39 protein-coding genes and 1 pseudogene (1 of these 40 running past the window's edge) are annotated in these 57,671 nt (G+C 65.7%); 28 read left to right on the top strand and 12 right to left on the bottom strand.

All coding sequences use genetic code 11. From position 1 onward, the window contains the following. From ABIB49_RS16135 to ABIB49_RS16155, 5 genes are all read left to right on the top strand, one after another. A partial coding sequence (locus ABIB49_RS16135; protein ID WP_354157354.1) for an integrase core domain-containing protein occupies window positions 1–297 on the top strand: 297 nt, incomplete at its 5' end. A gap of 82 nt (window positions 298–379) precedes the next feature. Further along, entirely contained in the window at window positions 380–1,201 is an 822-nt protein-coding gene (locus tag ABIB49_RS16140) for an MBL fold metallo-hydrolase (protein ID WP_354157355.1), read from the top strand. A 376-nt stretch (window positions 1,202–1,577) separates the two neighbouring features. Then, the gene (locus ABIB49_RS16145) at window positions 1,578–2,330 is read left to right on the top strand and encodes a MerR family transcriptional regulator (protein WP_226776257.1); all 753 of its coding nucleotides are present in this window, start codon (window positions 1,578–1,580) and stop codon (window positions 2,328–2,330) included. Window positions 2,331–2,686: 356 nt separating this feature from the next. Continuing rightward, window positions 2,687–10,834, top strand: coding sequence for a SpvB/TcaC N-terminal domain-containing protein (locus ABIB49_RS16150; protein WP_354157356.1), 8,148 nt, complete (start codon window positions 2,687–2,689; stop codon window positions 10,832–10,834). Between the two features lie 25 nt (window positions 10,835–10,859). After that, the gene (locus ABIB49_RS16155) at window positions 10,860–19,937 is read left to right on the top strand and encodes a Tc toxin subunit A-related protein (protein ID WP_354157357.1); all 9,078 of its coding nucleotides are present in this window, start codon (window positions 10,860–10,862) and stop codon (window positions 19,935–19,937) included. Window positions 19,938–20,047: 110 nt separating this feature from the next. Here the strand turns inward: ABIB49_RS16155 and ABIB49_RS16160 are convergent, their stop codons facing one another. After that, entirely contained in the window at window positions 20,048–21,001 is a 954-nt protein-coding gene (locus ABIB49_RS16160; protein WP_283480928.1) for a DUF4862 family protein, read from the bottom strand. A 95-nt stretch (window positions 21,002–21,096) separates the two neighbouring features. On the opposite strand from ABIB49_RS16160, the gene ABIB49_RS16165 reads away from it, so the two are divergent. From ABIB49_RS16165 to ABIB49_RS16195, 7 genes are all read left to right on the top strand, one after another. After that, a complete protein-coding gene (locus ABIB49_RS16165) occupies window positions 21,097–22,755 on the top strand; it encodes an ABC transporter substrate-binding protein (RefSeq protein ID WP_396021313.1) in 1,659 nt (552 codons plus the stop codon). A gap of 114 nt (window positions 22,756–22,869) precedes the next feature. Continuing rightward, a complete protein-coding gene (locus ABIB49_RS16170; protein WP_263660626.1) occupies window positions 22,870–23,826 on the top strand; it encodes an ABC transporter permease in 957 nt (318 codons plus the stop codon). Window positions 23,827–23,829: 3 nt separating this feature from the next. After that, on the top strand, window positions 23,830–25,920 hold the full coding sequence (locus ABIB49_RS16175) for a dipeptide/oligopeptide/nickel ABC transporter permease/ATP-binding protein (protein WP_354157358.1): 2,091 nt from the start codon (window positions 23,830–23,832) through the stop codon (window positions 25,918–25,920). Beyond that, window positions 25,917–26,723: an ATP-binding cassette domain-containing protein gene (locus ABIB49_RS16180; protein ID WP_226776041.1), complete on the top strand. Its 807-nt coding sequence runs from the start codon at window positions 25,917–25,919 to the stop codon at window positions 26,721–26,723. Before ABIB49_RS16175 ends, ABIB49_RS16180 begins: the two co-directional genes overlap by 4 nt. Window positions 26,724–26,769: 46 nt before the next feature. Further along, the gene (locus ABIB49_RS16185; protein ID WP_283480934.1) at window positions 26,770–27,687 is read left to right on the top strand and encodes a dihydrodipicolinate synthase family protein; all 918 of its coding nucleotides are present in this window, start codon (window positions 26,770–26,772) and stop codon (window positions 27,685–27,687) included. 44 nt (window positions 27,688–27,731) lie between these two features. Beyond that, on the top strand, window positions 27,732–28,670 hold the full coding sequence (locus ABIB49_RS16190; protein ID WP_226776039.1) for an ROK family protein: 939 nt from the start codon (window positions 27,732–27,734) through the stop codon (window positions 28,668–28,670). Window positions 28,671–28,715: 45 nt separating this feature from the next. After that, window positions 28,716–29,402 (top strand): N-acetylmannosamine-6-phosphate 2-epimerase, encoded by a 687-nt coding sequence (locus ABIB49_RS16195; protein WP_226776038.1) that lies wholly within the window; start codon window positions 28,716–28,718, stop codon window positions 29,400–29,402. A gap of 151 nt (window positions 29,403–29,553) precedes the next feature. Here the strand turns inward: ABIB49_RS16195 and ABIB49_RS16200 are convergent, their stop codons facing one another. Then, window positions 29,554–30,285, bottom strand: a complete 732-nt coding sequence (locus ABIB49_RS16200; protein WP_226776037.1) for a FadR/GntR family transcriptional regulator — start codon at window positions 30,283–30,285, stop codon at window positions 29,554–29,556. Window positions 30,286–30,718: 433 nt separating this feature from the next. Between ABIB49_RS16200 and ABIB49_RS16205 the strand changes: the two genes are divergently transcribed. From ABIB49_RS16205 to ABIB49_RS16220, 4 genes are all read left to right on the top strand, one after another. Next, complete coding sequence (locus ABIB49_RS16205) at window positions 30,719–31,147, top strand: ester cyclase (RefSeq protein WP_226776036.1); 429 nt, start codon at window positions 30,719–30,721, stop codon at window positions 31,145–31,147. Window positions 31,148–31,522: 375 nt separating this feature from the next. Beyond that, window positions 31,523–31,780 (top strand): SHOCT domain-containing protein, encoded by a 258-nt coding sequence (locus tag ABIB49_RS16210; RefSeq protein WP_226776035.1) that lies wholly within the window; start codon window positions 31,523–31,525, stop codon window positions 31,778–31,780. After that, window positions 31,777–32,349, top strand: coding sequence for a sulfocyanin-like copper-binding protein (locus tag ABIB49_RS16215; RefSeq protein ID WP_226776034.1), 573 nt, complete (start codon window positions 31,777–31,779; stop codon window positions 32,347–32,349). Before ABIB49_RS16210 ends, ABIB49_RS16215 begins: the two co-directional genes overlap by 4 nt. A 264-nt stretch (window positions 32,350–32,613) precedes the next feature. Then, window positions 32,614–34,743, top strand: a complete 2,130-nt coding sequence (locus ABIB49_RS16220) for a copper-translocating P-type ATPase (protein ID WP_283480937.1) — start codon at window positions 32,614–32,616, stop codon at window positions 34,741–34,743. Window positions 34,744–34,990: 247 nt separating this feature from the next. Here ABIB49_RS16220 and ABIB49_RS16225 read toward each other — a convergent pair whose 3' ends face one another. After that, window positions 34,991–35,350, bottom strand: coding sequence for an ArsR/SmtB family transcription factor (locus ABIB49_RS16225; RefSeq protein WP_226774279.1), 360 nt, complete (start codon window positions 35,348–35,350; stop codon window positions 34,991–34,993). Window positions 35,351–35,354: 4 nt separating this feature from the next. Continuing rightward, a complete protein-coding gene (locus tag ABIB49_RS16230) occupies window positions 35,355–36,584 on the bottom strand; it encodes an MFS transporter (protein WP_226774280.1) in 1,230 nt (409 codons plus the stop codon). 118 nt (window positions 36,585–36,702) lie between these two features. Here ABIB49_RS16230 and ABIB49_RS16235 point away from each other — a divergent pair, with 118 nt between their 5' ends. Continuing rightward, window positions 36,703–37,029, top strand: coding sequence for an ArsR/SmtB family transcription factor (locus ABIB49_RS16235; protein ID WP_226774281.1), 327 nt, complete (start codon window positions 36,703–36,705; stop codon window positions 37,027–37,029). After that, a complete protein-coding gene (locus tag ABIB49_RS16240) occupies window positions 37,026–37,745 on the top strand; it encodes a cation diffusion facilitator family transporter (protein WP_226774282.1) in 720 nt (239 codons plus the stop codon). Before ABIB49_RS16235 ends, ABIB49_RS16240 begins: the two co-directional genes overlap by 4 nt. A gap of 80 nt (window positions 37,746–37,825) precedes the next feature. Here the strand turns inward: ABIB49_RS16240 and ABIB49_RS16245 are convergent, their stop codons facing one another. Together ABIB49_RS16245 and ABIB49_RS16250 are read right to left on the bottom strand one after the other, a co-directional pair. Continuing rightward, complete coding sequence (locus ABIB49_RS16245) at window positions 37,826–40,720, bottom strand: putative bifunctional diguanylate cyclase/phosphodiesterase (protein ID WP_283480940.1); 2,895 nt, start codon at window positions 40,718–40,720, stop codon at window positions 37,826–37,828. Between the two features lie 235 nt (window positions 40,721–40,955). Beyond that, the gene (locus ABIB49_RS16250) at window positions 40,956–41,129 is read right to left on the bottom strand and encodes a hypothetical protein (RefSeq protein ID WP_283480941.1); all 174 of its coding nucleotides are present in this window, start codon (window positions 41,127–41,129) and stop codon (window positions 40,956–40,958) included. Between the two features lie 73 nt (window positions 41,130–41,202). Here ABIB49_RS16250 and ABIB49_RS16255 point away from each other — a divergent pair, with 73 nt between their 5' ends. From ABIB49_RS16255 to ABIB49_RS16280, 6 genes are all read left to right on the top strand, one after another. Further along, window positions 41,203–42,816, top strand: coding sequence for a phospholipase D family protein (locus ABIB49_RS16255; protein ID WP_283480942.1), 1,614 nt, complete (start codon window positions 41,203–41,205; stop codon window positions 42,814–42,816). 177 nt (window positions 42,817–42,993) lie between these two features. Further along, a complete protein-coding gene (locus tag ABIB49_RS16260; RefSeq protein WP_283480943.1) occupies window positions 42,994–44,706 on the top strand; it encodes a putative bifunctional diguanylate cyclase/phosphodiesterase in 1,713 nt (570 codons plus the stop codon). A 184-nt stretch (window positions 44,707–44,890) separates the two neighbouring features. Further along, window positions 44,891–45,232: a YnfA family protein gene (locus ABIB49_RS16265; protein ID WP_253032947.1), complete on the top strand. Its 342-nt coding sequence runs from the start codon at window positions 44,891–44,893 to the stop codon at window positions 45,230–45,232. A gap of 219 nt (window positions 45,233–45,451) precedes the next feature. Next, window positions 45,452–46,258, top strand: coding sequence for an ABC transporter ATP-binding protein (locus tag ABIB49_RS16270; protein ID WP_283480944.1), 807 nt, complete (start codon window positions 45,452–45,454; stop codon window positions 46,256–46,258). 8 nt (window positions 46,259–46,266) lie between these two features. Beyond that, window positions 46,267–47,010, top strand: a complete 744-nt coding sequence (locus ABIB49_RS16275) for an ABC transporter permease (RefSeq protein WP_226776292.1) — start codon at window positions 46,267–46,269, stop codon at window positions 47,008–47,010. 106 nt (window positions 47,011–47,116) lie between these two features. Then, window positions 47,117–47,617, top strand: a complete 501-nt coding sequence (locus tag ABIB49_RS16280; RefSeq protein ID WP_226776283.1) for an SRPBCC family protein — start codon at window positions 47,117–47,119, stop codon at window positions 47,615–47,617. A 112-nt stretch (window positions 47,618–47,729) separates the two neighbouring features. Here ABIB49_RS16280 and ABIB49_RS16285 read toward each other — a convergent pair whose 3' ends face one another. Next, complete coding sequence (locus ABIB49_RS16285; protein WP_226776282.1) at window positions 47,730–48,794, bottom strand: sodium:calcium antiporter; 1,065 nt, start codon at window positions 48,792–48,794, stop codon at window positions 47,730–47,732. Between the two features lie 755 nt (window positions 48,795–49,549). Here ABIB49_RS16285 and ABIB49_RS16290 point away from each other — a divergent pair. The 4 genes from ABIB49_RS16290 to ABIB49_RS16305 all read left to right on the top strand — a co-directional run bounded on the left by ABIB49_RS16290 (window position 49,550) and on the right by ABIB49_RS16305 (window position 52,597). After that, window positions 49,550–50,104, top strand: coding sequence for a hypothetical protein (locus ABIB49_RS16290; RefSeq protein ID WP_226776280.1), 555 nt, complete (start codon window positions 49,550–49,552; stop codon window positions 50,102–50,104). A gap of 454 nt (window positions 50,105–50,558) precedes the next feature. After that, the gene (locus ABIB49_RS16295; protein WP_226776279.1) at window positions 50,559–51,251 is read left to right on the top strand and encodes an MSMEG_4193 family putative phosphomutase; all 693 of its coding nucleotides are present in this window, start codon (window positions 50,559–50,561) and stop codon (window positions 51,249–51,251) included. Window positions 51,252–51,275: 24 nt separating this feature from the next. Beyond that, window positions 51,276–51,830: a DUF3090 domain-containing protein gene (locus tag ABIB49_RS16300; RefSeq protein WP_226776278.1), complete on the top strand. Its 555-nt coding sequence runs from the start codon at window positions 51,276–51,278 to the stop codon at window positions 51,828–51,830. Next, on the top strand, window positions 51,830–52,597 hold the full coding sequence (locus ABIB49_RS16305; RefSeq protein WP_226776277.1) for an SCO1664 family protein: 768 nt from the start codon (window positions 51,830–51,832) through the stop codon (window positions 52,595–52,597). The genes ABIB49_RS16300 and ABIB49_RS16305 overlap by 1 nt, the downstream gene beginning before the upstream one ends. Window positions 52,598–53,504: 907 nt before the next feature. Here ABIB49_RS16305 and ABIB49_RS19310 read toward each other — a convergent pair. The 5 genes and pseudogenes from ABIB49_RS19310 to ABIB49_RS16330 form a co-directional block, all read right to left on the bottom strand. Beyond that, a pseudogene (locus tag ABIB49_RS19310) lies at window positions 53,505–53,920 on the bottom strand (IS3 family transposase); the annotation flags it as partial. Between the two features lie 123 nt (window positions 53,921–54,043). After that, window positions 54,044–55,090, bottom strand: coding sequence for a Gfo/Idh/MocA family protein (locus ABIB49_RS16315; protein WP_226776275.1), 1,047 nt, complete (start codon window positions 55,088–55,090; stop codon window positions 54,044–54,046). Window positions 55,091–55,098: 8 nt separating this feature from the next. Continuing rightward, window positions 55,099–55,989: a sugar phosphate isomerase/epimerase family protein gene (locus tag ABIB49_RS16320; RefSeq protein ID WP_226776274.1), complete on the bottom strand. Its 891-nt coding sequence runs from the start codon at window positions 55,987–55,989 to the stop codon at window positions 55,099–55,101. Between the two features lie 37 nt (window positions 55,990–56,026). Beyond that, complete coding sequence (locus ABIB49_RS16325; RefSeq protein WP_283480948.1) at window positions 56,027–56,941, bottom strand: ROK family protein; 915 nt, start codon at window positions 56,939–56,941, stop codon at window positions 56,027–56,029. Beyond that, a protein-coding gene (locus ABIB49_RS16330; RefSeq protein ID WP_354157359.1) for a Gfo/Idh/MocA family protein crosses the window boundary here: on the bottom strand, window positions 56,938–57,671 show its 3' portion. The gene runs 325 nt beyond the window's last position; only the last 734 of its 1,059 coding nucleotides appear in the window; its start codon lies off the right edge, out of view; the stop codon is at window positions 56,938–56,940. Before ABIB49_RS16330 ends, ABIB49_RS16325 begins: the two co-directional genes overlap by 4 nt.

The raw sequence follows: 57,671 nt of genomic DNA on the forward strand, positions 1-57,671 counted from the left end.
GAGGTCATGACGGACAACGCCCTGGCCTACATCCGGTCCGCGGCCTTCTCCAAAGTCATGGAGGACCTCGGCGCCAAGCACCGGCGCACAAAACCCCGCAGCCCGTGGCAGAACGGCAAAGCCGAACGGTTCAACTGGACCCTGCAGGAAGGCTGGGCCTACAAGAACGCCTACGACTCCAGTGACCACCGCGCACAAGCCCTCACCGGCTGGCTAGACTTCTACAACCACCGCCGAAACCACGCAGCCCTCGGAGGACGAGCACCCATCAGCAGATGTAACCAACCTGCTGGCTGAGTACAACTAGTGCTTGAAAACTCTTACCGCCAGGTAGTACCGTCGCGGCAAGCGGTCGCAAACCACAAGCGGAAGGCGTTTGATGCTGAAGCAAGTGGCTAAGGGCGTTTACGTCCATAAGAGCAAGTTCATCCAAAGTAACTCCGTTGCGGTGCAGGGCCTGACAGGTGTGTTGCTCATCGATCCCGGTATCACGAGCGAGGAAATGGCCGACCTAGCAAACGACCTTCGAGGGTTGGGCCAGCAAGTCGTGGCGGGGTTCTCGACGCATCCGCATTGGGACCACGTGCTCTGGCACGCGATGTTCGGCGACGTGCCCCGTTACGGTACGGGCCGCTGCGCGGCGTCCATCCAAGACCTGCTGTCGCACTCGGACTGGAAGGCCCGCGTGGCCGGGGCGCTACCGCCGGAGCTCGCCGGGGAGATCCCGATGGATCTGCTCGGTCTTATGACCGGTCTGCCCGCCGGAGCAGCGCAGATTCCCTGGGATGGACCGAAAGTCCGGATCATCGAGCACCAGGCCCATGCGCCAGGCCATGCGGCGCTGCTGATCGAGGAGCACGGCGTCCTCGACGCCGGCGACATGCTTTCCGACATCCTGATGCCGTTTCTCGATCTTGAGGCTGTGAATCCGGTCGAGGACTACCTCGCCGCGCTCCTGCTGTTTGAGGGTGTTGCCGACGAAGTTGCTGCCGTGATCCCCGGTCACGGCTCGGGTTGCGGGGCTGAGCAGCTTCGAGCTCGAATAAAAGAGGATCGCGTGTACGTAGAGGCTCTGCGGGACGGCGGGTTTTCCGAGGATCCCCGGGTCGGCCCGTCGGCCCCGTTGGATTGGCTGCCCGACGTGCACCGATGGCAACTAGGGCGGCTCGCCCACAGGGCAAAGAACGAGACGCCACAATAGCGGCCGCCCAGCGGCACAGTTCCTCCCGGCGAAAAAGCGGTGTACCCCGCGCAAGCTTTGCCCCCATCGAGGCGTTCGTGCACATGACCACTCACGGAATTGCGCTAAGCCGACACCTCCCAAGAATTTTGCTAAGCGCCCTGTGTCATGCAGCCACGGAAGCTGCCGGGCCTGTTCATCCCGGCAGCCCGGCCGCGCAATCTGGGGCAGACGACTTCTAAAACTGACAACTCGGCCGGCTCAGCCGGGCTCGTGAGGCGTGCCGTGAAAGCCGTCGATGCTCCAATAGCCGTCAAATTGGATTTGGCGGTTTGGTCAGGACCCCGCGCGCACGGGGCTTGATCCTGACGTGGCGTCAGGTCCTAGGGTGGGAAACATGTTGGAGACCGGTGGGCAGTCGTGGAGCATTGGCGAACTTGCCACATTGTGCGGGGTCACTGTGCGGACCTTGCACCACTACGACCAGATCGCCCTGTTTCCACCAACAGGGCGAACGGGCTCCGGGCACCGGCGATATTCGGAAGATGATGTCCGCCGCCTCTACCGGATCAGGGCTCTGCGGGCGCTGGGCCTGTCTCTGGAGCAGGTCCGCGAGGTCTTGGCGGCGTCGCCGGACGACGTCGGCGCCGTGCGGCGGCTGCTCACCAGCCAGTTGTCGGCACTGCATGACCAAGCGGAGCAGGCGCTGCGCCTCCAGCGGCAGATCCAGGCCTTGCTCGACAGCATGGGCGACGCCATGCCGGGCGTGGACCACTTCATAACAATTTTGGAAGGGATGACGATGTACGAGAAGTACTTCACGGAAGAACAGCGCACCGAACTGGCGCAACGGAGGGCCGAGGTCGGCCCGGCAGCCGTCGAAGATGCCAGGACCACGCTTGCCAGTCTTATCGAAGAGGGCCTGGGCCACGTGTCAGCGCGCACGCCTGTGGACGATCCCGCGGTCCGCGACTTTGCAAGGCGTTGGGACGGGCTCGGTTCCCAGTTCCACAGCAATGACGCGACTAAGGCTGCGGCGCGGAGCATGTGGCAGGAAAACAGCCCGGAGTTGAGCGCCCGGCTACCGTGGCCCGCGGACCGGCTCCAGGAACTAGTTATGTACCTCCAGCGGGTCCGGGACGCCGGCTAGTTCCTGGGGCGAAGATCCGTAAGACGGTCCGGCCGAAGGCGAGGGCGTGTACCCGGAGATCTGCCGCAGCGGCAGCGCCGTCATCGGCCCTTATGCCGGTTCCCGGGAGGGTCTCCGTCGCCGGGAATAGCGGCCAGGCTCATCTTCCTGCGGAACAGTCAGGCCATTTTTAGGGACATCCGGCTGATACCCGCCGCCTCAGGGCCCACCTGACCTGTCGCTAAGATTTTCCCCTCGACGAAACCACTTCCAAGTGCTAGACCAAGGGCATAGTACTCTCACCTCGAGAAATTGGGGGCACCCGTGCTGTATGGGGTTATGCTTTTACACCGTCTTGGCGGGGTGAATCACCGGCCGTGAACGGCCCCATTACCCCGGCCCTGGTTGAGGTGGCGGACCTGCTGCCGCCCTTCGATGTGGCCGTGGATGCGTCCACCGGCTCCGCGTCGTACTCCTACCCGCTGCCGTTGCCGTCCGGGCGCTTGGGCTTCGGCCCCGGGCTGGCATTCAACTACCAGGACGCGGCGGGGAATTCGCCGTTCGGGTTCGGCTGGGCGCTCGGCGGGATGGCCTCGGTGAGCGTCTTTGACCGCCGTGATGTGCCCCGCTACGACGCCACGGACCGCTACTCCCTCGCCGGGGACGAGCTGGTGCCCGCCCTCACATCAGGTCCTGGCGGGCAGACGGCCCTGGAATGGGACGCCCCCGCCCACCACGTCCGACGCTTCCGGAGCCGGCACGAGTCCACCTTCACCCGGGTGGAACAATGGACCGCGACAGCGGATGGCGACGTGCACTGGCGGGTGCGACGACCAGACGGCAGCGTGGCCATTTTCGGCCGCCGCAGTGATGGATCCGGCCGGATCCGGGACCCCGAACGTCCGTCCCGGATCTACGAGTGGCTACTCGAGGCCCAGTACGACCGCTTCGGCAACGCCATCCGCTATGACTACGCGGCCGAGGACGGCGCCGCCGTGGACTGGAGCTCCCCCGCCGAATTCCCGCGCCTCAACCCCGCCGGTCACGCCCAACGCCTCCTCAAGCGCGTCCGGTACCTCAACCAGGATCCGCTGGACGCGAACGACGACGGTGCTGCCGCCAACTGGCATCTGGAAGTGGTCCTCGACTACGGCGACCACGCCCCCGGCCAGGCTGCCACTCCGGCACCAGACCAAGACTGGCTGGTCCGGCAGGATCCCTATTCCAGCCGCCGCCCCGGCTTCGAGGTCCGCACCTACCGGCTGTGCCGCCGCATCCTCGTGTTCCACCGCTTCGCCGCATTGGGCCCCGCCCCCGTCCTCACCCGCGCCGTCAACCTCATCCACGACCAGGCACCCACCGGGACATTCCTGCACCGGATCGAAGTCCAAGGCTTCCGGCATGATGCCACCGTCACCGTCCAATCCCTCCCCGGCGTTACCTTCCGCTATAGCGACAGCGTGGTGGAACAGCGGCTCCGCACCCTGGACTCCGCCAGTCTCGAAAACCTACCCCAGGGCCTACACGGCTCCGACTACCGATTCGCGGACGTCCGCGGCGAGGGCCTGCCCGGTGTCCTCACCGTGGCGGACGGCGCCTGGTACTACAAACCAAACTTGGGCGGCGGTATCTTCGGCCCGCAAGAACGGCTCGCCGAAACCCCCTCGGACCGCACCGCCGGGTCGTTGCTGGCGGACTTCGACCGCGACGGCAACTTCAACGTGGCCGTCCTGGACGGCCGCCACGCCGGCTTCAGCGAATACAACAGGGACGAACGCAGCTGGCATGCCTTCCAGCCCTTTGGCCAGGTCCCTGTCTTCGCCGGGCCCGGCCGGCAGGACTGGGTCGACGTCGACGGCGATGGGCTGCCGGAGACGATCCTCGCCTTGGGCGAAAATTCCCTGTGCTTTCCCGCCCTGGGCAAGATCGGTTACGGCGCCCCCACCAATCTCCCCCAGCACGCAGCGACCTCCGTCCCGCTCCTTGCCGAGCGTCCGGAGGTGGGCGTTTTTATGGCGGACATGACCGGCGACGGCCTCCTGGACTTGGTCCAGGTCCAGGAAGGCCGGATCGAATACTGGCCCGGACTGCCCGGCGGCGATTTAGGCGACCCCATCAGTATGCTCAACCCGCCCAGCCTCCCGGACGGCACCACACTGGACATCCGTCGGATCCGGTTTGCGGACCTGGACTCCACCGGCACCGCGGACCTGGTCTACGTGGGCGCGGACTACCTGCTGTGGTGGCGGAACGCCGCCGGCAACGGCTTTGTCTCCGGCGGCCAGGTCCTCGGCCTGCCCGCTGCGGATGACCTCTGCAGCGCCCAGGTCCTGGACCTCCTGGGCGACGGCACCCTCAGCATTGTCTGGTCCTCCGTCCTCGCCGGAGACAGCTCCGCTCCCCTGCGCTACGTCCGGTTGATGGCGGACGGCCCACCCCGCCGCCTCGTGTCCGTCGCCAGCGACGCCGGTGCGGAGACCGTCGTCGAATATTCTTCCTCCGCCGTGCACTACCGCCGCGACGAAGCCGGGGACGAACCCTGGCTGACCCGGCTCCCCCAGCACGTGACCGTGGTGGACCGTGTTTTCCTCATTGACCACATAGCCAACACCCGCTCCGTGGCACGCTACGAATACCACTGCGGCTACTTCGACTCCGTCGAGCGCGTCTTCCGCGGCTTCCTGCACGTGGACATCCATGATTCCGGCTCCTTCCACCGGCCCGGCTGGGGCGCCCCCGGCGTGGCCGAAATCCGGCCCCTCCGCCCCGATGAGCTGCCCCCTGACGACCTCGGCGCTGCCTCCTGCCACCGGCTCTGGCACGCCTCTGGGGACCCCGACGTCGACGCCCGGCTCCGCACCCGCTGCTGGGCCGCAGACCCGGACGCGCCCACCCCGCCCAGCGGCCCTGACGCGCCCACCGAAGACCCCGACGCCCACCGCGCCCTGGCCGGTTGGCCGCTGCGGGACGAACTGTTCGCCGTAAACCGCACCGGCCAACGCAACCCGCAGCCCCTCAGTGTCTCCACCACGGGCTACGCCGTGCACCAACTCCAGCCCGCGCTGGGCGGGCGCCCTGCCGCCTATACCGTGCGCGAACGAGAGACCCTCGAAGCCAGCTACGAGGAGCAGCCCGCAGATCCCCGGGTGGAGCAGCGCGTGGTCCTGGCCCGGGACGAGGTGGGCTGCGAACTGCTCACCTTGGACCTGGGCTGCCCGCGCCGCCCCGGCCAGCCTGCGGCCGATCCCAGCCAGGGTGTGCCCATCTCCCAGGTGACCCGCCGCCGGGTCACGCACGTGGACACCGAGGACAGCTACCTGCTGGCGATCCCCGTCGAGGAGGAAGCATTCGAGGGCAGAGGATTAGGCGACGCCGGCCCGCTCAGCTTCACCGCAGCGCGCGCCGCAGCCACCGCCGCGCTGGCCGCCCCGCTTGAGAACGGCGCGGCCTTCACCGCCGGCATGGAGCTGCGCCGCGTGTCCTGGGACCGCACGCTGTACCGGGACGCCGCCCGAACCGGCACCCGGCCACTCGGCGATCCGGGGCCTGAGGGCTTGGTCCACCACGAGGAGCACGCCTGCTTCGCGGCCGCCGAGGTGGCCCGCATCTATGCTGCCCGGGTCAACGCCGCGGCTCTCACCGCCGCCCACTATGTAGCGGCGGATGGCTACTGGTGGGCCCGCGGACCCGTGGCCGCACTGCTCCCCGCCGCCCGTTTCAGCCTGCCGGAAGGCTCCCTGGAAGCCGACGGCGCACAAACCGCGTGGGTGTGGGACCCTGCCGCGCTGTCAAGGCTCAGCTTCACGGACGAGGTGGGCAACACCACCACCGCGGACCTCGACTACCAGGTCATGGCCCCGTGGCGGATCACCGACGCCAACCAGGCCACCTTCGAGGCGCGCTATGACGCCTTCGGGTTCACCGTTCTCACGTCCGGGCACGGCACGGCATTGGACGACGGCGGCACCTCCCAGGCACACGGGGCCCGGCCGTTGAGTGCCCACCCGGGCGGGCTCCCCGGCACCGTGACGGCGGCCCTCGCCAACCCGGCTGGCGCCGTGGTACAGGCCAGCACCTTTGCCTTCTGCGACCTCGCCGCTTTCCGGGACCGGGGTGAGCCGATCTGCAGCGTTGACGTGGCGCGCGAGTCGCTGGTGGACGACGGCGCGGGCGGCCCGGCCCAAAACGGCGAGTTGAAGGTGGCCGTGCAGTACTTCGACGGGTTCGGCCGGCCCATCCAAGGTAAGCAGCGCGTGGACGCGGGCCCCGCGGTGGTCCGCCGCCCGGACGGCAGTATCGACGTGGATGCCCAGGGGGTGCCGGTGGAGGCCCCCGCCGCCCAACGCTGGCGGGCATCCGGGCACGTGGTGTTCGATTCCAAGCAGCAGGCTGTCCTCGAGTTCGAGCCCTTCCACACCACCACGCCCCGCTACGAGCCGGACCCCGAATTGCAGTCGTTCGGAACCGCCGTGCGCCACCGCTACGATGCGCTGGGCCGGGAAATTGGAGTCAGCCTGCCCAACGGCACCCGCACGCAAGTCACCACCGACGCCTGGTCCACCACCTCCGCGGACCCCAATGACACCGTGACCGGCTCGGACTATGAACTGCAACGCCAAGCCCTGCCCGCCGGCGATCCCGAACGCCGCGCGCTCGAGCGCGCGAGAGCCCACGCCGGCACTCCCACCACCGTGCACGTGGACCCGATGGGCCGCACCGTCCTGGAGGTGCGCCGCGGTGCCGCGGCCGAGGAACGCCGCTGCCGCCGGACGTTGGACGACGACGGCAACGTCACCGCCGTCGTGGATGCCCGCGGGGTGATGATCACCCAGGTGGACCTGGACATGGCTGGCCGGCTGCTGCGCCAACGCAGCGTGGACGCTGGCGAGACGGTTTTCTTCCTCGACGCGCTGGACCGGGAGGTGCAGCGCTGGGATCCGCGGGCGTACCGGATCCAATCCAGTTACGACGCCGCGGGCCGGCCCACGGAAATCCGCGTGTCCGGCAACGGCCTGAACCACATGGTGGAACGGCTCACCTACGGCGAGGATCCTGCGGTGCCGCAGGCCGTGGCCCGCAACGCGCGCGGGCTGTTGGTGGTCCACGAGGACTCGGCCGGGCGGCATGAGGCCCTGCGCTTCACCCCGGACGGCAACCCGCTGGAGGTTTCGCATCGGCTGCGAACAGTGGTGGACCGCGAACCGGACTGGGCCGCTCCCGGCGGCGAGCCCCTGGATGCCACCACCTACACCGCCGTCTCCGCCTATGACGCCTTCAGCAGGCCGTTGCGGCGAACCTCCCCGGACGGCACCACCCGCATGTTCAAGTACCGCCGCGCCGGCGGGATGGACACCATCACCGTCTCCACTTCTGATGGTCAGCTCAGCAACCGGTCCATTTTGGCGGGCAGCAGCGCCAACGCCCGCGGCCAGCAGGAACGCGTCGAGCTGGGCAACGGCGTCACCACGATCAACGGCTACGACCGCGCCACCGGACAGCTCACCCGCTCCACAACTGCCTCCGCTGGCGCCGCCGCGCAGACACTGCGGGACGTGGAGGTGGTCCGGGACCCGGCAGGCAACATCACCTGGCTGCTGGATCACGCCCAGGAACCGGCGCACCCCACCCCGGTCCTGCAGGGGCTCACGGTGACGCCGGCCCGAGAGTACCGCTACGACCCCTACTACCAGGTGGTGGAGGCCACCGGCCGCGTGCACCAGGCGCTGCTGCCCACCGATGCCTGGTCCGGCGCGGCAGGAGTGGTACAGGGCACCCGGCACCTCAGCCTGGCCAACGGCGCCGCGGTGGAGCGCTTCACGCAGCGCTTCCACTACGACGTCGCCGGCAACCTGGACCAGATCAAGCACACCGGGACCACCCGGTCGTGGACACAGGACATCTGGGTTTCGGCCACCTCCAACCGGCGTCTCCCGGCTCTGGACACGAACGGCGTTCCCATCGCCGCGCCGGAAGGGCGGTTCGACGCCGCCGGAAATACGAACTCGCTGCCGCACCTGGCCGCGATCGTCTGGGACCACCGCAACCGCCTCCGCTCCGCCACCATCATTGACCGGAGCGCCCAAGGCCAACCGAACGACGTCGAACATTACGCCTACGACGCTGACGGCCGCCGCGTCCGGAAAGTCACCGAACGGCTCACGGCAGGTGGGCTGGAACGCACCGAGAAAATCTACCTCGAAGGCTGCGAACTGTTCCTCCATACCCGCGCCGGCATCACCGCAATCCAACGCACCGTGGCGCTGATTGAGGACGACGATCGCTGCCTGGCCACCGTCTACCGTTGGAGTGCCGATACCAGCGCCGCCGAAACGGACACCGTGGGCACCGCCGAAGTCCGCTTCCTCATCCCCGATGACCTGGGCTCCACGGCCATGGAACTGGACTCCAACGGCGTGGTCCTCAGCTACGAGGAACACTTCAGCTACGGCGGCTCCTGCTTCATCGCAGGGGCCGCGCTGCGCCGCACTAAACTGCGGGACCGGCGCTACACGGGCAAGGAGCGCGACGACGCTACCGGCCTCTACTACTTCGGCTACCGGTACTACGCGTCCTGGATTGGCGGCTGGCTCAGCCCGGACCCGCTGGGCAATGCCGCATCCTTGAACCTCTACGAGTTCGTCCAGAACAACCCGGTGAACCTGGTGGATCCGAACGGCTTGCAGGCCACCGGCACCATGAGCCGACTGGACAGCGTGCCCGCCAATTACACCGGCGCCCAAGCCATGCGCCATTTCAACAATGGCCGCGGCAGGGAGCTGGGCATCCGGGCCCTGGAAGTCAAGCGCAGCGGCAACAACTGGATGATTGTCCGGCAGGAGAACTACACGCCGCGGTTGCAGCAAATGATCGCCGAAAACGGCGGCAACGTGGAAAAGGCCGGGGCCCTCTACGACATCGAAAAGATGTTTGACGAGCTCAAACTGGACGAACCAGCCGTGCCAGCTTCTGACGCGCCAGCTTCTGACGCGCCGGCGGGAGATCCGCCCACGACGCCGGCCCCGCCCGCCACTGGTGCCGGCAACGGCGGTGGCGCCACGAGTGCCCAGACGGCGCCAACCGGGGATCGGGCCACCGGGAATGCGCACAGTGCCGACGGTTCGAACAGCAGCAAGGACGGCGGCTCGGGCACGGCCACCCAACCCGGCGCGCCCGGTAGCACCGGCAGCGGTTCCGGCACCAAGGGCACGGGTCCCGGCGGCGGCGGTATGGGCGAGGCGGCCACCGGCCCCAGCGCGGGTCCGGGCAATGGCAACGGCCCAGGCACCGGGCCGGGGACGGACACCGGACCGGGCAACGGCAAGACCCCCACCGAGCCGGGCGGCACCGGCGGTGGCACCACGCCGGGCACCGGCGGCGGCAAGGCAGGCGGATCGGGCACGGGCGGCAAGGGCACCAGCCCCGGCGGCGCGCAGGGTGGCGTGGACGGCGGCACCGAAGGCGGCGCTCCTGGCGGCCAGGTGGGCGGAAACGTCAATGGCAGCCCCACCGGCAGCGTTGACGGAAAACTCGATGGCAACACCACGGGCGATGGCACCACCCCGGCCGAAGGCGGCAGCCCCACCGGGTCGGCAGATGGAACGGCCGACGGCGGTGCCACCGGCCAGGGGGACGGCCCCTCGAAGGACCCCACCAAGCACGGCACGGAAAAGTCCGGTCCGGGCGGCGGGACGGGCACGGGCACCAAGACCGGGGACAGCGAGCCCGCGGATACGGGCACCGGGACGGGAACCTCGGGCAGCGGCCCTGCAGGCAGCAATCAAGAACCCACCACGCTGGACAAGATCACCAAGATCGCCGGTTACTGGCATCTCGAGTTCAGCGGCAGCGCCGATGGCGTCTCCGGCGGCATTCCCGGCGGCATGGGGTTCCTGTCCGGCTGGGGCGCGCAGGTAGCCTTCCTGGCCCTGACTGTGGTCGACATTGTGCTTACAGTCTTGACACTTGGCGAGTTCAAGGCCGCCATGGTGGGCCTCAAGAATGCGCTCAAGGCGGGGATGACCTCGCTAAAGGGTGTGGTGAGCCGCGGGCTCCGCGGTATGGGGACGGCGCTGCTGGGACTGTTCCGGCGCGCGGCTCCGGGACAACGCACCCCGCTGCTGCGCCGCCTGGGGCGGTTCTTCTGGGAGGACCGGCGCAGCTTCGGGATGTGGAAGGACTTCCGGAGGCGCTGGAGCATCGCGAAGGGCTCCGGCTGGTCCATGGAGCACATGATCATCAAACAGCGCTGGTACCGCACCGTCGGGAAGAAACCGCCCTTCTTCCGCTACGGCACACGAATGAACCGGATCATGCAAGGCCTCGGCGACGCTGGCTGGAACGTGGTGCCCATCAAAGGCTGGTTCAACACGTGGCTCTACAACAACAAAGCCGTCTCGGCGGTCTTCAACTACGGGACCTATGCCGGTGGCGGCTACGGCCTCTACAAGTTGTGGGACTACGCCCTGGAACCCCTACGAGATCCACCCGGAACCGCACCGGCCCCAGCCCCTGCAGCCGCGCCATGAGCATTTTCCACCCTTAGGAGGAGCTATGAACCGAGACGAATTGCTGCGCCTTGACCGGATTGCGGGTCTCGCCCCGGGCGAGGTGGTGGACGCCAAGGACCTCGAGGTGGTGGCTGCGGTCCAGGACGCCCAGCGGGCGGCGCTCGGTGCCGCCTTGGCGGACCAGATGCAGAATTCCGGGCCGCCGCGCTTGTGGGAAACGGCCAAGGATATCGATCTTTCCGGCGCGGAAGGCCCGGGTGCGGCGTTAATGAAGGGACTGCTGGCCCGGCAGGCCCCGCCTGAGTTGATCGCCCAGGCCAAAGCGCAGATCGACGCGGTGGAGTCCGCCGGTTTGGCGCTGGCAAACCTCCCGTTGGGTGCGGGGCCGCTGGTCCGCGACGATGTGGCCGCTGCCCGCATGCATCGCCTGGCCGAGATCGCCGTGTTTGACCCAGACCGTGCGACCAAACTGGTGGAGGGCGGGCTGCGGCTGAGCAACATCGACGATACCCAGCTCGATGACCTGGTGGGCCACCGGCTGCTCACCGTTGCCGAGGCGACGTCAATTGGTTTGGCCACCAGCATTTACCGGCTGGTGGACGAGGACACCGCCTTGGCCGGCACCATCCTCAAGACTGGTGCGGCCGGCGGCGCCGTGGCGGCAGTGCGCGATCTCGTCGATTTGAACACGGAGGGCTGGAAAGCGGCCATTGCGACGGCGGGCATCACCCCGCCGGGCGGCATGGACGCAGATCAATACGCGCTGTTGCTCGCGGCAAGGGTGGAGGCCACCTACCCCACCGGCGCGGTCCGGGCCCGGCTGGCGGCTCCGGTAACGAACGACGTCTCCGCCGCGATCACCACGGCGAAAGCAGTGCTCGACGTCGGCGCTGATGTTTTGGGTACCCCTGACCTTTCCGGGGTCTCCGCCCAATCGCTGCCCAACGTCCAAGCGGCGTTAGGCAGCCTGGCCGGCTTGGCGGGAGCGCACCGCGGGCTGGGACTCGAAGCCATCATGGCTGACGCGACCCTCTCCGCCGGCGAGCGTGCCAAGAAGGTGGGCCAGCGGGTCTCACAGTTCGACAGCTTCTTGGCGAAGAACGCCGACGTGGAACTTGTCGACCTCGACCTCACCCCCGAGAGCGCCGACGTCGCCGCGTTGGACTTTGGCGGGGTTGCGCAAGCGGAGCGGCCGTTGATGCTGCGGCACGCCAAGGTGATGCAGCGCGTCTTCGCCATCACCGGAGACGCTACTGACGCGGCCAAACTGATGAGCGCAGGCTTCGATTCGGCCACCGCGTTGGCGTCGGCGCAGCTCGCCGATGTGATCACCCGGACCGGGCTGAGCGAGGCCGTAGCCTCCCGCTACTACGACACCGTGACCATGACAGTGGGTACGGCCTCGGCTTTGGTGGGCTCGATCATCGATATGAAGCACGGCGGCTTCGGGCTCTTGACTGTGGCCAACGCCGATCCCAGCATCGAGGACTACTTCAAACAGATCGATGGCTATGAGGACCTGTTTGGCAGCCAAGCCTTTTGCGCCTGCCAAAACTGCAAGTCCATCACCGGACCCGCTGCCTACTTTGTGGACCTAATGCACTTCATCGAGGAACACCTGCTCAGCCGCGTCTTCACCGGAGCCTTGGCGGATCATGTCCTGAACCTGAAGACCCGCCGGCCAGAGCTGTGGACCCTGCCGCTGACCTGCGATAACACCACTAATGAGATACCGCAGCTGGTGATCGTCAACGAGATCCTGGAGACGTACCTGGCCAAGCGGACGGGCTTCGCCGGGGACACCGCGGACCGGATCGCGGTGGAGCGCGCCGTATACCGGGACAAACTGGCGTCCGCCAAGGTCTGCTTTGGGCTCCCCTTCTCTCGGCCGCTCTACCGCACGCAGACGTATCTGGAACACTTCGGCGTGCCACGCTCCACGTTTGTCCGGCTCAGCGGTGGCACCCCCGACCAAGTGGCCATAGCCGGGTTGGGGCTCAGCTTAGAAGAGGCCACCCTGATCACCACGGCCAACACTGCCCACGCCTTCCTGGACACCATGTACGGGCAGGGTTTCGACTACAAACCGGCAGGAGTCACACCGTTCGATGCACAGACCCTGCTCCGGCCAATGTCCATCGCGCAGACCGATCTGGCCCAACTTGTGTCCACCCGGTTCGTCTCGGCTAGCGGCGCCGAGCCGGTCACGATCGTGGGCGGCAAGCTCAGCGCTGCCAGCGTGCAGAACGATATTGAACGGGTCACCGGGCTGAAGCCTGAATCGCTGGACAGGATGCACCGGTTCACCCGGCTGTGGCGGGCCTGCCCGGGCTGGTCCATTCGCGAGCTCGACCTCGTGGTGGGAGCGCTCACGGATGCCGGCTTGGCTGCCGGGATCGACGCCGCGGCCGTGCGCGTGATTGCCGAACTCCAAGCCCTGCAACAGAGCCTCGGCGGGTCGGTGGAGGACCTGCTCCCGCTGTTCACCGAGGTACCCACCAGCCCCGTCAGCAGCTCGGCACCTGGCCTCTTTGACCGGCTGTTCAACCTTCCCGACCTGGTGGCCATGGACGGCCCGCTGCCGTTGCCGGGCACCCGGTTTGTCCATCCTGCACTGCGGGATGATCCCACAGTGGCCGCCTCGGATCACATGCTGCACCGGCTGCTCGCCGCCACCCGCACCGATGCCAGCGGACTGTTCGAGCTCATCGCGGGCCTAGCCGTTCCATTGGGCGCAAACCCCGCCGCCGCAGCAGAGGCGGCCCGTGGCTTTGCCCTGACCGCCAGCAACTTGGCGCTCTTGGTCCGGCACGCCCGGCTCGCAAAGCTCCTCAAGATGAGGCTGCCGGACCTGTTCCGGCTCTTGGCCCTGCTGCCCAGCGGACCGCTGACCCACGTGGGCGGCCTCAACGACCTTCGTGTGCTGCTGGCAACTGCCGCCTGGGCCAGGGGCGCCAAGCGCTCAGTTGACGATCTTGCCAGCATCACCGGCGCGGCGGTAACCAACGCCGCAGCCTATCCCGCCGCCGACGCGCTGGCCAAGGGTGCCCTGGACCGGCTCGCCGCCGACCGCAGCCTGACCTTCACCGACACAGTGTTTACGCTGGCCGGCGTATCCGAGGCCGGCTCGCGCGCACTGGTGGCGGCCAACCCCGCCGCCTTCGATGCCTCGGCTGGCCAGCTGGCGTTGAGCGCCGCGTTCACCCCGACCACTGTCCTCACGGTGCCAGCCGCCGTCACCGTTGCGGAGCCGGAGCTTCGAGCGGTCCTCCTCACCCACCACGCGGGCACGCTGCTGAAGCCGGCCTTGGCTGCCCTGCTCAAGGTGCCGGTGGCCAAGCTGGCCGCTATCGCCGCCCTTGCCGGTGCCGACCTGGACGCAGCGGCGATCGTTCCCGAAGCGCTGGGCAACGGCTCCATCGCCGCCCTGAGTGCCGCCGTCGGGCCCATCCTGCCGCTGGTGACGCTGTTCAACGCCAAAGCCCTCGGTGCGGAGGCGGTGGAGTTTGCTGCTGCCCATGCATCCATGTTTGCGCTGCAGGCACCCAACGCGCTGACCATCGAGGCGGCCCGCAAGGTGGACCAGTTCCGGCGGCATCTTGGCACGGATCCCGCGGGCACCGCGGCACTGACGGCAGTGGCCGGCGCGTTCACCAATGCCGCCCACTTCGGCGCTGCCGATCAGGACACCCTCGCGGCACTCCTCGCCGCCGAACGTGCTGTTTCCGTCTCCCTGCAAGCCAACCTGGCGTTGCCCGCCGACGCGCTGGACGCGCTGGACCTACTCGCCGAGGCCGCCGCTGTGGCCACCGCGGTAGGCATCGGCGGCGAAGCGTTCGCCCTGGTAGCCGAGGACGACTACGACCTCCTCAGCCAAGGCGCCGATGCCCTCTTCGCCGTTTTCCGCGCCAAGTATGCGGACGAAACCGCGTGGCAGAAGGCGTACGGACCGTTCCGGGCCCGGCTCCTGGAGCGCTGCCGGGACGCGCTGGCGAACTACCTGGTGCACGCGCTGCACCCCGAATTTGAACGGCTGGAAGACCTGTTCCGGTACTTCCTGATCGATCCCGAGGTGGAGGGCTGCTTCCTCACCTCGCGCGTGGTGTCCGCCATTTCAAGCGCGCAGATGTACGTCCACCGGGTGCTGATGAACCTCGAGCAGGACCGGGCCGGAAACGTGCACGTCCAGCCCACCCAGGTGCCGCGCGACGAGTGGGAATGGCGGATGCATTACCGGGTCTGGGAAGCCAATCGCAAGGTGTTCCTGTGGCCGGAAAACTACCTCTTCCCGGACCTGCGGGATGACAAGACCCCCTTGTTCGAGGACCTCGAGAAGGAACTGCTGCAAACCGACATCGACGAGCAGGCGGTACTGGATGCCTACGGCACGTACCTGGACGGTTTTCAGGAACTGGCCAGCTTGACCATCGCCGGGTCCTACCAAGAGGTGGATCCCCGCGCCGATTCCGATGTATTGCACCTCTTCGGGGTCACCCCCGGCGACCCGGCTACCTTCTACTACCGGCGCGTCGAAAATGCTGCGCCGCAGGGCCGGAAGTCCGGTGGCACCGTCTGGGGTCCGTGGCAAAAGGTGGACGTTGCCATCCCGGTCCGGGAAGTATCCCCGGTGGTTCACAACGGCCGGCTGCACTTGCTGTGGGCGGAGATCACAACTTCACCGGTCAATGAAGTGGCCGACGCCGGATCCCGCTTCGCCGGGTACAACCACAAGCTGATCATCAAGTTCACCACCCTCCGCCTGGATGGCAGGTGGACCGCGCCACAGCGGGTGCGTCTGTACGGCACCGATCCATTTGGCGAGAGCGACGGCGTCATCGAGGATCCGCTGGCCGAGCCCGAGGAGTGGCAGGACTTCCTGAGCGCCATTGGCGGGCTGTTGGGCTGGGGTCTGTTCGGTGGTTCCTCGTCGGTGGCCAGTTTGACGGCCGCCCAAAAACGCCTGATCACGCCCAGATATGACGACGACGTCCACGTCAAGGCCCGCGACGGGTACACCCTGCGCGGTCTGGAGTGGACCCAGCTGTACCCGGAGGTGCAGGGCAACTCGCTGTTTGTGGCCGGTGCCGGTTACCAGATGCGCGCCTACATCGACACGTTCGACAAGTCCACGTCCACGGCCGCCAGCCTGCACCTGAGCCGGCAGGCAGTGACGTGGAACCTGACCCCGCACTCGCCCATTCTCACCAAGAAGAACGGGACGCTGTACTACGGGACGCCGTCGGCCTCCTTGTTCGATAACTACGCCCTCGCCGGGCTTGCCGCCGACAAGATCCGGCTGGACCGCGTGTTGGTGGACTGGTCCACGCCGGTGAAGAACATCATCACCAAGAACCTGTACGTCGGTGCGCTGGCGAATATCGGCGCGGGCCGGCTGATGCCCATCAACGGTTCGCTGTCGGACGGGATCATCGACGCCGGCGGGGACCTGTACCTGCTGCAGGCCACCGCCTCGAACGCGGCCAGCTGGGCGCTGCGCAGGTTGGGCACCACGCTGGCGCGGCGGGTGGCCCGCGAACTGTTCACCGGCGGCGTGGAACACCTGCTGGACCTGGACACCCAGCGAGCGCTTGCCGAGGCGCCGCTGGCATTTGGTTTGTCCGGGAACCGGATCGTCAACCGGGTGGTGTCCGGGAGGCTGGACTTCACCGGGCCGTTTGGCACGTACTACCGGGAGATTTTCCATCACATCCCGTCGCTGATCGGCAACCACTGCAACAGCCAGGGCAAGTACGCGCAGGCCGAGCGCTGGTACCAGCACATCTTCGACCCCACCACCTCTGAGGTGGTCACGCCTGACCCGGTGCTCTCCGCATCGGCCAATGAAGCCCGGCGCCGGGACCGGAACTGGCGCTACCTGGAATTCCGCGGCCTGACGTTGCCAACCATGCGCGCCATCCTCACGGATTCCTCGGCGATCGCGGCCTACCACAAGGATCCGTTCAACCCGCATGCCATTGCCCGGCTGCGGCTGAGCGCTTACCAAAAGTCGATCGTGATGCGGTACATCGACAACAAGCTGGACCTCGCCGATTCCCTGTTCGAGCAGTTCCAGATGGAGACGGTCAACGAGGCGCTCATCCACTACGCCACCGTTGCGGACATCCTGGGCGACCGGCCGGCGCAGTTGGGCTCGTGCGGCCCAGACGCGGTGGACCCCCGCACCTACGAGAAGATCCAGCCGCTGATCAGTAAGGGCTCGGAGTTCCTGGTCGAGGCCGAGCACCTGGTGATCCAGGGAAAGCGCACCAAGGAGATGGGCAGCCGGCACAAGTATGTGCTGGATTCAGTGTCCTTTGAGCGGATCACCAAGCGGGCGCTCTCGTCGGAGCGGCTGAAGGCTGCTGGTGTGTTCAGTATCGAGGACGCGGGCCGGGTGGCACCCGACTCAACCAAGGCTGTCTTCGCCGCCAGCAATGCCGCGGCCATGCTGGTGGAGGACGCTGCCGCCGTCGCCGCTCCCGCCCCGGCGCCGCCGGGCCGGCAGCCGGCGGACCCGCGGCGGCTGTTCGAACGGCGCGCGGAACTGCCGGTGGCCGGGCTGGCGATCCGGGCCAGGCTGATGGCCAACCGAATTCCACGATTCGAGACCGCCGACATTGACTCGCCCGCGGGTCTGGCCGGGCTGGGCCGCACCGGGACGGACGATCTGTACCCCGAGGCGATCAAGGAGCGCGAGACCGAGCGGGCGGACATCGACAAGGTGTTTGTGAAGTCCGTGGGATCGGTCGATGCCGGGACCCGGGTACTTGCCGTGCCGCCTCGGAAGGGGCTGCGGGAATTCGAACCGGACACAGCCGCCGTCAGCGCCGGGCCGGATTGGAAGCGGCTGGGCGCCTACGAGGGCAAAAACCGGCTGCGGCCGGACGGGAAGGACCGGCCCACCCGGGTGCGGCCGGACAAGCGGCGGCCGGGAAGGTTTGGGGTGGCGTTCATTCGCCAGGTCAACCCGGTGTTTTGCATCCCGCCGAACAAGGACCTGCTGGCCTACTGGGACCGGCTCGAGGACAGGCTGTGGAAGCTGCGCAACTGCCGCGACATCAGCGGCGCGGTTCGCAAGCTCTCGCTGTTCGCCGCGGAGATCGATCCGATGGCATTGGTCCGGGCACGGGCGGAGGGCATGTCCTTGCAGGACGCGCTGACCAGCCTCAATGGTGACGTGCCGCAGTATCGGTTCTCGTTCCTGTTGGAGAAGGCCAAGAGCCAAGCCACCGCGGTGCAGGGTTTCGGCAACGCACTGCAGGCGGCGGTGGAAAGGCGCGACGGCGAACAGCTGAACCTGCTGCGGGCCCAGCATCAGCAGCAGATCCTGGACCTCACCACCCGCACGCGCGAACAGGAACGGGACGCGGCGGCAAACGCGGTGGCCAGCCTGGAGCGGCACCGAACCACTGTGGCCAACCGGAAGGCCTATTTCGATGGGCTGGTGGACGGCAGCCTCACGGCGTCCGAGCGGACGGAGCGGATCAGCAAGCACATTGCCAGTGGCGCACGGATGACCGAAGCCACGCTGGGCTTCCTCTCCGGCGCGCTGCACCTGATCCCCCAACTGGGCTCCCCGTTCGCCATGAAGTACGGCGGCGTGGAGGCCGGCTGGAGCGCCCACAACTTCGCGGTCGGAACCCGGGCCACGGGCGACTTCGCCGATGCGCTGGCCACGAGCGCCGCCGTCGAGGCCGGCTTCGACCGGCGGGAGCAGGGCTGGAAGCAACAGGTGGATGCGGCAGCGGATGACTTGGCCGAGATCGATCTGCAGCTGACGGGGATGAAGCTGCGCCGGGACATTGCGGAGCGGAACATCACCATCCATACCAGGGCCGCCGAGCAGGCTGAAGAGGTCCTGGACCTGTACGAAAATCACTTCACCGGCGTGGGACTCTATGCCTTCCTGGCCACCACCTTGCAGCGGCTCCACCGCGAGGCGTTTAATACGGCGCTCTCCATGGCGCGGATGGCGGAGCAGGCGTTCCGGTTTGAGCGGGGCGAGGATTCCTATCGGCTGGGCGGCTCGTATTGGGATAGCGAGTATTTGGGCCTGTCTGCCGGGGCACAGCTGGTGGTGGACCTGCAGCAGCTGGAGCGGCGCTACGTGGAGACCAATATCCGGGATCTTGAGATCGATCAATCATTCTCGCTGAGCCAACTGGATCCCACCGCATTGGTGCAGCTCAAAACCACCGGCGAGTGTGCCTTCGACATTCCCGAGGTGCTCTTCGATGTGGTCTACCCCGGGCACTACTTCCGCCGGATCAAGTCCGCCCGGATCACCATTCCCTGTGTCACGGGACCGTTCGCGAACGTCAGCGCCACGTTGCAACTGAATGAGAGCTGGATCCGGAAGGAGGCCAAGTTGGGGGCCGCGAATGTGACGCAAATGCCCGACGCGCGGGCCGCCCTGATCGCCACCAGTACCGCGCAAAGCGACCCGGGGGTGTTCGAACTGAACTTCCGGGACGAGCGGTACATGCCGTTCGAGGGGGCGGGCGCCATCAGCAGCTGGCAGTTGACGTTACCGAAGAGCTTCCGGCAGTTCGACTACGGCACCATCAACGATGTTGTGCTCCGGCTGGCGTACACCTCGAAGTACGACGGTGTGCTGCGGGACAAGACCGAGGCGCTGCAGGCCGCCACCGAGGGCACCATCCTGAACGTTCTGGCTAACAATCCGCTGCAGCACGTGGTGTCGCTGCGGAACCAGTTCTCCAACACGTTCAACGCGTTGCTGCACTCCCCTGCCGCTACCGATGCCGGATTCACGCTGATGAGCACACACCTGCCGTACTTCCTCAACGGCCGAGGCGTCACGGTGAGCTCGGCGAAGCTGGCGCTGCGGACCAAGCCGGGCGGGCCAGCGTTGGCGGGTCTGAAGTTCTCGGTGGACGGGACACCCACCGGTGCGTTTGCCGCGGATCCGACGCTGGGCGGGTTGCCGTCCGTGGACGTCACCGGAACCTTCGCCAACGGTTTCGCGGACGCACACGTCGTTCGGGTTGTTGCTGCTGGCGGGCTGGCGCCTGCTGCCCCGGTGGCCGGTGATCAATCGGCACTGGATGGGACCGAGCTGTTGGATGTGATGTTCGTGCTGGAACTGGCGGTCGCCTAATGGCTGTGGTCCGGGCCGGGCGATTGCAGCCTTCGTCGAAGAGGCCGCATACGTCAGTGCCGACGTGGATCTTGGGCGAGTGTTCCATTTTGATGTTCAGGAACCTCCATCTACCCGACGTTGGCCATCACGAGGTCGCACATTTGACGCACCCGTGCGGCCCGCTCAAGGGGTGACGCCGCGGCCCCTGGCAGGCCGATCTTGAGACCAATGATCGGCGGCCTGCCGGCTTCGCGAAGGCATCCGGCGATTTCGCGGGTGGTAAGCAGGGAACTGGCCGGAGCTCCTTCGACCTCGACGGCAGGCAGATGGGCATCGATCCACGGGTAACCGAACTCGGTGGCTTCGGGGGAACACCCGGAAAACATCAGGCCGTTGAGAACTCCCGCTTCGCGCGCCTCGGCCACATGGACTGCTGCCGTGCGCCGCTGACCTGTCTCGATGACGGACCGGGCCCAGTTCACGAGCATTCCGATGTCCTGGCCCTGCTCCCGAAACGCCCGGACGAGGTTGGTTTCGTCGCTGAATGAAAGAAATCCCTTTTCAGGAACCCGTCCGGGACGCGGTGCATCGCAGTGTTCAACCACTAGGGAGGTGCCCTGCCAGTCCCACCCTAGGATCTCCCAGAGCGACTCCGCGAAGGCCGCTGGAGTGCCATGCCCGGACGGAGCAGAATGCAACGCGACGGCCTCCACCCGGTGCCCCTGGTCCCGAAGGCCTGCGACATAGCCCAAGATCCCTGCCGTGAAGTCAACGGCGGCCCGACGCCCTTCCCGGTCCGTGGAGGCGAGTCCGAACCGCGCGTCTGCGCCGGCTCTCTGCATGGTTCCGGGAATTGCGGTGACCACCGCTGACCAGTCGGCGTTCGCCCCGGCAGGCCACGGGTCGCCGCCCCAGGCGCGGTAGGGAAGCTCGAGGCCGCGGATAGCGGCGAGTGCTGCGAGTTCCTCGAAGAACTGACTCTGCAGCAGCCCCTCGGGCTGGGCCGGATAGGCGCCGACGATCAGTGACACATTCTCTCCTTCGATCTGGATGCTGCGTACGTCGCCCGGGGGGTTCGCCAACTTGCGGTTCTACACCCGCTTGACGGGCCCGTGTGATGCCCCTTACAGTTTTCACTACAAGCATCGGACGTCCTACATCCGATAAATATACTCGAATGGTGAGGCAAATTATGAGCAGGACATCAATGAACTTGCCGCTGGTCAATGACGCCAGCCGCCGGAGCTTCCTCAAGTTGTCGGGCGCCCTGGGCATGGCCGCGGCTTTCACCACTTCTCTCGCCGCCTGCGGCGGAGCCGCCACCACAACGGCAGGACCGGGGGCAAACACTGCACCGATCAACAAGGACCTCATCATCGAAGCGGGCATCTCCTACGCCCTGTCTACCGGGTTCGACCCGCTGTCCGCTTCCGGGGCAACGCCGCTGGCCGCCAACCTCCATGTCTACGAGGGCCTGGTGGAACTTCATCCCGCCACCCGCGAGCCGTACAACGCCCTCGCCGCGGCCGATCCGAAGCAAGTCAACGACACCACGTACCAGGTGACCCTCCGCGATGGCGCGACGTTCCACAACGGCACCCCGGTCACCTCCGAAGACGTGGTCTTCTCCTTTACCCGTGTGATGGACCCGGCGAACAAGTCGCTCTTCTCCCAATTCATCCCGTTTATCCAGGACGTCAAGGCCATCGACGCGAAGACCGTCGAGTTCACGCTGAAATATGCGTTCCCGGGCTTCGGCCCGCGCATCTCCGTCGTCAAGGTCGTTCCCAAGGCCCTGGCCAACTTCCCGCTCGGATCGGATCAGCTCAAAGCATTCGACGCCAAGCCCGTCGGTACCGGCCCCTACAAACTGGTGTCCGCGGTCAAGGACGACAAGATTGTCTTCGAGGCAAACCCGGACTACAACGGGCCCATGCCGGCACTGGCCAAGGGCATGAACTGGCTCCTGCTCTCCGACGCCGCCGCCCGCGTCACGGCGATGCAGTCCGGTCGTGTGCAGGCGATCGAGGATGTCCCGTACCTTGACATTGACGGACTGAAATCGAAGGCGACGGTGGAATCCGTCCAGTCTTTTGGGCTGCTCTTCATGATGTTCAATTGCGCCCGGGCCCCGTTCGACAACAAGCTGGTCCGCCAAGCCTTGCACTACGGCTTGGACAAGGACTCCATCATTAAGAAGGCACTGTTCGGGAACGCCAAGGCCGCCAGCTCCTACTTCCAGGAAGGGCACCCGGACTACGTCAAGGCCAAGAATGTCTACGGCTATGACCCCGGGAAAGCCGAGGATCTGCTGAAGCAGGCCGGCGTCACAAACCTCGAATTTGAACTGCTCACCACGGACACAGCCTGGGTCAAGGATGTGGCCCCGCTGATGCTGGAATCCTGGAACAAGATCCCGGGCGTCAAGGTCACCCTAAAGAACCTGCAATCCGGTGCGTTGTACACGGACCGGGTGGGCAAGGGAGATTTCTCCGTCGTCGCCGCCCCGGGCGACCCGTCCGTCTTCGGCAACGACGCCGACCTGCTGCTGAGCTGGTTCTACGCCGGCGACACCTGGATGAAGGGCCGCGCGTATTGGGCCGCCACCCCGGAACGCGCGACACTTGTGGACCTCATGGCGAAAGCCGGGCGGTCCACCAAGGCTGAAGCGAAAAAGGTGACCGGCGACATCGTGGATCTGGTGTCCGAAGAGCTCCCGCTGTATCCGATCTTCCACCGCCAGCTTCCGAGCGCCTGGGATGCCAAGAAGCTCAGCGGCTTCAAGCCGCTGCCCACCACCGGTGTCGGCTTCATCGGCGTCGGGCGCACGGCCTGATTCCGGCCGAATAAGTCCAGGTCCGGGCGGGCCCCCTCCCGCCCGGACCTGGATGACCTGCCCCCCGGTGCCGGCTGAGGCCGGGACAAACTTCCACGAATTCCGGAGACAATTTTGGTCACGATATTGCGCCTGCTGGGCCGCAGGCTTGCGGCGCTGCCCCTGATGATTCTTGGCATTACCCTGCTGGTGTTCCTGGTCCTTCAGGCCGCCCCAGGCGATCAGGCGAGCAGCGCCCTGGGCGACGGTGCCAGTGAGGAAGCCAAGGAACAGTACCGCCAGAACAACGGGCTCAACGATTCCCTGGTTCTGCAGTACTTCCGGTTCCTCGGGAAGCTGCTCCAGTTTGATCTCGGGGTCACCACGCCGCCGGCAAAGTCGGTGGCCGACATGATCGCTGCCGCGTTTCCGCTGACCCTGCAACTGACCTTCCTGGGGGTGCTGATCGCCGTTCTGCTCTCGCTTCCCTTCGGCATCATCGGTGCACTCTACCGGGACAAATGGCAGGACCAACTGGTCCGGGTGTTCTCCATCGCCGCCGTGGCAACACCGTCATTTTGGCTGGGCATCCTGCTGATCCAGTGGTTCGCCCTTGGCGCCAGCCCGTCCTTCCCCTCGGGCGGCCTCGCAACACCCGAATCCGGCTTCGGCGGGTGGCTGAACTCGATGACGCTCCCGGCCCTTGCCCTCGCCATCCCGGTCTCCGCCTCCCTGATCCGTGTGGTCCGCACCTCGATGGTCGAGGAACTTGACCGCGACTACGTCCGGACAGCAATCGGCAACGGTGTCCCCTACCGGGAAGTCGTATCAAAAAACGTCCTCCGGAACGCGCTTGTCACACCGGTGACGGTCCTGGGACTGCGGATCGGCTATCTACTCGGAGGCGCCGTTGTGATCGAAATGATCTTTGCCCTGCCCGGCATGGGCCAGTTGATCCTCAACGGAATCACCAACCTCGACGTCAACCTCGTCCAAGGGGTGGTCCTGACCATCTCAGTGACCTTCGTACTCGTGAACATCGCCGTCGACCTTCTCTACCTGCTCATCAACCCCCGAATCAGGACGGTCTGACCCATGCGCAGCAAACTCGCTGAACGCCTCAGCGCCCCCGGAATCCGGTTCAAGGCCCTTCCATGGACCTCCCGGCTCGCGCTCCTCTTCCTGATGGCCATCACCGTTTCCGCCATCTTGGCGCCCCTCATCGCCCCGCACGACCCCCTGGAATCCTTCACCCCGGCGACGGCGCCCGGCGGGGAGCACCTCTTCGGCACCGACCGGCTGGGACGTGACATCTTCTCGCGCCTGCTCTATGGCGCGCAGTCCTCCCTGATGATCGGCCTGGGCGCCGTGTCGCTGGCCATGGCTGCCGGCGCGCTGCTCGGCTCCCTGGCCGCGACCTCCAGCAAACCGGTCAACGAACTGATCATGCGGCTTATGGACATTCTTATGGCGTTCCCCGGCATCGCCCTGGCCGCTGTGCTGCTGGCGGCATTCGGCAATACAGTGCCCACCATCATCGTGGCCATTGCGGTGATCTACACGCCCCAGCTCGCCCGGGTGGTCCGCGCCAACGTCCTCTCCCAATACGGCGAAGACTATGTCCGCGCCGCGCGGGTAATTGGCGCCGGCCGCTTCTACCTCCTGCTGAAGCACGTCGTGCGCAACACCGCGGCCCCGGTCCTGGTGTTCGCCACAGTGATGGTCGCGGACGCGATCATCCTGGAGGCTTCGCTCTCTTTCCTCGGCGCCGGCGTCCAGGACCCCGCGCCGTCCTGGGGCAATGTGATCTCCTACGGCCGCAACCTCGTCCTGTCCGGCGGCTGGTGGGCCACCACGTTCGCCGGCCTCACCATCCTGCTCACAGTGCTCGCCCTGAACATCCTGGCCGAGGGCCTCACGGATGCCATGGTCAATCCGAAGCTCCGCCGGGCACCCGTTGTCAAGGACGACGACGGGTCATCCCCCGCCGCTGTGGCCGTCGACGCCGAGATCGGCACCTCGGTAGCCCAAGGCTCCGTGCTGGAGCAGCATGAGCTCGACGTCGTCCGCGCCGCTGTGGCCGATGCTGTCCCGGAGGCCGGATGCCCTCAGGACAGGCAGGTCCCAACGGCCAATCCCCACGCCCTGCTGGACCAGGAGCTGAAACTGCTCGCCACCGTCGAAGTCGGACGGACCGACCGCCTCCCCCAGGTCCCCGACACCGCGCGCACGGTCCTCGAGGTCAAGAACCTATCCATCCGCTTCCCGGGGCGCTTCGGCGACACCGACATCGTGGACAACGTCTCCTTCAACGTCCGCGAGGGCGAAACCATGGGGCTCGTCGGCGAATCCGGCTGCGGCAAGTCCATCACGTCCCTGGCCATCATGGGACTGCTGCCCAAGACTGCCAAGATCTCCGGCTCGATCACCTTCAACGGCAAGGAACTGCTGGACCCCTCAACCGGCCACGGCAGCACCCAGGCCTACCAAGGTCTACGGGGCCAGCAAATCGCCATGGTCTACCAGGACGCGCTGAGCTCGCTCAACCCCTCGATGAAAATCAAGGACCAGCTGGAGCAACTCACCCGCCGCGGCGGTCGCAAGACCCCGGCCGAGCTTCTCAAAATGGTCAAGCTGGATCCCGTCCGCACCCTGGCCAGCTACCCGCACGAGCTCTCCGGCGGCCAGCGGCAGCGTGTCCTGATCGCCATGGCACTGTCCCGCTCGCCCCGGATCGTCGTCGCTGACGAGCCCACCACCGCACTGGACGTGACCGTCCAGCACCAGGTGGTGCAGCTGCTCAACGAGCTGCGCGAGCAACTGGGCTTCGCCATGGTGTTCGTCAGCCATGACCTCGCCCTGGTGGCGTCACTCGCGCACCGCATCACCGTGATGTATGCCGGGCAGGTCGTGGAGTCCGCGCAGGCATCCGCCCTGCTCCAGAACCCGCGGCACGAATACACCCGGGGCCTGCTCGGCGCCGTGCTCTCCATTGAGGCCGACGCCGCCCGCCTGCACCAGATCCCCGGCACAGTACCATCACCGAGGGCGTTCTCCACCGGCGACAGGTTTGCTCCCCGTTCGCTGCGGCCCGACGCCGACCCGGACCAGCGGCTCGTCCTGACCCCAGTTGACAAAAAAAGCGACCACTACTGGGCCAGCCACCTCAAGGAGGATGCCAAGTGAGCACACCAACCGGCAAGCCCGTGATTGAACTGAAGAACGTCAAGGTTCACCACCGGGCCCGAACCGGCGGCCTCTTCCGGCCCAACATCGTCAAGGCAGTCAACGGAGTGGACTTCACCATCAGCCGCGGCGAGACCGTGGGGATCGTCGGCGAATCCGGCTGCGGCAAATCCACCCTTGCCTCCGTGCTGGTGGGACTGCAGACCCCCACCTCAGGTGCGGTGTTGTTCCACGGGAAGCCCGCCATCAAGCGGAACGCCGCCCTGCGCAGGGAATTTGGCCGCGCAGTATCGGTGGTCTTCCAGGACCCGTCCACTGCGCTCAACCCCCGGATGACCATCCAGGACATCCTCACCGACCCGCTCAAGATCCACGGGATCGGCACCGCGGCGACGCGGGCAGCGAAAGTCAAGGAACTCCTCGCACTAGTCGGGCTGCCGTCATCCGCCGCCGAGGTCACGCCTTCGCAGGTATCCGGCGGCCAGCGCCAGCGCGTTGCCATCGCCCGCGCCCTGGCCCTGGACCCGGACATCATTGTGGCGGACGAGCCGACCTCGGCGCTGGACGTCTCGGTCCGGGCCCAGGTGCTGAACCTGCTCTCGGACCTAAAGACTCAGCTGAACCTCGGTATGGTCTTCATCTCCCACGATATCCAGACGGTCCGCTACGTCTCGGACCGGATTTGCGTTATGTATTTCGGCGAAATCGTGGAACAAGGTCCCGCCGGAGAGGTCTTCGACCATCCCGGCAACGACTACACCAAGAAACTGCTCGGCGCCGCACCCAGCCTGCTGCACCCCTGATCCCCCCATCCTTTCCCAACTCACCAAACCATCATTGGAGATACCTTTGTCTACCCAATTCCAGGGCGTCATTCCCCCGGTCGTCACCCCCCGCCACACCGACGGCAGCATCGATACCGACTCGCTGAAGAACCTCACCCGGCACCTCCTCGACGGCGGGGTGTCCGGCCTCTTCGTCCTCGGATCCTCCGGCGAGGTCCCCTACCTGACAAATGCCGAGCGCGAACTCGTTGTCAGCACCATCGCCGATGCGAACTCCGGCAGCGTGCCGTTGATCGTCGGCGCCAACGAACAGACCACCAACCGCGTCATCGAGGAGGCCCGGAAGGTCATCGACCTCGGCGCCGATGCGATCGTTGTGACCTCGATGTACTACGCGATCGGCAACGCCGAGGAGACGGAAACCCACTTCCGCGCCGTACACGACGCCGTCAGCGCGCCGATCTTCGCCTATGACGTCCCCGTCCGCACCCACTTCAAACTGCCCACTGACCTGCTGGTCCGGCTCGGCCGCGACGGCGTGATCGCCGGCGTCAAGGACTCCTCCGGCGACGACGTCGCTTTCCGCCAGCTCCTGCTGGCCGCCCGGGACATCCCCAACTTCGACATCTTCACCGGTCACGAGGTCGTCGTCGACGGCGCCCTGCTCGGCGGCGCCCAAGGTGTCGTCCCGGGCCTGGGCAACGTGGACCCCCGCGGCTACCGGAGCCTTATGGACGCCGCAGCAGCCGGCGAGTGGGCAAAGTCTGCTGCCGAGCAGGACCGCATTGCCGACCTCTTCGAGATCGTTTACACCCCCAACGGCCGGGTCTCCGGCGGCGCGGCGGGCCTCGGCGCGTTCAAGACGGCCCTGCAGCTTATGGGCGTCATCGAGTCCAACACCATGAGCACACCCATGCCTTCCCTGAACGAGGACGAAACCACCGCCATCAAGGTCATCCTTGAACGCAACGGCCTGCTCTAGGCTCCAGTGTTCACGGACCTAGGGAACTTGGATTGAGGAGGAACATGGCGCACGCCATCGGTGTGGACCTTGGCGGCACCAAGACTGCAGCAGGACTGGTCTCGGAAGACGGCAAACTGCTGTTCTCGGAGACCACCCCAACACTCAGCCGTGCCGGCGGCGAGGCTGTCCTGGACGCCACCGCGGCGCTGGTGTCCAGGATACGGCTCCGGGCCCAAGCCAACGGCATCACCACCATTGGCGTCGGGGTGGGCTCCGCCGGCGTGATCGACGCAGGGCGTGGCGTTGTGGTTTCCGCGACCGACGCGATCCGGGGTTGGGCGCGGACGGCGCTGACCAAGGGCCTTGCAGGGCGGCTGGGGCTTCCCGCGGCCGCGGTCCGTGCCGTGAACGACGTTCACGCCCATGCACTCGGCGAAGCGTGGCGCGGTGCCGCGGCTGGGACGGCGAGTTCGCTGCTGATCGCGTTCGGAACCGGTGTGGGAGGAAGCCTGGTCCTGGCCGGCACGCCGGTCCTCGGCCACCGCTTCGTGGGCGGTCACGTGGGGCACCTCGCATCCCCGTACGCGTACTCCGGCGGCGAGGCGCTGCCGTGTTCCTGCGGCAACTCGGGCCATGTGGAGGCCGTGGCCTCCGGGCCGGCCATCCACGCGGCGTTCCTGCGGCTGGGCGGCTCCCCTGCAGTCCCGGACACCCGAGCAGTCTTTGCCCTGGCGCACGACGGCGATCCTGCGGCGGGAGAGGCCGTCAGCACCGCGGCCGCTGCGGCTGGCCAGGCGGCCGGCGGGCTTCTCAATATCCTGGACCCCGAGGTATTGGTAGTCTCCGGCGGGCTGGCCGACGCCGGCGAGCTGTGGTGGGAGCCCATGGAGGCAGCCCTGCGCCGGGAACTGCTGGCCCCGCTCGCCCGCATGCCCGTCCTCCGCGCCACACTGCAAAACTCCGCGGCAGTCGTTGGCGCCGCAAAGCTCGTCTTCAACTGACCGAACCTGTCCGCCAACACCGGGCCACACAGAAACAAGGCACTTATGATCCTGACCCCCGACGGCCTCGAGTCCCTCCGCTCCAGGCTTATCGTTTCGTGCCAGGCCTACCCTGGCGAGCCGATGCGGGATCCCCGCACCACCGCGCAGCTCGCGGCCTCCGCCGTCATCGGCGGTGCCGCAGCCGTCCGGGTCCAGGGGCTGGCCGATATCCAGCACACCAGGGCCGCCGTCGAGGTCCCGGTCATCGGGCTCTGGAAGGATGGCCACGACGGCGTCCTGATCACCCCGACACTGCGGCATGCCCTAGCAGTCGCCAATGCCGGAGCGCATATCGTGGCCATCGACGGCACCCGCCGGCAGCGCCCGGACGGGTTGAGCCTGGCAGCGACAGTCGCCGGCATCCGTGGCGGCTCCCACGCGCTCGTTATGGCCGATTGCGGCTCCTACGACGACGCTGCAGCGGCCGTCGACGCCGGGGTCGACCTGATCGGCACCACCCTCGCCGGCTACACCAGTGAACGCACCAAGACCCAAGGCCCTGACCTTGAACTCCTCGAACGGATCGCCGCTGCAGCCTTCGGGAAACCGCTCATCGCCGAAGGCCGAATCCACACACCGGAGCAAGCCCGCCAGGCGCTCGGCGCCGGCGCGTTCGCCGTCGTCGTCGGCACCGCCATTACCCACCCGGCCACCATCACCGGATGGTTCACTGCCGCGCTGCACTGCTGAGGACTGGCGCCATGGCACGGACTCATCGCGGGCATCAACTCCGAAGGGCGTTCCTCCCGCACGCCCGCTGCGGCGCGCCAAACCCGGCATGGCTCCGGGACCCCGACCAGTGGTTCGGATTGATGCGAACGCGCCTGGCCCGCCTTGGCCTTTAGCTGGCCGCGACGTCCTTGAGCTTCCGGCGGATGCCGTCGAAGTGGCGTTGGAGCCGCTCGGAGGCCAGCGGCTTGTCCTTGTCGACCACGGCCTGGAAGATCTCCCAATGGACACGGGCCTGATCGCCCAGATCCACGGGTCCTGAGCCCAAAGCCTGATGGATCTGCCGGTAGACCTTCCAGAAGACATCCATGAGATTGATGAGAAGCTCGTTGTTCAGGGGCGCGTAGAGCCTGCGGTGGAACTCCGCATCCAGTTCGGCCAGCGGCTCGCCTGCTTCCGCGGCAGCGTCCATCAGCTCCATGGTGGTGCGGAGACCGTCGAGGTGCTCCTCGGTCATGAGGTCGATCGCGGACCCGATGAGTCCGGATTCCAGCGCCTGACGCACGTCAATCAACTCCATGGCCTCTTCACCCCGGTGCCGCAGCGACAGACGGCCGCGGAACGCCAGCCCGTCGGTCAGTGCACTGAAGTTGTTAGGTGCCACGAACATGCCAAAACCGTGCCGGATCTCTATCACACCAAGCGCCTGCAACACCTTCAGGGACTCCCTGACAGTGTTACGCCCGACACCCAGCACCGCCGAAAGCTCACTTTCAGTCGGCAATGCGTCCCCAACGTCCAGTCCCTGTTCTAGGATGAGGTCCATGATGCGCGTCTGCAGCGCATGGGACCTGATCTGAGCGCTGAAACGGGCCGGGGACACTACCTGGGATTCGATGCTCATGTCGCTCCTTCTGGCCGTGGCTGTGATCGACCACTCTTATTAGTCAGCCTACAGGAGATGGGACGTCCAATGTCCAGTTTCCCCTGCGACGACTCGAAGATATTTCTGACCCCTGCGCCGATGCACTGCTGATCCAGGGTGGCCGGAACCGGCGCCCGGCCCCCGCCACCAGGATGTGCGTTTAGGGGCCTCAAGCCTGGCCGCCGGAATGCGGAACCGCCGCCTTCCGGTAAGTTATTCACTGCCGTGTACCGGCCGCGGCAACTTAACGCCGCGAGAGCCACCGCACCCCGCTCCTATCCCCGCGTCGGCTCCCGGGAGAGAAGTTCCAAGACGCCACCCGCTCGGAGCTATCAGCGGGGTCACGCCCCCCCTTGCCTGCATCCGCCGCGGCGACCAGACTTAGTTGCAGGAGCCGATCCGGGGAGAAACGATGGGAAACAAAGACGAACTGCGGCAGGCATACGGGCGCCTCATCGCCGCCGTCACGGCGAATGACGAGGATGCGCTGGCCCGGGTCGTCAGCGCCGACATCGTGGACCATAGCGCCGATCCAGGCCAGCTTCCAGGCTCGGCTGGAATTATTCACTGGATGCAGGGAATGCATGCCGGCCTCTCCGGCCTCACGGGAACGATCGAGGATACCGTCGCGGAGGGCGATAAAGTTGCAGGCCGGATGACATGGCGGGGGACGCATACAGGGCCGTTTCTAGGCCTGGCGGCCAGCAATAAACCCGTGACGGTGGCCTCCATTCACATCCTCCGCTTTGAAGGCGGACTAGCTGTCGAATGGTGGGGCGTGCCTGACCTCTATGGAGCGCTCACTGCGATGGGCGCCCGCGTCGAACTCCACGCTGACTGATCTCCGCACACACCGGTCAGTCGTTGAACATCCCGGCCAGGTAATCCGCCGTCAGGGCCGCTCCCGAGTACATGTCGCCACGCATAGGACCTGCCAAAGCCTTTGGGTTCCAGACCTTGCAACAATTCCCGGTTCACCCACGCCGTCGCACGGCGGCGGCACATCGTTCCGACTCGAGCCCATCGACGCCGGCGCCAACCATAACGAAGTCCAGCTCAGCCGTCACCCCCTCGTCCGTCTCAATGACGTGGAAGGAATGATCCTTAAGGCATTTCCACGGACCAAACGCCCCCGGTCTGCACCCGCGGCGCTCGGGGCGTAAGCCTCTGTTCCAAGGCTCTGCGGGGCCATAGCGTTGTTGCAGGAGGTTTGATCATGATGGATGGCTGGTACGGGTCTGGCTGGGGCATCGGCGCATGGGTGGCCATGGCCGCATTGATGCTGATTTTCTGGGGCGGCGTGGTGACCGTGGTGGTGCTGCTGGTCCGGCGACCCCATGGCGGCGATGGTGCAGGCGCGCCCCTGCCGCCGCACCACAACGCCGAGCGTATTCTCCATGAGCGCTTTGCCCGCGGGGAAATCGACGAACAGGAGTTCACTGCCCGGCGGGCGGCGCTCAGGCGCCAGGAATGAAGGCTATATCCCGCCGCGGGCAGCTGTTCCTCGGGATCGCCGCCACGATTCTTCTAACGGCACTGTCCCTCGTCGCTGTTGGACTCTTCGGCGGACTGGTGAATCCCGGGGTCACCGGTTTTCCGGCCCGGAACCGGTGCGTCGCCCCGGATCTTCCCGGGCCGGTCATCAGCGTGTCACTGACCAACATGGGCGGTCCCATGATGGGCGCGCGCAACGGCGGGATGGGCGGGGCCATGCGGATGACGGCAGACCGCAGCACGCTTGCGCACGGCGCGGTGTCCTTCCTGGCCGCCAATGCCGGCACCCTCAGCCACGAACTGGTCATCCTGCCCCTCGCCGCCGACCAGATCCCCGGCACCCGCCCGATCGGCGCTGACGGACAAATCGACGAGGCCGACAGCCTCGGGGAAGCATCCAATACCTGCGCCGAAGGAACCGGTCAAGGGATCCTGCCCGGAACCACAGGCTGGGTGACCGTCACCCTCCCGCCCGGACGCTATGAGCTGGTCTGCAATCTGCCGGGCCATTACGCCGCCGGGATGTACACACAAATTACGGTGAACTAGGCTCCCGCACCACAGCCAGCGACCACGCGGCGGTCTGTCCAGTGCTCGGTTCGCAAGACGTGGCTCGTGCCATCGACTCAACACGGCAGGTTCCACCCCAGGCGAGAATCCACTCTCTCGCCCATCGTCGACGCATCGGATAAGGGGACAGACATCCGGACCTGCTTGTCAGCTATACCCCCTGGGGGTATGTTTGGGATGTTGTCAGTGAAGTGCTTTGTCCGAGCCGCCCGCAGCCGGGGAAACAACATAAGGAGTACACCCATGGACCACGACCACCACCACGGACGTGCCGCCCGGCAGGACACGTCCGGCGTTCCCCTCAGCAGGTCCGTCGTCGGCAACGCTCCTCACTCCCACCCCGGCCATGGCGGCGGCATGGATGATGAGCACATGGTGCACACCCAGGGCCAACACGCCGGACACAGCGTCGCGATGTTCAAGAACAGGTTCTGGCTGACGCTGGCCATGTCCGTGCCTGTCGTGTTCTTCAGCCCCATGTTCGGCGGGCTGCTGGGCTATACACCCCCGGTTTTCCTGGGCTCGGCCTGGATCCCGCCGGCGCTGGGCACGGTGATCTTCTTCTACGGCGGGCAGCCCTTCCTCAAAGGTGGCCTGGAGGAACTGAAGAGCCGAAAACCGGCCATGATGCTGCTGATCGCCATGGCGATCAGCGTCGCATTCATCGCCTCCTGGATCACCAGCCTCGGGATCGGCGGGTTCGACCTGGACTTCTGGTGGGAGCTGGCCCTGTTGGTGGCGATCATGCTGCTGGGGCACTGGATCGAGATGCGCGCACTCGGCTCCGCACGGGGTGCCCTGGACGCTCTTGCGGCTCTGTTGCCCGACGAGGCAGACCGGATTACCGCTGAGGGCACCGAAACCATCAAAGTCAGCGAGCTTGCGGCGGGGGACACCGTCCTGGTCCGCTCCGGAGCCCGAATGCCGGCCGACGGCACCATTGTTGACGGCCAGGCCGAGTTCGACGAATCGATGATCACCGGGGAATCCAGGACCGTCCTTCGCTCATCCGGCAGTAAGGTCATCGCCGGAACCATCGCCACAGACAACACCGTCCGCGTGCAGGTCACCGCTGTCGGGGACGACACCGCCCTGGCCGGAATCCAGCGCCTCGTCGCCGAGGCGCAGGCCTCCTCCTCCAAAGCCCAGGCCCTGGCCGACCGGGCCGCCGGTTTCCTGTTCTACTTCGCCGCCGGCGCCGGGGTCCTCACGTTCATCGTCTGGTCACTGCTGGGCAGCGTCCCCGACGCCGTGACCCGCACCGTCACCGTCCTCGTAATCGCCTGCCCCCACGCTCTTGGCCTGGCCATCCCCTTGGTCATCGCCATCTCCACCGAGCAGGCGGCACGGGCCGGTGTCCTGATCAAGAACCGGCTGGCACTGGAGCGCATGCGCACCATCGACGTTGTGCTCTTCGACAAGACCGGGACCCTCACCAAGGGCGAACCGGCACTCAAAGACGTCGCGACCGCCCAAGGCGTGGACCGGAACGATCTCCTGGCACTGGCAGCAGCCGTGGAAGCAGACAGTGAGCACCCGGTGGCACGGGCCATCGTCCGCGCCGCACGGGAGCAGAACCTGACGATTCCAGCGGCGTCCGGATTTTCGTCCATGACCGGCCGCGGTGTCCGCGCCACGGTCGACGGCAGGACCATCCACGTCGGCGGCCCGGCACTGCTCCGTGACCTCGAAGCCCACGAACCGAAATCATTGGCCGCCGCCACCGGGGCGTGGATGGACCGTGGCGCAGCCGTCCTGCACATCATTGACGGGCAAAGGATCCTCGGGGCCGTGAGCCTCGAGGACGCCGTCCGCACCGAATCCCGCCAGGCCGTCAAAGCCCTGCAGGACCGCGGCATCAAGGTCGCTATGATCACCGGCGACGCCCAACAGGTCGCATCCGCCGTCGCCGAAGAACTCAATATCGACGAGGTGTTCGCCGAAGTCCTCCCGGCAGACAAAGACAAGAAAGTCGCCGAACTGCAGGCCCGCGGACTCAAAGTCGCCATGGTCGGCGACGGCGTCAACGACTCCCCCGCGCTGGCCCGGGCCGAAGTGGGCATCGCAATCGGCACCGGCACCGATGTCGCGATGGAATCCGCCGGTGTGGTCCTAGCCGGCAACGACCCCCGCGCAGTCCTGTCCATGCTGGACCTCTCACGGGCAAGCTACCGGAAAATGTGGCAGAACCTCATCTGGGCCACCGGTTACAACATCATCTCCGTCCCGCTCGCCGCCGGCGTACTCGCCTTCGCCGGAGTCGTCCTCTCCCCTGCCACGGGAGCCGTACTGATGTCCATCTCCACAGTGGTCGTAGCCCTGAACGCGCAGCTGCTGCGCCGGCTAAAACTCAACCCCGCCCAAGTCCGTTGACCCCGGCAGCGGCCAGTGTGCACTGGAGCACATCCGGTCCGTCAGATAAGCACAAGGGTGCATCGGCCATGGGTGTGGAACAAGCGCGCTGACTACACCCGTTACCTTGTGGACCCGGCACGGCCAAGAGAACCAGCAGTACGGCATAGATCAGGACGACACCAGCTGCGGCCGCGACCGCCGCATCCCAAAAGTTCATGCCCTGGCTTCGTCCGGGGTTTGCCGCACTTCGCGTCTGGCCCGCAGCTCAGTCATGGACGGATTCACCGGTGACTTTGTGGTCGGCGTGGTTCAGGCCTTCCATCACGAGACGGGCCAGGTGTCCGCCGGCGATGCTGTAGATAATGTGGCGGCTGTCCTTGCGGGTGGTGACCAGACCGCTGAAGCGCAGTTTGGCCAGGTGCTGGCTCACCGAGGTCCGGGACGCCCCGGTGCGTTCCACCAGGAAGCCGACGTCCGAGGGTTCCTGGGCCAGGAGCCAAAGAATATGCAGCCGGGTGGGGTCAGAGAGCATCCGAAAGGTAGCGGTGGCCGCGTCCAGGCGGAGAGCGTCGGGGGCGTCCGGGTGTTGGAGGCTGGCGGCGGGGGCGCCTGTAATGTTGTCCACCGGCTCAGCCTTTCGTCGTCTCCGGCACTGGACCGGTCCTGAACGCCGCGGGCCAGAACTTGAAGGCCGCTGCCGTGCTTATGGCAGCCACCGCTGCCAGTACGGCGGCGGCCGCTGGCTGTCCCGCGACGGCGCCGACCCAGCCGGCCACGGGGTAGGTGATGATAAAGCAGGCATGGGAGAGGGAGAACTGGGCCGTGAAGATATACGACCGGGTTCTGTCCGTCGCGGCGCGGCGCAGCAGACGGGCAGAGGGTGTGTTGATCATCGAGGTCCCGGCGCCGAGCAGGGCCCACAGTCCCAGCAAGACCGGCCACGTTCCCGGTACGGCCAGCAGCGCGAACGCCCCGGCGAGTCCGAACGAGACCAGCACCGCTCCGGCCCGCATAAAGGCCCGGTCCGGTAACCTGTCCAGGATCGCCGGTGCCGTCAGCGCCACGGCCATGGAACCGGCGCCGTAGCAGGCAAGGGCGATGGCGACGTCGGTGTTGGAGCCGCCGAACAGGTCCCGGGCGTAGACGACGGTGTTCACCAGCACCAGGGCGGTCGCGGCCGCGACGGCCAGGTTCAGCGCCATCAGTCCCCGCAGCTCCGGAGTCTTCGCAAAGATCCGGGCGCCAAGGGTGGTCCGGTGCCAGAGGGTTCCTTCCTGCCGCACCGCCGGTGCGACCGGAAGGCGCGTTGTGACCACCAGGGCCGCCGAGAACAAGAACCCGGCCACGGTCCCCAGGAAGAGCTCATGAAAAGAGACCACTGTCAGCAGGGCCGCCGCAAGCGCCGGGCTGAGCAGGGACTCCAGGTCATAGGCAAGCCTGGAAAGCGAGAGCGCCCGGGTGTAGTGGCGTTCCTCGGGAAGTACCACCGGGATCAGCGACTGGAACGCCGGGGTGAACGTTGCCGAGGCGCTCTGCAGCACAAAGACCAAGACGTAGATCTGCCATGCCTGGTCCACCATCGGCAGCATCAGGGCAATGCCTGCCCGGATCAGGTCCGCGCCGACGAGCACCGCTTTTTTAGGCAGTCGCTCGACCAACGCCGCCATCACCGGGGCCACGAAAACATAGGCGAGCATCTTGATGGTCAGCGCAGTACCCAGCACCGCCCCGGCCTGGCCGCCGGCGAGGTCAAACGCCAGCAGACCCAGCGCCACGGTCAACAGGCCCGTGCCCAGCAGGGCGACGATCTGGGCCGAAAAGAGCTTCCGATAGGCCGGAACGGCCAGGACTTGAAGCAACGCGGCTCCTCACGGTAATGGCGAACAATCAACAAGTGCTTACATGTGCACATATTAGCCTAGCCCATAAGAACAATACAGAATTGTATGAATACATTCCCGCGTGTACTTTAGAGTTATGGAATCCCTTACCCGCGCTCCAGTGCTGGCACGGTTCGGCTACGCTGTCTCCGACCCGACCCGGGCCCGGATCCTGCTGGCGCTGGCCGAGGCGCCAGCCTATCCCTCCGACCTGGCCGATTCCCTCGGCGTCTCACGGCAGAGCATGTCCAACCATCTGACGTGCCTGCGCGGCTGCGGACTGGTGGTGGCCGTCCCCGACGGCCGCCGGAGCCGGTACGAGCTCGCCGACGAGCGGTTGGGCCACGCCATCGGCGACCTGCTCGGCGTCGTCCTGGCCGTGGACCCGGCCTGCTGCGCCCCCGACGGGACGTGCCTGGCATGACGGCCCTCTCGCTGGGACCGAACCCCGTCCGCCGGGCAGTGCTAAGCCGGCGCATCCGGCTGTTCGCTGCCGCCACCATCAGCTACAACGTCATCGAAGCGGTCATCGCCCTCTGGGCCGGCGGCGTCGCGGAGTCCTCGGCCCTGATCGGCTTCGGCCTGGATTCCGTAATCGAAGTGGCATCCGCCGTCGCCCTGTCCTGGCAGTTTGCCGCCCGGGATCCGGAACGGCGGGAGCACCTGACCCTGCGGCTCATCGCGATCTCCTTTTTCGCCCTCGCAGCCTTCGTCACCGTCGATTCTGTCAGCTCGCTGGCCGGCGGCGGCGAAGCGCGGCACTCCACGCCCGGCATCATCATCGCCGCCCTCAGCCTGGCCATCATGCCAATGTTGTCCTGGCTGCAGCGCCGCGCCGGACGGGAACTCGGCTCCCGGTCTGCGGTGGCGGACTCCAAACAAACCCTCCTGTGCACCTACCTCTCTGCCGTCCTGCTGCTCGGGCTGGTGTTGAACAGCACCCTGGGCTGGTGGTGGGCCGACGCCGGCGCCGCACTTCTGATCGCCGTGATCGCCGTCCGCGAAGGCCTCAACGCCTGGCGGGGCGACGTCTGCTGCACCGTGCCCGGCGGCACGGCTGATCTATCGGCGGTGGCGGCAAAGACCACCGGGGTGGACGAATCGTACGCCTGCTGCGGTGGCTGTGATTCCTCGCCCTGATCGACGGCTGTGGCCCCGGGTCCGGGTTTGGGCTCCACCCCGTCCGGCAGGTCGAGCCGGAATTACCGTTTATTCCACAGTCACCGGGCGCGGGCTGCCGGAGCCAGGAAACCCTCCAAATGCACGAGCGGTGACACGTCGGGGGACGGCCTCGAGAAAAGGTAACCCTGCCCGAATCGGCAACCCATCTTCAGCAGTAGGTCCAGTTGCCCGGTCGTTTCGATGCCCTCGGCGACGACCTCCAGCTTCAACGAATCCGCCAACCGAATGACGCCTTCCACAACCGCCCGGTCGTGTGCGGACGTTTCGATATCGCGCACGAACGTTATGTCCACCTTCAGCAGGTCGATGTCGAAGGCCCGAAGGTGGGAGAGGGATGAATAGCCCGTGCCGAAGTCGTCGATGGCAAGTCGCACACCGATGTCGCGGAGTTCGTGGAACATCTTGGCCGCGGAGCCGATCGCTTCGATCATCGCACTCTCGGTGAGCTCCAGCCAGAGTCGTTCCGGCGGCAACCCGGAGATGCTGAGAGCCTGCTTGACCACGGCGCCGAAGTCGTCCCGCGCGAACTGACGTGGAGACACGTTGACGCTGACGGCCATGGCGCCGTCCAGCGCCGCGGCGGCCCGGCACGCCTGGTTCAGGACCGTGCTTCCGATCTGCTTGATCAGGCCTGTCTCTTCGGCGATAGCGATGAAGTCACCCGGCAGCACGAGCCCGCGCTCGGGTCGGCGCCAGCGAGCCAGTGCTTCGGTGGCCACGACCGTTTGGTTCCGCAGATCCACTATCGGCTGGTACCAGGTCTCGATCTGGCCCAGGTCCACCGCGCTGCGCAGGGACATTTGGGTGTCCAGCGTTTGTGCGACCCGGCCGCGCAGCTCGTCGTCGAAAACTTCGTATCGCGCGCGCCCGTGGTCCTTCGCCAAGTACATGGCCTGGTCCGCGTTACGCAGAAGCGATTCAGGGTCATCGTCGCCGACGCCGAAAGCGATGCCGATGCTGGCATCCACGGATGCGATGTGCTCGCCGATCAGGATCGGCAGGGCGATGGATTTCTGGAGCTCATCCGCGAGCCGGGCGACGTCTTGCCGGCTGTCGACATCTGGGCAGACGACGACGAATTCGTCGCCGCCGAGGCGAGCCACCGTGTCCGACGCCCGAGTGCCGCGGCGCAGCCTGTCGGCGACTTCGGTCAGGACCAAGTCGCCGGAGTGGTGCCCGAGGCTGTCATTAACGACCTTGAACCGGTCCAGGTCGATAAACAACACGGCCACACCCTTGCCGTGGCGTCCCGCCTGGAGAAATGCCTGGGCAAGCCGGTCCAGCAGCAGCAGCCGGTTGGGCAGGTTCGTGAGCGGATCGTGAAAAGCGAGGTGCTCCACACGGGCCTCTGCCAGCCGGCGGGCAGTGATGTCCTCCAGCTGGTACAGGAGACCCCCCACGTGTTTGCCTTCGTGGATTTCAGCGACACTGACCTTCACCCACGTCTCCTCGGCATCGCTGCGCCGCATCCGTCGATCCATACGCTGCCGGGAGCCCTCCAGCAGCCCGGCCGGCAGGGCATCCTGGCCGACTGTTTCGAGCGGCATAAAAACCGCCTCAATGGACTCATCCAGCACACCTGTCGACCGGCCGGTCAGATCGAAGAGGCGCCGATTGGCCTCCAGCACCCGGCCATCGAGCGACACGATGGCGGTTCCGAGCGGGGACCAGGCAAAGGCCGCCTCGAACCGTGCCCGGGCGGCCGTCGCCGACTCCTCCGCGGCCCGCAGGGCAGTCACGTCCGTGATGCTGGCCAGGTGTCCGGTCACGGTTCCCTCATCGCGGATCGGCGTGGTGGTGACCTGCACCGAGTTGACCTGCCCGTCCGGCATGCGAAAACGAATCGTGCTCGAATAGGAGGTGCCGGCGGAGACGCATTCTCCCCATGCGGCCAGTACCCGTTCGACGTCGTCGGGGTGCAGCGCGGAGGACCAGCCGCTGCCCAGGGACTGGACCAGGGTCAGCCCGCTCATATTGAGCCACTGGTCGTTAGCGGAGAGAAGCCCTCCCCCGGCGTCGAGCTGCACGATGCCGACCGGTGCAAGCCGGACGAGCGCCTGGAGCGCGTCCGCTGTCTCTGCCAGTTCCCCGGTCCGAGCCACAACCATGGTCTCGAGCATGTGGTTTGTCTCGGCAAGCCTCCTCAGCGCGGCCTCACGTTGCCCATCGAGTTCGCGAAGCCTTAGAGCCGCCAGCCAGGTGAACGCGCAGCCGAGGAACGTCATACTCAAGACGAGCATCGCGACGGCGAACGGGGTGTCGAACCAGCCCATACGCTGCGCCGTCAGGCACATCCAGCCGAGGGCGAACGGACCACCGATGAAGAACGGTATCGCCGGGCGAAGCAGCTTTCCTGCGCTGCCTGCGTCCCGCGACAGTCCGGCCAAACCAGTGGAAGGGTGCTGAAGCAGTATCGCCGCCGACAGCACTGCAATCCCGAGGGCCGTGGGCAAGGCCATGCTGGTGTACCCAGCAACTGTGTAAAGAGAGGAAACGCCATAGATATAGCCGAGGATCGCGATATGACTGATGCCCATGGCTGCGAGGGCCAGCGCGCTTCGGACAAGTCTGCCGGAAAGGAGGGAGCCGCCCAACACCAACAGCGAGAAGGCCGTGGACGGCGCCATCCGCGGCAGGCTCCCGCGCCACTCGATTCCCGGCAGCAAGGTATCGATGCCAAGCGAGGTTCCCAGTATGTTTTCGACAAATGACAGGCCGCCGATGACGAATATAGCCGAACCGAGGACTGCGGTGAGACGCCGATGGTCAACTGCGATCAGCGAAATCGAGAGGAGCACTATTCCCAGCGCCGCCGTCGGCTTCATCGAGAGTAGCCCGCTCGCCAGCAGTGCACCTCCGGTGTACCAGCCGAACAGGACGGCGAGCCCTACTGCGCCGACCAGGGCTGCTCCGGTACGCCCAACCAGCTGCATGTCATTCCCTTGTTCCCGAAGGGGGCAGACGTGCCGACCAACGTAAGAAGACTACAGGCAGGGCGCATTAGGGTTCGCGGAGCGTGATCAGCCGGGGCGCTGAGCGCACGGTGTACTTCCACTTGGTCTCGACCGGGCCACGGATGTCGCCTTCCTGCGCCCCCGCCACGGATGGAGCCGTGAGCGCTGTGGCGGGGAAGCAGAAGAGCTAGTGGCTTTTGCCAAGGGTGGAGTGTCAGGCGCTGGCTGCGCTCCGGTTGATCTCGCCGTTTACCCCCTTGGGGAAGAACCCGCCTTCTCTTTCGGCTTTGGCGGTGAGGTACGCGATGTTCAGGACCTGCCCCGGGCTGCGGCTGAAAGCGACCGCCGACCCGCTTTTGCCGGGCGCTGAGAACCCGGATGGTGGCATTACCCGCACAGTCGTAGGCTATTTTGGAGACCAGACACTAGCGGCCTGGCCTCGGGCCCCGAAGGAGTATCGAGTGGACAGTAATGCCGGTACGTGGTTCCTGAGTCGCGCTGAGCGGGGGAATCTGGCCACGGACGTACACGCCGGCGGTGCCGGATCCCCGTCGTGGTCGGAGGGCAACCTGGTGCGGCCCCTCATCCATGGAGCGAGCTACTTCGCCCGCCTGCATGAGGAGCTAACAGACCTGCAGGCGGGAGACCGTGTGTGGTTCACCGATTGGCGTGGCGATGCCGACGAGCGGCTCCTGCCGGACGGACCGTCGATTGGCGATCTGCTCGCGGGGTTGGCCCGCACGGGAGTCGAAGTGCGGGGCCTTGTCTGGAGATCCCACGGGGAGCGCGTATCGGCCCCGATCAGCGGCCGGGCCAATGAGCTCTTAAGTCGTCAGATCAACGACGCCGGAGGAGAGGTGCTGCTGGATCAGCGTGTCCGCCTGTTCGGCTCCCATCACCAAAAACTGTTCGTCATCCGCCGTCGGGACAATCCGTCGCGGGACATTGCTTTCGTTGGCGGGCTCGACCTTTCCCACAGCCGTCGAGACGATGCCGATCACGCGGGAGATCCGCAAGCGGTGGACATGGATCCCCGATACGGGAAACAACCGCCGTGGCACGATGCCGCCCTCGAACTGCGTGGCCCAGTGGTGGCAGACGTGCTGGCCGTGTTCGCAGAACGTTGGAACGACCCCCATCCTCTGGACCGGCGCACTCCCTACCGGATGCTGCTGCAACGTCTCGCCCGGATGCCCCGGCACCCCGAACCGCTCCCGGCAACTGCGCCCCCGCCACCACCGGCCGGCCCTCATGCCGTGCAGCTGCTGCGCACCTACGGGGTGAAACATCCCCCGTTTCCGTTCGCACCAAATGGGGAGCGCAGCGTCGCGCGCGGATACGCGAAAGCCTTTGCCCGCGCCCGTTCGCTGATCTACATCGAGGATCAATACCTGTGGTCGGCAGAGGTCGCAGCAGGCATCGTTGAAGCTCTCGAACGGAATCCCGAGCTGAGGGTCATTGCCGTCGTGCCCCGTTACCCTGACTCTGATGGGCCTGTCGCCGGGCCGCCCAGCCGGATCGGGCAACTGCGGGCCCTCAAAATGCTGCACCGGGTCGCACCCGGCAGGGTCGGCGTGTTCGACCTGGAGAACCGCTCGGGAACACCGATCTACGTCCACGCCAAGATCTGCATCATTGACGACACCTGGTTTACCTGCGGCTCAGACAATTTCAACCGCCGGTCCTGGACCACCGACAGCGAGCTCACCTGCGCCGTCTTCGACACCACCGCCGACAATCGGGGAACGCCCGGCACAGACACCGGCGACGGCGCTTCCCGGCCGTTGGCCCGCGGGCTCCGGCTCCAACTCTGGGCCGAGCACCTTGGCCTGGACCAGAACGACCCACGGCTCCACGACCCTGCGGCCGGACTCGAGCTTTGGAACACCACCGCCGATGCTCTTGACCACTGGCACGAAACCGGCCAGCGCCCACCCCGGCCCACGGGAAACGTGCGACACCACACGCCAGAACCCGTCTCGGCCCTCCAACGCCTCTGGGCGGATCCAATCAGCCGTCTCGTCGTGGATCCGGACGGCCGCCCCCGCCGGCTGCGAGGCACTGACCGGTTTTAGCCAGGCAACCTGTGAGTACGGCATGGGCCGCTCCTCCCCCAGCGATTGACTGCGGCGCAGCAGCCCCGACGGCAATCCCCCGGAGTTCCTTGGCACGGAGTCCCGGGGCGCAACCGGTACCGACTTGAGCCTGGCCCCGAAGTACGGGCAAAGTACGACGCTGCATCCGCTGACCTGGTGACAGCACTGGACCTCGTTGAAGAGAACGGTGACCAGAGCGACCGCGAGACGGAGTCTCGGCTCGATGCCTCCCACGAGTCTTATCTCGGTTCAATTGCCCGCATGTTCGACGCTGTAGATACTGGCAACACACCACTCGCCCTCAAAATCGACGGCGAAGAAGTCGACCCCAAGTTCGACGCCTTTGCAGAGACCGTCCGTTCGGCCGCTCAGGGGCACCGCGAAAATTCAGTTTCTCAGCTGGCGAAGCTCCGGGCGATGGAGGAACTCACCGGCTGGCTGACACCCTGGGTCTTTGTACTCGGGCTCCTCCTGGCCGCGGCGATGGCCTTCGTCACGCGGGGCCATCGCCGGCTACTGGACCGTGAACGGCGTCAGGCGTTGCGCGACTCGCTTCACGATGCCCTGACCGGTCTGCCGAACCGCGTGTTGCTCTTTGACCGTTGCGGCAAGGAGCTCGCTGCGGCTGAGCGCACCGGCGCGGCAGTCGGACTGTTGCTCATCGATCTGGACCGGTTCAAGGAGATCAACGACACCTTCGGTCACCACTACGGTGACGAGCTGTTGAAACAGGTCGGCACCAGGCTTCGTTCGGTGTTGCACGAGACCCACACCATTGCCCGGCTCGGCGGTGACGAGTTTGCCGTCCTGCTCCCGGACATCACCGACGTCGAATCGGCCAAGGATGTCGGCACCGCGTTGCGGGACGCACTCGAGGCCCCGTTCCTGATCGACGGGGTCGCCCTCGATGTGGAAGCCAGCGTCGGGGTGGTGCTCTCCGGGCAGCACGGCATCAACGCCACGGTGCTGCTGCAGCGGGCGGACATCGCCATGTATGTCGCCAAGGCCGGGAATCTCGGCGTCTGCGCCTACGACCCGGACCTGGACGGGCACAGCCCCGCCAAACTCGCCCTTCTCGGGGACCTCCGCCGGGCCCTGACCGCGGACCAACTCGTACTCCACTACCAGCCCAAGGTAAGCCTCGACAGTGGAGAAATCCTCGGAGCTGAGGCCCTTGTCCGGTGGGAACACCCCGACAGGGGATTGATCTTCCCGGATGACTTTATCCCGCTGGCCGAACACACCGGCTTGATCGGCCCCTTGACCACCCACGTGCTGGAAGCCGCTCTCGCCCAGACCAGGGCCTGGCTAGCCTCCGGAGTCCCCTTGACCATGTCCGTCAATTTGTCCGCGCGCAGCCTGCTCGATGACGGACTGCCCCGGCAGATTGCCGATCTGCTCGCACGCCACGGGGTGCCGGCCGAACTGCTCGAGCTTGAGATCACCGAAAGCGCACTGATGGCCGATCCCGCCCGGGCCCAGCGCCTGCTGGAAGCCCTGGCAGCCATGGGTGTCCGACTGTCCATCGATGACTTCGGCTCAGGCTATACCAGTCTGGGCCAGCTCAAGGACTTGCCCGTGACCGAGATCAAGATCGACAGATCATTCATCACCAGTATGGCAACGGAGCCAAGCGATGCCCTGATTGCGCGCAGCATCATCGACCTCGGCCACAGTCTTGGGCTGACCGTCCTGGCCGAGGGCGTCGAGACCGCCGAGACGCTTACGCATCTGAGGACGTTCGACTGCGACGTCGTCCAGGGGTACTACATCTGCTGCCCTATGCCCGCAGCGACATTCGATGCATGGCGGGCCTCATACCCAACCAGCACGATGCTCAGGCCCGAGGAACCTGCCCCGGCCGAATAACCGGTCGCAGGCAGTGGACGCATATCCTGCTCATCCACCACCCGGCAACTGCTCCCCTTGTCCCGACGGCGCCCGCGTCGGATTATCACTAGGCACTGCGATCCCACCGGGAAAACCGCTCAGCCACGCGGACGTGTCGATCGCAGTGCTGGGATGTCCACAAGCGTGCGGCAGGATGGGCACCATGGTCATTGCAAAGTCTGTGCTGCTGTTCATCCTGGCTGCTGTTGCCGAGATAGGCGGGGCCTGGATGGTGTGGCAGGCCGTCAGGGAAGGCCGGGAGTGGTGGTGGGCCGGTCTCGGAGTCATTGCCCTGGGCCTGTACGGGTTCGTGGCGACACTGCAGCCCGACGCGCACTTCGGGCGGATCCTGGCCGCGTATGGTGGCGTGTTCGTCGCCGGGTCCCTGGTATGGGGCGTGGTCTTCGATGGGTTCCGCCCGGACCGCTGGGACGTGGTCGGGTCCCTGATCTGTGTCGCGGGGGTGTCGGTGATCATGTTCGCTCCCCGTGGGCCCGTTTCCTAGGATTCCGGCCAGGCGGGCGAAGGTACCGGCGGGCACAGCGTGTTGCCGTCCAATCAGAAGACGCGGCAGCGCCCGGCACGGGGTTTGTTTGTCTTTTCAGGCGCAGGACCAGCGCATGATGATGTGGTTATGGCAGATTGCTGGTCCCGTTGACCGCACGATTCCGTGGGTCTAGATTCAATTCATTACTTGGTGAATCAGGCACCTGCAAAGGAAACCATGTCCCGGTCAGCAGCAGCCGTGCAGGTGAGCGGCCTGTCCATCGTCAGGGCGCACAAAGTCATTCTCCAGGAGCTGAAATTCAGCATTCCGGCGGGCCGGATCACCGGGTTGCTGGGTCCCTCCGGCAGCGGCAAGACCACCTTGATGCGCACGATCGTTGGGGTCCAACGCATTACCTCCGGCTCCGTGACGGTGTTGGGGAGGCCCGCCGGCGATCCTGCCCTCCGCCATGAGCTTGGCTACGTCACCCAGTCCCCCAGCGTTTACCCAGACCTCAGCGTCGAAGCGAACGTGCGGTATTTCGGTGCCATGCACGGCAGACACCGGCGCGACGCCGCCGCGGCGATTGCCGCCGTCGGGCTCGAAGGGCACGCCAGGATCAAGACTGCAGACCTTTCCGGGGGCGAACTCAGCCGCGTGTCGCTGGCCTGCGCCCTCGTGGCGCGCCCGAAGCTGCTCATCCTGGACGAACCGACCGTCGGCCTGGACCCCGTCCTCCGCGCGGACCTCTGGGAACGCTTCGGCGCCATGTCCTCGTCCGGCACCAGCCTGCTGATTTCGAGCCATGTTATGGAAGAGGCCAGTCACTGTGCATCGCTGCTGCTCCTGCGGCAAGGCCGGCTATTGGCTTCGCTCACCCCGGATGAGCTCAGCAACCGGGGCGGAAGCGAGGACTTGGAGTTGGCGTTCCTGAACATCATCAGGAAGGCCGAAGCCGACGACGGCCTTCCCAACGGCCCGGGCACTAAACCGCGTCCCGGAGCCAACAGCCTTCCGGCAGCTGGAATGAGAGTGACGGAATGAATCCGCGCATGATGCTCGCCACAACGGCGCGCGTTCTGGACCAACTGCGCCACGACCAACGCAGCGTGGCGCTGATGCTTGTGGTACCTACGCTGCTGCTAACCGCTGTCTATTTCCTCTACGAAAACGAGACCGTGCCGCCCGGTGCGCCGAGGACCTTCGACCGGGTAGGTCTGATGATGCTGGCGATCTTCCCGTTCGTGGTGATGTTCCTCGTCACGTCGATCACGATGCTGCGCGAAAGGACCTCCGGCACGCTGGAGCGGCTGCTGACCACCCCCATCCACAAAGCCGACCTGCTGTTCGGCTATGGGCTGGCGTTCTCCATCATGGCCGCCCTCCAGTCGTTCGTCGCCACCGGCGTCGCCTACTGGGTATTCGGCCTGGAGATCAAAGGCAGCGCGGGGCTCGTGGTAATGATCGCCGTCGTCAACGCGGTGCTGGGCGTGGCGCTGGGCCTGCTGTGTTCCGCTTTCGCCCGGACGGAGTTCCAGGCTGTGCAGTTCATGCCGGTTGTGGTGGTACCGCAGATCCTGCTGTGCGGGCTGTTCGTCGCGCGGGACCGGATGAACGGGCTCCTGGAAGCAGTCTCTAACGTGCTGCCGCTGACATTCTCGGTGGATGCCCTGAAGGAGATCGCCGGCCACAGCGATGCCACGGAACTACTGTGGCAAGACACCGGCATCATGGCAGCGATCGTCCTGGCTGTGTTGGTCCTGGCCTCGCTGACTCTGCGCCGGCGGAACCCGTGAGCGGCCACCAGCCCAACGGCGGCCAACCCGGGGCCCGGCCGGGCCTGGTCACCTTGGAAGACTGGCACAACGGCAGAAGAAGTGACCGTTCTGTAATGATGGACCCATGAATCCGACAAACATCCGCCATCACCAGGAGTCCGTAACGGTCCAGGCATCAGCCGAGACACTCTACGACTTGGTCTCTGACATCACCCGCACCGGCGAGTGGAGCCCAGTCTGTACCTCGTGTTGGTGGGACGATGCGGTCAATGCCGGCCAGCTCGGTGCCTGGTTCACCGGGCGTAATGAGCTCCCGCACCGGTCCTGGGAGACCCGGTCGCAGGTGGTGGCTGCCGAGCGCGGTCGCGAGTTCGCCTGGGTGGTGGGTGGCAGCTTGGTCCGCTGGGGCTTCGCCCTGACTCCAGCAGACACCGGGACGACCCTGAGCGAATCTTGGGACTTCCTGCCCGGCGGGATCGCCATGTTCGAGGAGAAGTACGGTGACGGCGCCAACGTCCAGATCACCGACCGCACCCAGCAGGCGCTCGACGGTATCCCGAAAACGCTCGCCGCGATCAAGCGGATCGCCGAGTCCATCGCTGCAAGTGAGGAGGCCCAGTCATGACCGGCTCAATCGGCATATCCAACCTCCCCACGCAGATCTGCGACCAATCTTGGCCGCGATCACCCTCCACGGAGTCCCCGAGAAGCTAGCAGATCGGGCCGGAATAGGGTGGCTAACCCGTTGACGCCACGGCGAACAGTCCTGCCACCCCGATGAGGTACAGGACGAGGACGACGAGTGAGTCAACACCCATTCCCAGGATTTTGTGTGCGGGCCGAAAAATCAGTCCCAGCATGTAAACCAGGGTCAGAAGGATGCCGAGGGCGGTGAGGTAGATGTCGGTGGCGTGCGCCTGGGGCAGCACGGGTTTGCCGGAGATGAGGACGGCGGCGAGGAACAGGACGGGTAGGAATGCGTTGCCGCCGAAAATGTCGCTGAAGGCCAGTCTGTAGTCGCCCTGCTTCACTGAGGCCAGGCCGGTGGAGATTTCCGGCAACGATGTCGCGAGCGCAAGGAATGTTGCCCCGAAGAGGACACCGGAGAGCCCGATGTGTCCGGCGATGGCTTCCCCACTGCGTTCAAGCACCACCCCTGCGCCGAGGGTCGCCGCAGCCGCAACAAGGAAGATCAGCATCGACTTGCCCGTCCCCGAAGCCTTGGTTCCGCCGGCCCTAGCTGTCTTGCTGTGACCCTGGGGCTTGTCCTGGCTAGCGGGGGCGTGGCCCTGCCCGTGCCACGGGAGGGACTTCTGGGACCGCTGTACGAGGAAAAGGCCGAGCAGCCAGATCAGAGCTATCAGCACGGCCGCAGGAGTGAGGCGAAACGCGACAAGGCCCGCAGGCATCTGGCTTCCGGCGATCACCACCCCGAGTACGCCGATCACGGTGATTGCCTCGATGACCAGGGTCAGTGATGCGGCCTGGTAACTCAGCGGTTTTTTGCCCTTAGTCCCAAAGACATCCAGAACGACCAGCACCACCGTCTGGATGGCGATGCCGCCCAGAATGTTCCCGACAGCCACGCCGATGTTCCCCGCCGCAGCCGCACTGAAGGTGATCGCAAGCTCGGGCAGATTCGTCGCGACGGCCAGCAGAATCAGCCCGCCAAGCGCGGATCCGAGATGCAGGCGGACGTCAAGAACATCGGTTTGTCGGGACAGTTGGATCCCGGCGGACCAGATTACGGCCGCCGCAGCCACGAAAATCAGCAATAGCAACGCCAGCGGAAAAGATTCCATTTACATACTCCATTTCCGGCCGGTTGAGCTGCTGGTGCAGCTTCACCGCGGTCCGGGGGAAAATAGCAAAACCGTTGCACTAACGAAAACATCAGTCTACTGAATCTGTTCCATCCCGGGCCTGAGACGGGGAGTATCCGGTACCGGCGGGGGTGAACCGCGGAATCGCGTACTGCCGTGGGCAGGACTGCCTGTTGCCTGGCTGCGAGTGGCGGGGATGGCGTTTGCTCAGGTGCGCCTCAGTGTTTGCCCTGTTTCGAGCTTCTGGCGGGGTTATGGCCCCGCGCGGGTCCTGGAAAACATCGGCAGGTACCGCAGTGCATTGCGGAAGCCGGACAAGCCCATCCGCGTGCAGTGGCAGGACACCGTCGTCGTCGCAGTTCTCGGCAAGGGTTGAGTGCTTGGACTGGTCCGAACCGCCTGATCCGGGCACGCCGGGATAGCTACCGACGGCGTCCGGAGCAGTGCTTCGAAGCAGGCGCCCTGGAACCGGAACCAGTGGGCCGCGATGTCGCCCTCCACGCAGGTGCCGGAGCCGAACAGTGCCCGGCTCCCCTCGCGGGTTCCGGCGACGGCGAAGGTGATGTCCGGCCAGGCTCTGGCTTCCCCGCCCGGTCATCGGCGGGAAGGACAGGGCAAGTGACCGCAGGGTAGGGTTATCCCGTGCGATCCTGGATCGGGACAGGCGAGCCCCCGTTGACCGTGTGGGGCCGGCAGGGGAGGCTGAGGGGACATCGATGACCAGGAGGAGCACGATGACTTACCGCCGCACGTCGGCCGCCACAGCGGTGCTGCTCGGGTTGGTCCTTTCCGGGTGCCAGTCGGCTGCCGGGCCGCTCACGGTCGAATCGCCTCCAGCAGCTGTGCCCAGCCCGTCGTCCTCCGAGCTCACGGCCATCATCCAGACTGCTGTCGAGGACCGCAACGGCACCGTCCTCGACACTCCCCCGGCTCCACGCCTGACCGAAGGGCAGGCGACTGCGGCCTACTTAGCCAAGCGCGCGCGGGACCTTCCGGTGGTAGCCCGGTCAAAGGCCGCATTCAAGTCAACGGGCTTCTGGTACACGGACTTTTCGACGAAGATCACGGTGGAATCCGTGAAGATGACCGGGTCGACTGCAAGCGTCCATTTTAAGGAATTGACCGAAGAACACCAGGCCTCTGCAGCGAATGGGCCGAGCAACGTCCCGTCGGGCTACTCGGTGCCGCAGACCGCTACGTTTCGGGCGGCCGCGGATGGATGGCAGCTGGACAGCATCGCCCCTTCCGTTCATGGCGGCGGCCTGCCTATGTCCATAGTCGAGGACTGAGGACGGCTCGTTAGGCGGTGGCGCTGGGGTCCGTCCGCCGACTAACTGCGGCCCACGGCGCAGCACCTCACGCGTACTTCGGGCAGGCGCCGCGCCCTCGCGCCTGCCTAGTCAGGCGATCATCGGTGCCAGTGCCGCAGAGCTCAGGGATGCCAAAAAGCGGATCCGGCTGCTGGAGAAGGAGAACGGGGTACTCCGCCCGTCCACGATGACCACACATCCGCCGGGACTTCAACGCGACCGCACCCGATCAGCTGTGCCGGGGGTTCTGCCTGTGCCGGTTGTTCCGGTTTTGCTGCGTCGGCCATGAGCTGGTGGAGGCGTGCCGAGTCCGTCCGTGCGGCTTTGAGCGCGTCGGCGTGCTGGAGGGTTCCGCCAGTGCTTTTATCTGCCTGTGTGACGCGCGACCCGGGACGGTGCACACCGCCGTCGAGCGGGTGGTTAGGCTGGGTGGATGGCGACAGTTATTCTCGTGCGGCACGGCCGCACCACAGCCAATGCCACTGGACTGCTGGCCGGTCGTGCCGTCGGCGTCAGCCTGGACCAGATCGGGCGCGACCAGGCGGCTCTGACCGGAGACCGGCTCGCGGCCGTGCCCGTTGTCGGGGTGGTGTCGAGCCCTCTTGAGCGTTGTCGGCAGACCGCCCAGCTCATCCTCGATCGTCAGGCTGGCTCGCCGTACGCGCCGGTCGATCCCGATCTCACCGAGTGCGATTACGGCCAGTGGCAGGGCCGCACGCTCAGTGATCTCGCGACCGAGGATTTGTGGCCGGTTGTGCAGTCGCAACCGTCCGCCGTCGTCTTTCCCGGCGGTGAATCCATGGCGGCGATGCAGGCCCGGGCGGTGGCAGCGATTCGACGCCACGATGCAGCCTTCGAAGCCGAGTACGGGCCGGGGGCCGTGTGGGTGGCGGTGAGTCACGGTGACATCATCAAGTCAATCCTCGCCGACGCGCTCGGCATGCACCTTGACCTGTTCCAGCGTATTAACGTGGGCCCCGCCTCCGTATCGATCGTGCGCTACGGCGCTAGCCGGCCGAGCGTCCATGCGACCAACACCGACGCGGGTGATCTGTCGTGGCTGTCGAACGGCATCCACTCTGGCGATGCGCCGGTGGGCGGCGGCGCCGGTCAGAAGGCGCCATGAACCTCATGTGCCTAGAATATTGACATGCCTACACGTGTTCATGAATTTGCCTGGCCTGATCGGGTCGTCGTTGGCACCATCGGCCTTCCGGGGGCGCGAACCTTCTACCTGCAGGTGCGCGCAGGGAGGCAGGTTGTGAGTATTGCCTTGGAGAAGCAGCAGTCGGCTCTGCTCGCAGAGAAGATCGACGAAATTCTCGACCAGCTCATCACAGTCGACGGCAACCCGTTCAGCGTCCCCTCGAGTACTCCCATTGAACTTGTCGACAATGACCAGCTCGATGCAGTTCAGGAGCAGTTTCGCACCGGCGCCATAAGCTTGGGTTGGGACCCAACCACGGCCCAGGTCGTAATAGAGGCCTACCCCATCACCGATGTCGATGCTGATGACAACGACGAATCGCTTGTTGAGGACGGCGCTAACGAGCCCGAAATGCTGCTGGTGCGAATGCCGGTCGGCACCGCCCGCGCATTCGCCAAGCGCACCCGGGAGATCGTGGGCGCCGGGCGTCCGATGTGCCCGCTTTGCGGTTACCCCATAGACGCCGACGGGCACATCTGCACCCTTCCCGAGGTCTGATGCCAGCGCCGGACCTGCTAACCGCCGAGCTTAAGCTCACCGGCCGCATCACGACGGCATCAAACGCTACATTTCTGGGCAGCATCGGCGACGTGGTGGTCGTCTATAAGCCGATAGCAGGCGAAAGTCCGCTGTGGGATTTTCCCCACGGCACCCTGGCTCACCGGGAGGTGGCCGCCTACCTGGTCTCGCAGGCCTTCGGTTGGGACCTCCTACCGCACACCTGGCTGCGCGATGGTCCGATGGGCGAAGGAATGGTGCAGCTCTGGCAGGAGCAAGACCCCACCCAAAGCGCCGTGGACCTGGTCGCAACGGACCACGTGCCGGAGACGGGCTGGAAACGCGTTCTCGAGGGCCGGGATGAGAGCGGACGGATGGTCGCCCTCGTTCACGAAGACTCGCCAGCACTCAGACGGATGGCGGTGTTCGACATGGTCGTAAACAACGCCGACCGCAAAGGTGACCACATTCTTGCCATGCCGGAAGGACACCGGTACGGCGTGGACCATGGGCTCACCTTTCACCGTGACCACAAGCTGCGCACGGTGCTGTGGGGATGGGTGGGAGACGCTTTGACCGCCGAGGAACGCGACGGCATCGATCGTGTCAGCGAAGGACTGCGCGGTGGGCTGGGCCGAAACCTGGCGGACTTGCTCAGCGCCGAAGAAATCGCATCGCTCACCGCGCGTTGCGCACGGTTGCGTTTGGCAGGGCGGTTTCCGGCTCCGAGCGGTGAGATGCCGGCGGTGCCCTGGCCGCTGTTCTAGGGGAATTACGGCCGAGGCAAGAACTTATTCAAGGTCTTGCCTCGGCTTTTACTACCGGCTGCGGCTATTGCTTCTGCGCAGGGCTGACTTGCTCGCCCACTATGAGTTCATCGGGCAGGAGATGTCCGTCCGGTCCGGGGCCGCCGATCCCGACGTGCCGGAAACGGCGGACCCGGCACGGCACGGGCATGATGGGTGATCGTAGTTGGCCGGCAACGAATTTGACGGCCGACGCACAGGAACTGGCTGTGTCCGGGCCCGCCCCAACCCGCCAGGGCAACGGCGGCGAGCCCTGGTGGCGATGGGAGCGGCTAGTGGGTCTCCCGGGCCGTACATCCAGATGCCGAAGTGTCAGGACGCGGTGGGGATGCCCCGCCGATCACAGCCGGTGGGCGCCGGATCCTGATTCGTCTTGGGTCGGCAGGTAGTCCTGGGCCGCTTCGGTAATCTGGTCTCTAGCCGGGGGTGCGTTCTGGGCGTTGGCCTTGATCCTAGGCGCTTCTTCTTCAGCCTTGTTCAAGTACTGTTCCCAGCGGGCGGACATCGGTTTGATCAGCCCGCCGACGACGCCGAGGATCCCCACGATGGCTGCCAGCACGGCGATCAGAATCGGCGTCGTCACTGTGGTGGCGATGTCCACCTGGTTCAGGGCCGCAATGATGCCAATGCCCAGAATGACAATGCTGGCGATATCCGCCAGGGTTTTGCCGTAGGATAGCCCGCCAAGGGATCCCTGGATGAGGGTCTTTACGGCGGCGGCAATCGCCGCACTGATCACCACGATGATGATGGCCACAACGACCTTGGGCAGAGCGCGATGATGGCTGCCAACAGGGTGGCGACCGGGTTCGGACCAAAAACCCCGAGCGCGAATTGAAGGACGAAGCACCAAGGCGTAGTAGATGATCTTCGAAACAATATCACTTGCATCGCTGGTGGCGACGCCCCACAAGCGTTTGACCTTGGCCGGCCCGGGAAGGCCGGCGATTCCAGCCAGGCTCATCAGCTCCCCAACCAGATGCTCGCTGACGCGCACGTCCAGGCACGCGTCAGTTCGGTATGGCTCCGGTCAGGACCCGTAGGTGCCCCGGCTGGCGGTATGGACTTCCCTAATGAGCCCGGTCAGCCACTGCCTGCGCATCCTGGTCGGTGACATCGGCCGCTTCCGGTACTTGTAGCAACCGGGACTGCTCTCACGCCCAGCAGCCGACGAAAGACCTTCGCGAGGAACCCGGCACCGGCGGCCACGCGGCTGATGGGTTTGCCGGCCCGGAACAGGGCGACTGCCCGTGCGCGGAATTCCGGTGGATAGGGTCTTGGCATGGTTGAAATCCTCTCAGCGAGAGCCAATAGCTCAACCCATTTCGGGTAACCAATCCCTGGGACAGGTCATGGATTTAAGCAAATTAGGAGGCGGTCCCGCTGTGCAACAAGCCGCGTTGGAACTCACTCATCATCGAGACGCACCCGTTGCCTGGAGGCGGCCGAACTCAGAATCCCTTGAAGAACCCTGAGAGTGTGCAGGCCCCGTTCGCCAGATGCTGCAGGGCCGCTACCAGCCTCAAGCGCAGAAACCATTTCGAGCACGCCGACGCCGAGCCGAGAGCCTATTTGGATCTCGGGCATCACTTCAACGAATTCTTCGTCGCCCGCGCGCATGAGCCGCAGGGGTCCGCACCAACTGTCCGGACTCGGCCCGACGATACTGCCGGCTGTGCCATGGAGCTCAAGTCGCGGGGCTGTCGTGCCTACGACATCCCAGCTCTGCAGCAGAGTCGCGACCGCTCCGCTGGCAAACTCCAGCACGCACGAGATGAAGGTGGGAACCGCCGAGGGAAAGGTCTCCCCCGCTCGGCTGCCTACCCTCACTGTGCGTGTCTCGACCGGAGTCGCTGCCATTGCGGTCACCGCCCGCACAGGTCCAAGTAAGAAGGTGAGCGCGGTCACGAGGTACGGCCCGATGTCGAACAACGGGCCGGCTCCCTCGTGGTAGAGAAACTCGGGCGACGGGTGGAAGTGTTCAGGTCCGGTTGTGACGAGAATGCTGATGGCCGAAAGCGGCTGCCCGATGGCCCCATCGGTGATCAGCTTGGCCATCGCTTGGATCCCGTCGCCGAGGAAGGTGTCTGGGGCGCAGCCCACCCGGACTCCGGCACGACCTGCGGCCTCGATAATTCGTACGCCATCCGTGAGCGTTGTCGCGAGCGGCTTCTCGCTGTACACGTGTTTGCCGGAGGCGATAGCGGCCAGCGAGACCTCTGCGTGGGCCATGGGCGCGGTGAGGTTGAGGACCATATCGACCGCTGGAAGCGCGAGTAGCTCCTCGAGTGATGCAAGAACTAACGGGATTCCGAACTGCGTACCGACCGACCTAGCGCGCTCACCATCACGATCTGTGCAGGCTACGAGCTCCACACCCGGAGCACCGGCGATGGTCGCCAGGTACTTCGCGCTCACGTTGCCGCAACCCACTACTCCAATCCCTATCGTCATGATGGGGCCTAGCGCAGCTCTTCTAGGATGCGTTTGACATTGGTAAGGCCGGTCTCGCAAGCGAAAAGGCAATCCTCGTTGCCCTCAAACTCGATCGAGATGTACCCGTCATATCCTCCTGCGACGACAGTCGAAAGGATGCCCCGTGTGTCCATGTCGCCGAAGCCAACGATAGACCCGAGCAGATAGCTTCCGCCGGTCGTCGTCAGCCAGCCCTCGCCCGGGTAGGAGCCGTGCGGCCTGATATAGAAATCCTTGAGGTGTACGAAGGATGCTTGGGGCAGGTTAGCTTTAGTGGCGATGAGCGGATCTTCGTCGACACAGAGGAAGTTACCGACGTCCAGAGTCGTCTTGAAGTTCGGTTCATTTACGGCGGCTATGAGCCGGCGCACGTGTTCGCTGCCGTTCATATAGAAGCCGTGGTTCTCAACACTTGTTTGGATGCCATACTTCGCAGCGAAACGTGCGATCTCGGCGGAGGCGTCAACGATGGTTGCAAAATTCTCCTCGAAATCTGAGACATCCCTAATCTTCCGAGCCCACTGCGTCACGTCGTGACGGAAATAGCGGATGCCTAGGCTGTCGCTCAGCCGAATATGGTCTTTCACCCGTTCTATCTGGGCAGCACGATCATCGGGTTCACCGATAAAGTCCGCCGGGATACACATACCGGAGAGTTCGACGCCGTTCGTCGCGGCCGAAGACCTGATCGCCTCGATAAGGTCAGGATCGTCGCCGAAGCTCCAGACTGTGTCAGTGCCCTTGGGTGAGAAGGAGACGGTAGCGAGCTCAAGGTGTTCCCCGTCGCTTCGGCCTATCCATTCAATAACGTCGACGATGGACATCTTGCCTGTCAGCATCTTGTCGCTGAAGCTGAAGGAGCTGAAACCGATTTTCATAGTGTTCACTTTCGGTAGTTGACTAAAAGACGGGGCCTCAGACGGCCTGAGCTGCTAAGCCGATAAGCGCGGCCCCGACCGCGGCGGCCGGGAAGTCATCCGGCAGCAATCGAACGCGGGTTTCGAGATTGAGGAAGGCGACGAATGCAGAGGCATCGGCCCAACGGGAGAACACAGCCTGTACCGACCGCAGCAGCGGAGTTCCCATCGAGCTGAGACCGCCTCCAATCACGACAGTGTCGACGTCGACGGTAAGAACCAGGACGCGAACGGCCAAGGCGATGTTCTCGGCTAACTTGGCCTTCAACGAGATGGCCATCTCGTTGCCCTCCTCCGCAGCCTCAAACAGCGCTTGGACAGGACGCGGGTGGTCTGTGGGCCACTGGCGCGCTACGGCTGAGCCCGAGGCCATCACTTCGAGGCAGCCATGCTGCCCGCAGGTGCACAGCGGGCCGTTAGGGTCAACGGGAATGTGCCCCAGCTCACCCGCTGTACCGCGCGATCCACGCCAGAGTTCGCCGTTCAAAATGAGGCCGGCTGCGAGCCCCGTGCCCAGGTTCAAGTAGGCCATCGATTGGCTGGAGGGGGTACCAACGAGATGGAACGCGGCTAGCGCCGTGGCGTTCACGTCGTTCTCTACATGCACAGGTGTGCCGAGGACGCTAGAGAGCCGGCCGCCGAGCTCGAGGCCGTGCAGGCCGAGGTTCACGGCGTGAGAAACCCTACCGGAGGCCGCATCGACGGCCCCGGGGATGCCTACGCCGATCGACTCGAACTGGGCGGGTGCGAGGCCGCTAATTCGGGTGAGTTCCTTGACGGCGGCCAGCGCTGTGGCCACCACCTCTGCTTCGCCGTACCCGGTCGGCAACAGCAGGTGGCCTGCGATCTCGCCGCTGTCATCCAGCACGACTGCTGCGGTTTTCGTACCGCCTATATCGATTCCGATCCTCACAGGGCCACCTCGCGCCCGAGCGCCGCTGACTCGTAGATGGCAGACAACATCCGCATGATCTCAACTCCTTGGGAGACGGGCGCGATTTCTTCGGCCTCGCCGCGGCATAGGCTCACGAAGTGGTTGATCTCGTTCTGGAAACCTTCGTCGAAATTGAAGGTCAGCAGGTCTACCTGGGGCACGACATTTATCACGGTGTCGTGGCTCTCGAGAGTGAATCTGAGGCTCGGCTCGAGCTCGGCACCTCCTTTCTCACCGTACACGCCGACTAGCAGCTCGTCCTCGAGCGCGTGGAGCGAATAACTCGTCTCGAGGTAGAGGGATGCTCCATTTTCGAAGCGGATGAGGGCGTTCGCGAGGTCTTCTACATCGTTCTTGTCTGGATCGTAGTCCGACACCTTGTAACGCTCGAGGTTCGTAATGTTGGCCCTGTTCCCGAGCCGGTGGTAAGTGTTGCCGCTCACGGTCACGGGCTTAGGCGAACCCATCATGAACCAGCAAAGGTCGAGCACGTGCACACCGATGTCGATCAGCGGACCACCGCCCGCTCGCTCCCCATCGGCGAACCAACCGCCCGGGTTGCCAATCCGGCGAATGTTGGAGGCCTTCGCGTAGTATATTTCGCCTAGATCGCCGGCATCGATAAACTGCCTCAGCAGCTTGGCATTGGACGAGAACCGACGCACGAATCCCACCTGCAGTAGTTTGCCGGTTCGGCTGACGGCGGCCG

The organism is Arthrobacter sp. UYCu512, from assembly GCF_040547075.1.
Taxonomy (GTDB): domain Bacteria; phylum Actinomycetota; class Actinomycetes; order Actinomycetales; family Micrococcaceae; genus Arthrobacter.

What these genes read in the sequence shown, in the direction of transcription:
- ABIB49_RS16245 (WP_283480940.1), bottom strand. Translation starts at nt 40,720, where the DNA reads ATGCAGCTGGTTGGGCGTACCGGAGCAGCCCTGGTCGGCGCAGTAGGG.
- ABIB49_RS16250 (WP_283480941.1), bottom strand. Translation starts at nt 41,129, where the DNA reads ATGCCACCATCCGGGTTCTCAGCGCCCGGCAAAAGCGGGTCGGCGGTC.
- ABIB49_RS16275 (WP_226776292.1), top strand. Translation starts at nt 46,267, where the DNA reads ATGATGCTCGCCACAACGGCGCGCGTTCTGGACCAACTGCGCCACGAC.
- ABIB49_RS16235 (WP_226774281.1), top strand. Translation starts at nt 36,703, where the DNA reads ATGGAATCCCTTACCCGCGCTCCAGTGCTGGCACGGTTCGGCTACGCT.
- ABIB49_RS16295 (WP_226776279.1), top strand. Translation starts at nt 50,559, where the DNA reads ATGGCGACAGTTATTCTCGTGCGGCACGGCCGCACCACAGCCAATGCC.
- ABIB49_RS16165 (WP_396021313.1), top strand. Translation starts at nt 21,097, where the DNA reads ATGGTGAGGCAAATTATGAGCAGGACATCAATGAACTTGCCGCTGGTC.
- ABIB49_RS16220 (WP_283480937.1), top strand. Translation starts at nt 32,614, where the DNA reads ATGGACCACGACCACCACCACGGACGTGCCGCCCGGCAGGACACGTCC.
- ABIB49_RS16300 (WP_226776278.1), top strand. Translation starts at nt 51,276, where the DNA reads ATGCCTACACGTGTTCATGAATTTGCCTGGCCTGATCGGGTCGTCGTT.
- ABIB49_RS16175 (WP_354157358.1), top strand. Translation starts at nt 23,830, where the DNA reads ATGCGCAGCAAACTCGCTGAACGCCTCAGCGCCCCCGGAATCCGGTTC.
- ABIB49_RS16270 (WP_283480944.1), top strand. Translation starts at nt 45,452, where the DNA reads ATGTCCCGGTCAGCAGCAGCCGTGCAGGTGAGCGGCCTGTCCATCGTC.
- ABIB49_RS16240 (WP_226774282.1), top strand. Translation starts at nt 37,026, where the DNA reads ATGACGGCCCTCTCGCTGGGACCGAACCCCGTCCGCCGGGCAGTGCTA.
- ABIB49_RS16285 (WP_226776282.1), bottom strand. Translation starts at nt 48,794, where the DNA reads ATGGAATCTTTTCCGCTGGCGTTGCTATTGCTGATTTTCGTGGCTGCG.
- ABIB49_RS16145 (WP_226776257.1), top strand. Translation starts at nt 1,578, where the DNA reads ATGTTGGAGACCGGTGGGCAGTCGTGGAGCATTGGCGAACTTGCCACA.
- ABIB49_RS16305 (WP_226776277.1), top strand. Translation starts at nt 51,830, where the DNA reads ATGCCAGCGCCGGACCTGCTAACCGCCGAGCTTAAGCTCACCGGCCGC.
- ABIB49_RS16200 (WP_226776037.1), bottom strand. Translation starts at nt 30,285, where the DNA reads ATGAGCATCGAATCCCAGGTAGTGTCCCCGGCCCGTTTCAGCGCTCAG.
- ABIB49_RS16290 (WP_226776280.1), top strand. Translation starts at nt 49,550, where the DNA reads ATGACTTACCGCCGCACGTCGGCCGCCACAGCGGTGCTGCTCGGGTTG.
- ABIB49_RS16280 (WP_226776283.1), top strand. Translation starts at nt 47,117, where the DNA reads ATGAATCCGACAAACATCCGCCATCACCAGGAGTCCGTAACGGTCCAG.
- ABIB49_RS16195 (WP_226776038.1), top strand. Translation starts at nt 28,716, where the DNA reads ATGATCCTGACCCCCGACGGCCTCGAGTCCCTCCGCTCCAGGCTTATC.
- ABIB49_RS16265 (WP_253032947.1), top strand. Translation starts at nt 44,891, where the DNA reads ATGGTCATTGCAAAGTCTGTGCTGCTGTTCATCCTGGCTGCTGTTGCC.
- ABIB49_RS16215 (WP_226776034.1), top strand. Translation starts at nt 31,777, where the DNA reads ATGAAGGCTATATCCCGCCGCGGGCAGCTGTTCCTCGGGATCGCCGCC.
- ABIB49_RS16190 (WP_226776039.1), top strand. Translation starts at nt 27,732, where the DNA reads ATGGCGCACGCCATCGGTGTGGACCTTGGCGGCACCAAGACTGCAGCA.
- ABIB49_RS16140 (WP_354157355.1), top strand. Translation starts at nt 380, where the DNA reads ATGCTGAAGCAAGTGGCTAAGGGCGTTTACGTCCATAAGAGCAAGTTC.
- ABIB49_RS16155 (WP_354157357.1), top strand. Translation starts at nt 10,860, where the DNA reads ATGAACCGAGACGAATTGCTGCGCCTTGACCGGATTGCGGGTCTCGCC.
- ABIB49_RS16315 (WP_226776275.1), bottom strand. Translation starts at nt 55,090, where the DNA reads ATGACGATAGGGATTGGAGTAGTGGGTTGCGGCAACGTGAGCGCGAAG.
- ABIB49_RS16320 (WP_226776274.1), bottom strand. Translation starts at nt 55,989, where the DNA reads ATGAAAATCGGTTTCAGCTCCTTCAGCTTCAGCGACAAGATGCTGACA.
- ABIB49_RS16210 (WP_226776035.1), top strand. Translation starts at nt 31,523, where the DNA reads ATGATGGATGGCTGGTACGGGTCTGGCTGGGGCATCGGCGCATGGGTG.
- ABIB49_RS16205 (WP_226776036.1), top strand. Translation starts at nt 30,719, where the DNA reads ATGGGAAACAAAGACGAACTGCGGCAGGCATACGGGCGCCTCATCGCC.